Source organism: Bradyrhizobium icense (assembly GCF_001693385.1).
Taxonomy (GTDB): Bacteria; Pseudomonadota; Alphaproteobacteria; order Rhizobiales; family Xanthobacteraceae; genus Bradyrhizobium; species Bradyrhizobium icense.
In genome coordinates, this window is the sequence record NZ_CP016428.1 from 2,377,777 (window position 1) to 2,430,638 (window position 52,862).

The 52,862-nt window shown below is 60.9% G+C and carries 73 protein-coding genes (1 of these 73 running past the window's edge); 45 read left to right on the forward strand and 28 right to left on the reverse strand.

The window, feature by feature from the left end; genetic code table 11:
- Positions 1–833, forward strand: the 3' portion of a protein-coding gene (locus tag LMTR13_RS11135) for an FAD-binding oxidoreductase (protein ID WP_065727914.1). The gene continues 766 nt to the left of window position 1, outside the view; the window shows 833 of its 1,599 coding nt (coding positions 767–1,599); the start codon falls outside the window, past its left edge; its stop codon occupies positions 831–833.
- Between the two features lie 42 nt (positions 834–875).
- Here the strand turns inward: LMTR13_RS11135 and LMTR13_RS42380 are convergent, their stop codons facing one another.
- The 7 genes from LMTR13_RS42380 to LMTR13_RS11170 all read right to left on the reverse strand — a co-directional run bounded on the left by LMTR13_RS42380 (position 876) and on the right by LMTR13_RS11170 (position 6,876).
- Entirely contained in the window at positions 876–1,025 is a 150-nt protein-coding gene (locus LMTR13_RS42380) for a hypothetical protein (protein ID WP_236843352.1), read from the reverse strand.
- Positions 1,026–1,143: 118 nt separating this feature from the next.
- Positions 1,144–2,325 (reverse strand): LysM peptidoglycan-binding domain-containing protein, encoded by a 1,182-nt coding sequence (locus tag LMTR13_RS11145; protein WP_065732606.1) that lies wholly within the window; start codon positions 2,323–2,325, stop codon positions 1,144–1,146.
- A 151-nt stretch (positions 2,326–2,476) separates the two neighbouring features.
- Positions 2,477–2,821, reverse strand: coding sequence for a hypothetical protein (locus LMTR13_RS11150; protein WP_065727915.1), 345 nt, complete (start codon positions 2,819–2,821; stop codon positions 2,477–2,479).
- The gene (locus LMTR13_RS11155) at positions 2,811–3,911 is read right to left on the reverse strand and encodes a hypothetical protein (RefSeq protein ID WP_065727916.1); all 1,101 of its coding nucleotides are present in this window, start codon (positions 3,909–3,911) and stop codon (positions 2,811–2,813) included. The genes LMTR13_RS11150 and LMTR13_RS11155 overlap by 11 nt, the downstream gene beginning before the upstream one ends.
- A complete protein-coding gene (locus LMTR13_RS11160) occupies positions 3,904–4,326 on the reverse strand; it encodes a hypothetical protein (RefSeq protein ID WP_065727917.1) in 423 nt (140 codons plus the stop codon). The genes LMTR13_RS11155 and LMTR13_RS11160 overlap by 8 nt, the downstream gene beginning before the upstream one ends.
- 33 nt (positions 4,327–4,359) lie before the next feature.
- Positions 4,360–5,331, reverse strand: coding sequence for an alpha/beta fold hydrolase (locus LMTR13_RS11165; RefSeq protein WP_197521070.1), 972 nt, complete (start codon positions 5,329–5,331; stop codon positions 4,360–4,362).
- 129 nt (positions 5,332–5,460) lie between these two features.
- Complete coding sequence (locus LMTR13_RS11170) at positions 5,461–6,876, reverse strand: TolC family outer membrane protein (RefSeq protein WP_065727918.1); 1,416 nt, start codon at positions 6,874–6,876, stop codon at positions 5,461–5,463.
- A 343-nt stretch (positions 6,877–7,219) separates the two neighbouring features.
- Here LMTR13_RS11170 and LMTR13_RS11175 point away from each other — a divergent pair, with 343 nt between their 5' ends.
- A complete protein-coding gene (locus LMTR13_RS11175; protein ID WP_065732608.1) occupies positions 7,220–9,106 on the forward strand; it encodes an acetyl-CoA hydrolase/transferase C-terminal domain-containing protein in 1,887 nt (628 codons plus the stop codon).
- Positions 9,107–9,217: 111 nt separating this feature from the next.
- On the opposite strand, the gene LMTR13_RS11180 is transcribed toward LMTR13_RS11175, so the two are convergent.
- Positions 9,218–9,997 carry an enoyl-CoA hydratase gene (locus LMTR13_RS11180; protein WP_065727919.1) on the reverse strand — a complete coding sequence of 260 codons (780 nt, stop codon included), beginning with the start codon at positions 9,995–9,997 and terminating at the stop codon, positions 9,218–9,220.
- 112 nt (positions 9,998–10,109) lie between these two features.
- The gene (locus tag LMTR13_RS11185) at positions 10,110–10,784 is read right to left on the reverse strand and encodes a hypothetical protein (protein ID WP_065727920.1); all 675 of its coding nucleotides are present in this window, start codon (positions 10,782–10,784) and stop codon (positions 10,110–10,112) included.
- Positions 10,785–11,131: 347 nt separating this feature from the next.
- Here LMTR13_RS11185 and LMTR13_RS11190 point away from each other — a divergent pair, with 347 nt between their 5' ends.
- Both LMTR13_RS11190 and LMTR13_RS11195 read left to right on the forward strand, forming a co-directional pair.
- Entirely contained in the window at positions 11,132–11,677 is a 546-nt protein-coding gene (locus LMTR13_RS11190; RefSeq protein WP_065727921.1) for a sigma-70 family RNA polymerase sigma factor, read from the forward strand.
- A 2-nt stretch (positions 11,678–11,679) separates the two neighbouring features.
- Positions 11,680–12,318 (forward strand): NrsF family protein, encoded by a 639-nt coding sequence (locus tag LMTR13_RS11195; protein WP_065727922.1) that lies wholly within the window; start codon positions 11,680–11,682, stop codon positions 12,316–12,318.
- 12 nt (positions 12,319–12,330) lie between these two features.
- Here LMTR13_RS11195 and LMTR13_RS11200 read toward each other — a convergent pair whose 3' ends face one another.
- Entirely contained in the window at positions 12,331–13,440 is a 1,110-nt protein-coding gene (locus LMTR13_RS11200; RefSeq protein WP_065727923.1) for a DUF2336 domain-containing protein, read from the reverse strand.
- Positions 13,441–13,505: 65 nt separating this feature from the next.
- Positions 13,506–14,654, reverse strand: coding sequence for a GGDEF domain-containing protein (locus LMTR13_RS11205; protein WP_083218982.1), 1,149 nt, complete (start codon positions 14,652–14,654; stop codon positions 13,506–13,508).
- A gap of 420 nt (positions 14,655–15,074) precedes the next feature.
- Here LMTR13_RS11205 and LMTR13_RS11210 point away from each other — a divergent pair, with 420 nt between their 5' ends.
- From LMTR13_RS11210 to LMTR13_RS11220, 3 genes are read left to right on the forward strand one after another with little or no spacing between them, the layout of a single operon-like run.
- Positions 15,075–15,644 (forward strand): sigma-70 family RNA polymerase sigma factor, encoded by a 570-nt coding sequence (locus tag LMTR13_RS11210; RefSeq protein ID WP_065727924.1) that lies wholly within the window; start codon positions 15,075–15,077, stop codon positions 15,642–15,644.
- Positions 15,641–16,354, forward strand: a complete 714-nt coding sequence (locus LMTR13_RS11215; protein ID WP_065732610.1) for a hypothetical protein — start codon at positions 15,641–15,643, stop codon at positions 16,352–16,354. The genes LMTR13_RS11210 and LMTR13_RS11215 overlap by 4 nt, the downstream gene beginning before the upstream one ends.
- 35 nt (positions 16,355–16,389) lie before the next feature.
- A complete protein-coding gene (locus LMTR13_RS11220) occupies positions 16,390–18,123 on the forward strand; it encodes a S8 family serine peptidase (protein WP_065727925.1) in 1,734 nt (577 codons plus the stop codon).
- Positions 18,124–18,327: 204 nt separating this feature from the next.
- On the opposite strand, the gene LMTR13_RS11225 is transcribed toward LMTR13_RS11220, so the two are convergent.
- From LMTR13_RS11225 to LMTR13_RS11305, 17 genes are all read right to left on the reverse strand, one after another.
- Positions 18,328–19,332, reverse strand: coding sequence for a tyrosine-type recombinase/integrase (locus tag LMTR13_RS11225; RefSeq protein WP_065727926.1), 1,005 nt, complete (start codon positions 19,330–19,332; stop codon positions 18,328–18,330).
- Positions 19,333–19,485: 153 nt separating this feature from the next.
- Positions 19,486–19,692 (reverse strand): hypothetical protein, encoded by a 207-nt coding sequence (locus tag LMTR13_RS40555; protein ID WP_156795557.1) that lies wholly within the window; start codon positions 19,690–19,692, stop codon positions 19,486–19,488.
- Complete coding sequence (locus LMTR13_RS11230; protein WP_065727927.1) at positions 19,679–19,867, reverse strand: hypothetical protein; 189 nt, start codon at positions 19,865–19,867, stop codon at positions 19,679–19,681. The genes LMTR13_RS40555 and LMTR13_RS11230 overlap by 14 nt, the downstream gene beginning before the upstream one ends.
- Positions 19,864–20,064 (reverse strand): hypothetical protein, encoded by a 201-nt coding sequence (locus LMTR13_RS11235; RefSeq protein ID WP_065727928.1) that lies wholly within the window; start codon positions 20,062–20,064, stop codon positions 19,864–19,866. The genes LMTR13_RS11230 and LMTR13_RS11235 overlap by 4 nt, the downstream gene beginning before the upstream one ends.
- A complete protein-coding gene (locus LMTR13_RS11240) occupies positions 20,057–20,251 on the reverse strand; it encodes a hypothetical protein (protein WP_065727929.1) in 195 nt (64 codons plus the stop codon). Before LMTR13_RS11240 ends, LMTR13_RS11235 begins: the two co-directional genes overlap by 8 nt.
- 29 nt (positions 20,252–20,280) lie before the next feature.
- A complete protein-coding gene (locus LMTR13_RS40560; RefSeq protein ID WP_156795558.1) occupies positions 20,281–20,454 on the reverse strand; it encodes a hypothetical protein in 174 nt (57 codons plus the stop codon).
- 1 nt (position 20,455) lies between these two features.
- Positions 20,456–20,800 carry a hypothetical protein gene (locus LMTR13_RS11245; RefSeq protein WP_065727930.1) on the reverse strand — a complete coding sequence of 115 codons (345 nt, stop codon included), beginning with the start codon at positions 20,798–20,800 and terminating at the stop codon, positions 20,456–20,458.
- Between the two features lie 694 nt (positions 20,801–21,494).
- Positions 21,495–22,352, reverse strand: coding sequence for a DUF551 domain-containing protein (locus tag LMTR13_RS41635; RefSeq protein WP_065727933.1), 858 nt, complete (start codon positions 22,350–22,352; stop codon positions 21,495–21,497).
- A 30-nt stretch (positions 22,353–22,382) separates the two neighbouring features.
- A complete protein-coding gene (locus LMTR13_RS11265) occupies positions 22,383–22,730 on the reverse strand; it encodes a hypothetical protein (RefSeq protein WP_065727934.1) in 348 nt (115 codons plus the stop codon).
- A 230-nt stretch (positions 22,731–22,960) separates the two neighbouring features.
- Positions 22,961–23,728, reverse strand: coding sequence for a DnaJ-like cysteine-rich domain-containing protein (locus LMTR13_RS40565; RefSeq protein ID WP_156795559.1), 768 nt, complete (start codon positions 23,726–23,728; stop codon positions 22,961–22,963).
- A complete protein-coding gene (locus tag LMTR13_RS43140; protein ID WP_257784728.1) occupies positions 23,725–23,847 on the reverse strand; it encodes a hypothetical protein in 123 nt (40 codons plus the stop codon). The genes LMTR13_RS40565 and LMTR13_RS43140 overlap by 4 nt, the downstream gene beginning before the upstream one ends.
- A gap of 117 nt (positions 23,848–23,964) precedes the next feature.
- Positions 23,965–24,489: an HNH endonuclease gene (locus tag LMTR13_RS11280; protein ID WP_065727937.1), complete on the reverse strand. Its 525-nt coding sequence runs from the start codon at positions 24,487–24,489 to the stop codon at positions 23,965–23,967.
- Positions 24,486–24,887 (reverse strand): recombination protein NinB, encoded by a 402-nt coding sequence (locus LMTR13_RS11285; protein WP_065727938.1) that lies wholly within the window; start codon positions 24,885–24,887, stop codon positions 24,486–24,488. Before LMTR13_RS11285 ends, LMTR13_RS11280 begins: the two co-directional genes overlap by 4 nt.
- A complete protein-coding gene (locus LMTR13_RS11290; RefSeq protein WP_236843353.1) occupies positions 24,884–25,666 on the reverse strand; it encodes a RecT family recombinase in 783 nt (260 codons plus the stop codon). Before LMTR13_RS11290 ends, LMTR13_RS11285 begins: the two co-directional genes overlap by 4 nt.
- 65 nt (positions 25,667–25,731) lie before the next feature.
- On the reverse strand, positions 25,732–26,688 hold the full coding sequence (locus LMTR13_RS11295; RefSeq protein ID WP_065727940.1) for a hypothetical protein: 957 nt from the start codon (positions 26,686–26,688) through the stop codon (positions 25,732–25,734).
- Positions 26,685–27,017, reverse strand: a complete 333-nt coding sequence (locus tag LMTR13_RS11300; protein WP_065727941.1) for a hypothetical protein — start codon at positions 27,015–27,017, stop codon at positions 26,685–26,687. The genes LMTR13_RS11295 and LMTR13_RS11300 overlap by 4 nt, the downstream gene beginning before the upstream one ends.
- Before the next feature lie 125 nt (positions 27,018–27,142).
- A complete protein-coding gene (locus LMTR13_RS11305) occupies positions 27,143–27,877 on the reverse strand; it encodes a S24 family peptidase (RefSeq protein WP_065727942.1) in 735 nt (244 codons plus the stop codon).
- Positions 27,878–27,928: 51 nt separating this feature from the next.
- Between LMTR13_RS11305 and LMTR13_RS11310 the strand changes: the two genes are divergently transcribed.
- The 38 genes from LMTR13_RS11310 to LMTR13_RS11465 all read left to right on the forward strand — a co-directional run bounded on the left by LMTR13_RS11310 (position 27,929) and on the right by LMTR13_RS11465 (position 52,723).
- Entirely contained in the window at positions 27,929–28,189 is a 261-nt protein-coding gene (locus LMTR13_RS11310) for a hypothetical protein (protein WP_156795560.1), read from the forward strand.
- Positions 28,190–28,725: 536 nt separating this feature from the next.
- On the forward strand, positions 28,726–29,070 hold the full coding sequence (locus LMTR13_RS11320; protein WP_065727945.1) for a hypothetical protein: 345 nt from the start codon (positions 28,726–28,728) through the stop codon (positions 29,068–29,070).
- A gap of 3 nt (positions 29,071–29,073) precedes the next feature.
- Positions 29,074–29,244, forward strand: coding sequence for a hypothetical protein (locus LMTR13_RS41640; protein WP_197521072.1), 171 nt, complete (start codon positions 29,074–29,076; stop codon positions 29,242–29,244).
- A complete protein-coding gene (locus tag LMTR13_RS11325; protein ID WP_065727946.1) occupies positions 29,244–29,762 on the forward strand; it encodes a GcrA family cell cycle regulator in 519 nt (172 codons plus the stop codon). The genes LMTR13_RS41640 and LMTR13_RS11325 overlap by 1 nt, the downstream gene beginning before the upstream one ends.
- Entirely contained in the window at positions 29,759–29,914 is a 156-nt protein-coding gene (locus tag LMTR13_RS40570; RefSeq protein WP_156795561.1) for a hypothetical protein, read from the forward strand. The genes LMTR13_RS11325 and LMTR13_RS40570 overlap by 4 nt, the downstream gene beginning before the upstream one ends.
- Positions 29,911–30,150 (forward strand): hypothetical protein, encoded by a 240-nt coding sequence (locus LMTR13_RS40575; protein ID WP_156795562.1) that lies wholly within the window; start codon positions 29,911–29,913, stop codon positions 30,148–30,150. The genes LMTR13_RS40570 and LMTR13_RS40575 overlap by 4 nt, the downstream gene beginning before the upstream one ends.
- A complete protein-coding gene (locus tag LMTR13_RS11330; RefSeq protein ID WP_065727947.1) occupies positions 30,113–30,298 on the forward strand; it encodes a hypothetical protein in 186 nt (61 codons plus the stop codon). The genes LMTR13_RS40575 and LMTR13_RS11330 overlap by 38 nt, the downstream gene beginning before the upstream one ends.
- A complete protein-coding gene (locus LMTR13_RS11335) occupies positions 30,295–30,552 on the forward strand; it encodes a DUF2312 domain-containing protein (RefSeq protein WP_065727948.1) in 258 nt (85 codons plus the stop codon). The genes LMTR13_RS11330 and LMTR13_RS11335 overlap by 4 nt, the downstream gene beginning before the upstream one ends.
- Positions 30,549–31,079: a hypothetical protein gene (locus LMTR13_RS11340; RefSeq protein WP_065727949.1), complete on the forward strand. Its 531-nt coding sequence runs from the start codon at positions 30,549–30,551 to the stop codon at positions 31,077–31,079. Before LMTR13_RS11335 ends, LMTR13_RS11340 begins: the two co-directional genes overlap by 4 nt.
- A complete protein-coding gene (locus tag LMTR13_RS40580) occupies positions 31,076–31,249 on the forward strand; it encodes a hypothetical protein (RefSeq protein WP_156795563.1) in 174 nt (57 codons plus the stop codon). The genes LMTR13_RS11340 and LMTR13_RS40580 overlap by 4 nt, the downstream gene beginning before the upstream one ends.
- Positions 31,246–31,479 carry a hypothetical protein gene (locus tag LMTR13_RS11345; protein WP_065727950.1) on the forward strand — a complete coding sequence of 78 codons (234 nt, stop codon included), beginning with the start codon at positions 31,246–31,248 and terminating at the stop codon, positions 31,477–31,479. The genes LMTR13_RS40580 and LMTR13_RS11345 overlap by 4 nt, the downstream gene beginning before the upstream one ends.
- Entirely contained in the window at positions 31,476–32,078 is a 603-nt protein-coding gene (nusG, locus tag LMTR13_RS11350) for a transcription termination/antitermination protein NusG (protein WP_065727951.1), read from the forward strand. Before LMTR13_RS11345 ends, nusG begins: the two co-directional genes overlap by 4 nt.
- Positions 32,075–32,242, forward strand: coding sequence for a hypothetical protein (locus LMTR13_RS40585; protein WP_156795564.1), 168 nt, complete (start codon positions 32,075–32,077; stop codon positions 32,240–32,242). The genes nusG and LMTR13_RS40585 overlap by 4 nt, the downstream gene beginning before the upstream one ends.
- 221 nt (positions 32,243–32,463) lie before the next feature.
- A complete protein-coding gene (locus tag LMTR13_RS40590; protein ID WP_156795565.1) occupies positions 32,464–32,688 on the forward strand; it encodes a hypothetical protein in 225 nt (74 codons plus the stop codon).
- On the forward strand, positions 32,612–34,069 hold the full coding sequence (gene terL / locus LMTR13_RS11360; protein WP_065727953.1) for a phage terminase large subunit: 1,458 nt from the start codon (positions 32,612–32,614) through the stop codon (positions 34,067–34,069). The genes LMTR13_RS40590 and terL overlap by 77 nt, the downstream gene beginning before the upstream one ends.
- Complete coding sequence (locus LMTR13_RS11365) at positions 34,069–36,132, forward strand: portal protein (protein ID WP_065727954.1); 2,064 nt, start codon at positions 34,069–34,071, stop codon at positions 36,130–36,132. Before terL ends, LMTR13_RS11365 begins: the two co-directional genes overlap by 1 nt.
- Positions 36,132–36,428 carry a hypothetical protein gene (locus LMTR13_RS11370; protein WP_065727955.1) on the forward strand — a complete coding sequence of 99 codons (297 nt, stop codon included), beginning with the start codon at positions 36,132–36,134 and terminating at the stop codon, positions 36,426–36,428. The genes LMTR13_RS11365 and LMTR13_RS11370 overlap by 1 nt, the downstream gene beginning before the upstream one ends.
- Positions 36,429–36,535: 107 nt before the next feature.
- Entirely contained in the window at positions 36,536–37,348 is an 813-nt protein-coding gene (locus tag LMTR13_RS11375; protein WP_065727956.1) for a hypothetical protein, read from the forward strand.
- Between the two features lie 36 nt (positions 37,349–37,384).
- Entirely contained in the window at positions 37,385–38,503 is a 1,119-nt protein-coding gene (locus LMTR13_RS11380) for a phage capsid family protein (protein WP_083218985.1), read from the forward strand.
- Between the two features lie 13 nt (positions 38,504–38,516).
- Positions 38,517–38,972, forward strand: coding sequence for a hypothetical protein (locus tag LMTR13_RS11385; protein WP_065727958.1), 456 nt, complete (start codon positions 38,517–38,519; stop codon positions 38,970–38,972).
- An 11-nt stretch (positions 38,973–38,983) separates the two neighbouring features.
- Entirely contained in the window at positions 38,984–39,220 is a 237-nt protein-coding gene (locus tag LMTR13_RS40595) for a hypothetical protein (protein ID WP_156795566.1), read from the forward strand.
- Positions 39,217–39,558 carry a hypothetical protein gene (locus LMTR13_RS11390; protein ID WP_065727959.1) on the forward strand — a complete coding sequence of 114 codons (342 nt, stop codon included), beginning with the start codon at positions 39,217–39,219 and terminating at the stop codon, positions 39,556–39,558. The genes LMTR13_RS40595 and LMTR13_RS11390 overlap by 4 nt, the downstream gene beginning before the upstream one ends.
- Positions 39,558–40,973 carry a hypothetical protein gene (locus LMTR13_RS11395; protein ID WP_065727960.1) on the forward strand — a complete coding sequence of 472 codons (1,416 nt, stop codon included), beginning with the start codon at positions 39,558–39,560 and terminating at the stop codon, positions 40,971–40,973. Before LMTR13_RS11390 ends, LMTR13_RS11395 begins: the two co-directional genes overlap by 1 nt.
- Positions 40,970–41,161 carry a hypothetical protein gene (locus LMTR13_RS11400; RefSeq protein ID WP_065727961.1) on the forward strand — a complete coding sequence of 64 codons (192 nt, stop codon included), beginning with the start codon at positions 40,970–40,972 and terminating at the stop codon, positions 41,159–41,161. The genes LMTR13_RS11395 and LMTR13_RS11400 overlap by 4 nt, the downstream gene beginning before the upstream one ends.
- Positions 41,161–41,841, forward strand: coding sequence for a hypothetical protein (locus LMTR13_RS11405; protein WP_065727962.1), 681 nt, complete (start codon positions 41,161–41,163; stop codon positions 41,839–41,841). The genes LMTR13_RS11400 and LMTR13_RS11405 overlap by 1 nt, the downstream gene beginning before the upstream one ends.
- A complete protein-coding gene (locus tag LMTR13_RS11410; protein WP_065727963.1) occupies positions 41,842–43,341 on the forward strand; it encodes a hypothetical protein in 1,500 nt (499 codons plus the stop codon).
- On the forward strand, positions 43,341–45,377 hold the full coding sequence (locus LMTR13_RS11415; protein WP_065727964.1) for a hypothetical protein: 2,037 nt from the start codon (positions 43,341–43,343) through the stop codon (positions 45,375–45,377). The genes LMTR13_RS11410 and LMTR13_RS11415 overlap by 1 nt, the downstream gene beginning before the upstream one ends.
- Before the next feature lie 168 nt (positions 45,378–45,545).
- On the forward strand, positions 45,546–46,559 hold the full coding sequence (locus LMTR13_RS11420; protein ID WP_065727965.1) for a hypothetical protein: 1,014 nt from the start codon (positions 45,546–45,548) through the stop codon (positions 46,557–46,559).
- A 15-nt stretch (positions 46,560–46,574) separates the two neighbouring features.
- Positions 46,575–46,919: a hypothetical protein gene (locus LMTR13_RS11425; protein ID WP_065727966.1), complete on the forward strand. Its 345-nt coding sequence runs from the start codon at positions 46,575–46,577 to the stop codon at positions 46,917–46,919.
- Complete coding sequence (locus tag LMTR13_RS11430; RefSeq protein ID WP_156795567.1) at positions 46,916–47,467, forward strand: hypothetical protein; 552 nt, start codon at positions 46,916–46,918, stop codon at positions 47,465–47,467. Before LMTR13_RS11425 ends, LMTR13_RS11430 begins: the two co-directional genes overlap by 4 nt.
- Positions 47,464–49,257, forward strand: coding sequence for a hypothetical protein (locus tag LMTR13_RS11435; RefSeq protein ID WP_065727968.1), 1,794 nt, complete (start codon positions 47,464–47,466; stop codon positions 49,255–49,257). Before LMTR13_RS11430 ends, LMTR13_RS11435 begins: the two co-directional genes overlap by 4 nt.
- 27 nt (positions 49,258–49,284) lie before the next feature.
- Positions 49,285–50,148 carry a sialate O-acetylesterase gene (locus LMTR13_RS11440; RefSeq protein WP_210184857.1) on the forward strand — a complete coding sequence of 288 codons (864 nt, stop codon included), beginning with the start codon at positions 49,285–49,287 and terminating at the stop codon, positions 50,146–50,148.
- Positions 50,149–50,223: 75 nt separating this feature from the next.
- On the forward strand, positions 50,224–51,135 hold the full coding sequence (locus LMTR13_RS41645) for a peptidoglycan-binding protein (protein WP_197521074.1): 912 nt from the start codon (positions 50,224–50,226) through the stop codon (positions 51,133–51,135).
- Positions 51,136–51,375, forward strand: coding sequence for a hypothetical protein (locus LMTR13_RS11450; RefSeq protein ID WP_065727970.1), 240 nt, complete (start codon positions 51,136–51,138; stop codon positions 51,373–51,375).
- Positions 51,372–51,860 (forward strand): hypothetical protein, encoded by a 489-nt coding sequence (locus LMTR13_RS11455; protein WP_065727971.1) that lies wholly within the window; start codon positions 51,372–51,374, stop codon positions 51,858–51,860. The genes LMTR13_RS11450 and LMTR13_RS11455 overlap by 4 nt, the downstream gene beginning before the upstream one ends.
- Before the next feature lies 1 nt (position 51,861).
- Positions 51,862–52,011, forward strand: a complete 150-nt coding sequence (locus LMTR13_RS40600) for a hypothetical protein (protein WP_156795568.1) — start codon at positions 51,862–51,864, stop codon at positions 52,009–52,011.
- A 122-nt stretch (positions 52,012–52,133) separates the two neighbouring features.
- Entirely contained in the window at positions 52,134–52,544 is a 411-nt protein-coding gene (locus tag LMTR13_RS11460; RefSeq protein ID WP_065727972.1) for a hypothetical protein, read from the forward strand.
- Positions 52,541–52,723 (forward strand): hypothetical protein, encoded by a 183-nt coding sequence (locus tag LMTR13_RS11465; protein ID WP_065727973.1) that lies wholly within the window; start codon positions 52,541–52,543, stop codon positions 52,721–52,723. The genes LMTR13_RS11460 and LMTR13_RS11465 overlap by 4 nt, the downstream gene beginning before the upstream one ends.
- Positions 52,724–52,862 lie beyond the last annotated feature (139 nt).

Sequence of the window (52,862 nt, forward strand, 5' to 3'; positions counted from 1 at the left end):
TCTACCAGACCGGCCGTCGCGTGATGGACTACAAGGAATTTCCGGCGCTATTTGCCGGCGAGATCGAGGGGGACAGCAATATCGGCCTGATGTATGGCCATCTCTCGACCGCGCCGAGCACGTTCCTGAAGGAATTGCTGCTCTATACCTACACCAAAGTCGACGGCACCGATTTCAAGCGCCAGCCGCTCGGCGAAGTCAGCGGCACCAAGCTGCGACGGCTGACCATCAACCTGTCCAAGCAAGGCCCGCTGTTTCAGGAGATAAAATGGCTGTCCGAGAAGCACATCGAGCACCGCATGGAAAACTGCACGGTGACGCGGGCACAAGCGATCGGATCGGCGGAGGCCTGTCTCGTCAACCGCAATGACCCCATGCACGATTCCGTGCCTTATTTGCGCAACTCGCTGCCTGACGATACCGACATCCTGCACGAATACTTCATTCCGCGCAGCCAGTTCGTCTCGTTCGTCGACGGCATGCGCAGGGTGCTGACCGACAACAAGACCAATCTGCTGAACGCGTCGGTCCGCGTCGTGCATCAGGAGAACAATTTCCTGACCTATTCGCCGGAGCCGGCGTTCTCACTGGTGCTCTACATCAACCAGACCACGGACGAAGAGGGCAACCGGCGGATGAAGAAGGCGACGGAGGAACTGATTGATCTCACCATCGCGCACAAGGGCCGGTTTTTCCTGCCTTACCAGCTCTATTATTCGAAGGATCAGTTGCAGCGATCGTACCCGCAGATCAACGATTTCTTCGCGGCGAAGCGGAAGTATGATCCCGGCGAGTTGTTTACCAATACGTTCTACCAGAAGTACGCTTCGTGATGCCCATCCGTCCGCTTGCCCGGCACAGCAAGATGGTAGACATCACAAAAAGTCGCGCAGCCTGGCAATTTCAACGACGAGTTCGGCGGAGATGACTGCAGGGATCAACTCGCCCTGTGGAGCGGTGTGAATCTCGTAGAGATGACGCTGGCCCAGCGGCTGCTCCAGGAACTTCGTGATGCATTCGTCCAAGGTGCCATCAAGGACAGAGTACGGGATCGGCCAGACGGCGTCTTTGACGCGTTCGTTGTTTTTCGAGGGCCATTTTTTTAGAGCGGCAGGAGCATGAAAGTTCGTTTGAGGGCACTCCTTAAGGATTGGCTTCCTGGCTCGGAATGACAAAGATCTGGCCGGGATAGATGAGGTTGGGATTGCGGATTTGCTCTCGGTTGGCCTTGTAGATCGTAGCGTAGCGCGTGCCCGCGCCATAGGTGGCCTGGCTGATTCGCCAGAGGCTATCGCCGCGCGATACCGTGGTGGTCGTGATCTTCGGCACCACCACGGTGGAGGAGCTCGTGACATCCGGCAGGGCGGCGGCCGAGGCATCCGCCACCTGGGACTTCGGCAGGGCGACTGAGTCTGGTTTGGACGGTGAGGTCCGCGGCGGCACCGACGCGGTCACCACGGGTTCGGGCGCGTTGAACGGCACCTCGGCACGTCCACGGACTGCGCCGGACTTCGAATCCACCTCGTCCAGCCTTACGCGATAGTTCCCGGGCCCGATCCCTTCATTGATGGTGACGGCAAAGCGTCCGTCCGTCCCGGCCGTCACCGAGGCAACGAAGCTGTCGTTCAGATAGAGCCTCACCGGGGCGCCGGCGCGCGCGCGGCCGCTCACATGGAATTTGCCGCCGGCCTCGGTCTCGACCGCCTCCACGACCACGGCGGCGGCTTCCGCCTTTGGCTGGGCCGACTGCGACATCACGACGGTGGGCTTGTTTGGCGCCATCAGCGCCACGACCGGCTGTTCCTTCAGGTTCGGCTCGAGAGCCACCGTTACGCTCTGCTTGGATATGGTCTCTCTGCCGTCCGGCTGCTTGGCGCGCAGCGTCAGGTCATAGGTGCCTGGTGGGAGCGGAGGTGGGATCATCGCAAATTGTCCGGATTGATCCGCGACCACGCGATCATGCAGCTCGCCATTGCGCAGCAGTTCCACGGTGACGCCCGGCGCCGCGCGTCCCGCGATTACCGCTTCGCCGTTCGGCTCGATGCGGGCGACGTCAAACGCCGGCCCGCCATCGCCGCTCTCGGGCGCGGCGGCCGATCCGGCCAGCGCGGCCGCCATCGCGTTTGCCTCCGCCTGCGCGGTTGCAAGTGCGGCCGGCCCTTTGGCGCGCTCGTCAGTGACCGGCTTTGGTGCGTCGCTGGCTGCCTTGTCAGCAATCGGCTCCCGCCCGATGTACTGGATAGCGATAATCGTTGCGATGATGCCAGCAGTCGCGACAAGCCCGATCAGGGGCACGACCATTCGGTTCATGGATGTCTTGATCATGGTCTTGGCCCGTCGGCCGGAAAGTCGGCCCATAACCATTATACAGCTATTTCGGCCGAAATGGGTACCCAAGCGGTGAGAAGAAGCTGCAGGTAAAGAAGGATTAGGCCGTTCGAGGCGGACCGGTCGGCATGGCTGGAACTCGGGTCCGTCAAAGCTGCGCGGTGAATCGCTTCGGCGGCAGGCCGCTGCAGCCGCCCGCCTGTTCGGCGTCGAGCACCAGCAGCGCGCCGGCCGCGTAGAGCCGGCCGACGAAATCGGCGTCGTCGGAGCGCGCGATGGTGACGTAGTTGTTCGACACAAGAATGCGGCCGTTGGCCTTGGCGACCGCAGCCAGCGCCTGGGACGGCGGACCAATGATTGCCATCGACTTGCCGGTGGCTGATCCGAATGTCAACGCGACGACCGCAGCGAGCCAGCCGACGATGACGAGCGCAACGGCGCCGGCAATCCGGCCCCACCGCCAGCCGCCGCGCTGACGCCGGTCAGTAATCATAGAAGTGCTCAATGCTTGCACCCCTGGCCTCGAGCTCGCGGTTGATTTCAACGAGACGGTCGATCCTGGCCTTCAGGCCGGCTCGGCGAAAGCCGGGCTTCGCATCGAGTTCCAGTGAAAACAGTTCGGTTGTGCCCTTGATGTCGAGCTTGGCGGCATCGGGGGCAATCACGGTGACGAGAATGTCGTGGTTGCCCGCGATCTCCGCAAGGCCGTAGCCTTGGTCCACCAGGCTCCGGACAATTTCGGTAAAGTCCTTATAGCGCGGCGTCTGCACGAGCTGCCATTGTGTGTTAAGTGCGCGGATCGGACTGATGCGCGGCTCCTTCGCCAGTACCTCCGGCGGCAGCGTTGTGACCGCGAACATGATATCGCGCGGCTCGCTGTCGTTGCTGGCGTCGAGCGCCTTCTGAATCAGCGCGGCGTAACCGATCTTGACGAAGTATTCCGCGCCGAGCGCGAAGTCGCGCTCTCGGCTACGCAGCGCGCTCGGCGTCGGCGCCGAAATTGCCATCAGGCCGTCGAGCTTCTCGCGGAACGGATATTTGTACCAGGGAACGGTGTAGAGGAACGCGACATAATCCTGCAGCACGGCGCGGCCGAATTCATCCTGCGGGGTACGCTTCTCGCCCCTGATCCATTCGAACACGCGGCCGATGGTATTCTCGTAGAATCCCTTGATGGCATATTCGACGGAATAGCTGATGCCGATCACGTAAATCATCGTCTTCACTTCGGCCAGCGATTCTCCCGTCGCGGGCACGGCGCGGTTGATTGTGCAGAAGCTGCGCCAGAAACCGAAGATGTGGCCGAGATAGTTGAATTGGCTTTCGCTGGAGCGGTCGAGGAAGCGGCCGAAATCCTCGAAGGAATAGACGATGTACCATTCGGGGAAGGTGAAGAACGTGTTGTTCAGCTTACGCCGGTAGCCCGGCTCGTCGATGGCGGGAAGGGTGACGGCCGGCGCAGTCAAGGTCGATGTGCTGGCCGCCGGCCGGCACGCGCCCTCGATATAGGCCAGCGGCACAAGCACCGTCAGCGCAATCAGGATTGCGATGACAGCGAGGATACGCCGCAGCCATTTAAGCATGAACGGCGGTCCGCGTCCGCGGCGCAAGCAAATAGCCGATCAGGATGGCGACGCCGCCGAGGGCGAGATGCGGTGCGTTGGCGAAAAATCGGGTCGAGAGCGGCAGGTCGAGGACACCGTTAATGAGGATGCCGAAGTCAAGATATCCGCTGCCGGTGAGCAGGCCGAGCATGCCGTCAGCGAAATAGAACACGCCGAATAGCTGAAAGAACAATTCCGAGGCGCGGCGCGAGGTCATCGCTGCCGCTGCCGCCCATATCGCCGAGACCAGATGCAGCCCGTCGGCGTACCAGGTGCGGCGGAACAGGCCGAAGATCATGTCATTGGCGTCGATGAAGGCGGGGATGTAGCCGGTGAGAATCACGAAGCCGAGCAGGGCGGCATAGCCCCAGGCGCACAATCTGATGATGTCCATGATGTCTCCGGCCGGTGCGAATCTCGGGCCAGTCTAGAGTTTTCCGAGTGTCTTGAGCAGGGCGTCGTTGAACAGGCCGGGATCCTCGATCTGCGGAATGTGACCGAGCCCCGGCAGCAACGTCAGCTCCGTATCCGGCGGCAGCAGCGTTCGAAGGTCGTGGGCTTGTTCGACCGGGGTGATGGTGTCCTTGTCGCCCCACAGGATCGCGACGGGGACTTCCAGTTTCGCATAGGCATTGCGGTCCGCGCTCGCGGCGCTGGCATCGGAGCCGAGGAAATAAAGCAGCCAGTTGGCGATATCGCTCGTGCTGTCGCGCTGCGCCAGCGGCCATTGCAGGATCGCGACATATTCCGGCAGCGCGCGCTCCTTCTTCGCGATCATCGATTGGAGCAGCATCTGCGTCGCCACGGGATTGGTGATGGTCAGCGACACCAGGATTTCGCGAATCCATTGCGGCTGGACCACCCAGGGCGCGTCCGATGGCGCAGCCGTCAATCCGAGTGCCGCATCGACCAGCACCAATGCGCGCGCCCGATCCGGATATCGCATCGCCAGTTCGGTCGCAGCACCAGCGCCGAAGGAGTGACCGACGATGATGGCGGGCTCAGCTTTCAGTGCGTCAAGCACATCGTTGATCCGGGCGGCCTGATCCTGCCGCGTATAACTGCCGGGACGGTCCGAGAATCCAAACGGCGGGAGATCGAGGGCGATCACATGAAAGCCTGCCGCGGCCAGCACGTCGCTGGTATGACGCCATAGCTCGCTCCACGCTGCCGTGCCGTGAAACAGCACCACGGGAACGCCGCCCTCCGGACCCTTCTCCTGCACGAAAACGCCGCCTGAACGCGTCGGCACCAGATGGCCGGTCCTTGGCGCCAGTTGAGCGCGCGTGCTGGTTTCGCGAATCGATGCCGCCATGCGAAATGAGGTGATCAGAAGGATTGCCGCCAGGAACAGCACCAGCAGGCCGTTGGCCGACCAGCGCAGAATGTTTGAAACCACGAGGCCTCGCAAATCGGTCATCAAAAAAGGGAGCCGGAACGGACCCGAGTTTTACGGCAAGGCGAGTTGCTGGCGACTGAAAATACCGGACATGATCAGCGTCCGGTTAACACCGCGACAAAATACAACCTACTGCCCGGACGGCGTCCGCAGGCCGTGCCAGGCGTCGCGCACCTGATGGTAGTGCACTTCCGGCAGATAGTCCGGCGTGTTGAGGCGGAGATTTTTGACGTCGAGCCGGCCGATCGCGCTCAGCAGCGTATAGGAAGCGATGACGCGGTCGCGCTGCGCGCCGATCAGTCGTGCCTTTGCCAAGATCAGGTCCTGCTGCGCGTTAAGCACGTCGACCGTGGTGCGCTGGCCGCCGGCCGCCTCCCGTTGAACGCCCTGCAGCGCGACGGTGGCGGCGCGCACTTCGGCTTCGGATGCCGTGACCGCAATCTTGGCGCCTTCATTGGCGACCCAGGCGCCGACCGCGGCGGTGCGGGCCTGATTGCGGACCTGGTCCAGCACCTGCCGGCTTTGGGCCGCGATTTCCTTGGCTTGTCGGGTCTGTGAGGCGGCCATGCCGCCATCATAGATCGGCTGCGTGAGCTGGCCGGTCACGGAAGCCTGGTCGGTCCCCAAGGTGCCGAGTGTGGGGTCCGACTGCTTGCTGCGGCTGGCGCTGCCTTGCAGCGTGATCGTCGGCATCAGGCTGCTCTCGGCGACGCGGATCGAGGTCGTGGCGACGTCGAAATCGAAGCTTGCCGCCATCACGGCAGGATGCCCGCGGAAGGCCATTCCGGTGGCGTCGTCGCGGCTGCGCGGCAGCAGGCGATCCACGGCTTCGGCCGGGCGGAGCACGGCGGGTGCGTTGCCGATGACCTGAAGATAAGTCGCTTGGCTGACGGCCAGATTGACCTCAGCGGCATTCAAATCGGCACGACCCCGGCTCAGACGTGCCTCGGCCTGCGCAGCGTCGGTTGGCGTGACGTCGCCGGCATTCAGACGCTTCTGGGTGATGCCGAGCGTTTCCTGCAGAAATTCCACGTTGGCGCGCTGGGCTTCGACCAGCGATTGGTTGGCGAGAACGTTGGTGTACACCGTGACCGCATCCAGCAGCACGCCCTGACCGACATTGCGCAGCGCCTCGCGACCCGCCTGCACCTGCAATTCCGCCACGCGTACACTGTTGGCGGTCCTGAAGCCGTTGAACAGCGTCTGGGACACGGTCACGCCGATGGTCCATGGCCTCAGATTCGCCGACTGGACGGTGTTGTCGAGCAGCAGGTTGCGTACCGCCTGAAAGCCGGCGGAGAGAGTAGCGACGATCTGCGGCCGATAACCCGAAAGCGCCTGCGGCACGTTCTCATCGGTGGCGCGCTGGCGGGCGCGTTCGGCATTGAGCGCGGGATTGGTCTGGTAGGCCTTGGCCAGCGCCTCGGGGAGGCTCTCACCATGCGCAGCCGGTGCCGCAAACGCGAGGCAAGCCACAGCAAGGCAAATGCCCGATCGAAGCAACTGTCTTTGAACGTGGCCAACCCTAGCGGCGCGCCTGGTCATTTGATTCCGTAGTCAACACGAGAACGTGATAACTCTGCTTCGAGCCATCCCGCTGCATCTTCTTGTTTGAGCATGATCTTCAGGGATGCCGGTTACCCGTCATTCCCTATCATGCAATTCGGTCCGCCCCCGCCGACATCCTCGGTTCGTCTACCTGTTTAGGGGGCACCATGGCCACAGGCAAACTGCCGCGCGACATCAGTACATTTAGTTCGGTGAAATCCGTGCTTGGCTGTTGCCGGTTCGTCACAGACGAATCTTGGGTGAAGATAGGCTATAGCTCTCGTGGCTGGCGTCCGATTCCAGGGCGGCTGCCTGCTCGCTACGCCCAGGTTTGCATTCGATGCCAAAACTGTTTTCCGATCCCGAAGCGATCGCGGAGGATATCATCCGCGATGTCGGAACCAACCTGGTGGTCGGATTGCCGCTCGGGCTCGGCAAGGCCAACCACATCGTCAACGCGCTCTATGCACGCGCCGCTGCCGACCGCGCGATTAACCTGACGTTCTTTTCCGCGCTGACGCTGGAAAAGCCGCGGGCCTCGAGCCTGCTGGAACGACGTTTCATCAGCCCGGTGATCGATCGCCTGTTTGGTGGCTATCCCGACCTGACCTATGCGAATGCCCTGCATGCCGGAGAGTTGCCGCCCAACGTCAAGGTGATCGAATTCTTTTTCCTGGCGGGCAAATGGCTGCACGTGCCGTTCGCGCAGCAGCATTACATCTCTGCAAACTATACCCATGCTTCGTCCTATCTCTTGACGCGCGGACTGAACGTCGTCACCCAATTGGTCGCGAAACGCGTGGTCAATGGCGTGACGCGCTACAGCCTGAGCTGCAATACCGACACCACGCTCGATATCCTGCGCGCCCGCGAGCAAGGCCGTGCATCGTTCAAGCTGATCGGCCAGGTCAATTCAGAACTACCGTTCATGCCGGGTCTCGGCGATCTGCCGGCGGACGAATTTTCCGCGGTGCTCGACAGCCCCGCGACGGATTTCCCGCTGTTCGCCCCGCCGGCCGAGCCGGTCAGCGACACCAAATATGCGATCGGGCTTCATGCCGCGAGCCTCGTGCCTGATGGCGGCACGCTGCAGATCGGCATCGGGCAAGTCGGCGATGCACTGGCACAGGGGCTGATCGTTCGCCATCGCGACAACGCACAGTTCCGCGCCATCGTGAAGCGGCTTGCGCCTGGCGTGGAGCCGGTGGAGAGCGCGCCGTTCGCGAAGGGGATTTATGGGGTCAGCGAAATGCTGATCGAGGCGTTTCTCGGCCTGCTCGAGGCCGATATTCTCAAGCGCGAGGTCGATGGCGTCGTGCTGCACGGCGCATTTTTCCTCGGGCCGAAATCGTTCTATCGCGCGTTGCGCGAGATGCCGGCCGAGCAACTCGCGCGTATCCAGATGATGCCGGTATCGTTCACCAACGAGCTCTACGGGGACGAGGACGCCAAGCGCCGCGCGCGTGTCGATGCCCGCTTCGTCAACAACGCGATGATGGCGACCCTGATGGGGGCGGCGGTTTCCGACGGCCTCGACGATGGCCAGGTTATCAGCGGTGTCGGTGGACAGTATAATTTCGTCGCGCAGGCGTTCGCGCTTCAAGGCGCGCGGTCGATTCTCACGCTGGAAGCGACGCGGCAGGCGGGCAGGAGGACGCACTCCAACATCCGCTGGAACTACGGCCACCAGACCATCCCGCGGCATCTGCGCGACGTCTTCGTCACCGAATACGGCGTCGCCGATGTCAGGGGCAAATCGGACGCCGAGACCATCGCGGCGATGCTCGCGGTCACGGATTCCCGTTTCCAGGACGAACTGGTGAAGATCGCCAGGGATGCCGGCAAGCTGCCGAAGGCGTTCGAAATTCCGCGCGCGCATCGCGAAAACTTTCCGGAGCGGATCGTGGATGCCTTGAAGCCCGCGCGCGAGGCCGGGCTGTTGCCGTCGTTCCCATTCGGCAGCGATTTTACCGAGGTCGAACAGCGGCTGATCCCGGCCTTGCAGTTGCTGCGGGAAGCGCAGCGGATGCCGCTGCGTCTGCCGGGATTGCTGTGGCAGGGAATGACGCAGCCGCCGGACGCTGCCGCCCGCGAATGCCTCGCGCGCTTAGGACTCGATCGTCCGACGACGTTTGCTGAACGGGGCTATCGCGCATTGGTCAATGCGGCGCTGGCGCGGAGCCGCATACATGATTTTCGTCGTCCCTGCGAACGCAGGGACCCATAACCACAGGGCTAGTTGCTTAGAGCAGATGTCTGTCTGCTGTCGGTGCTTCTGCACGACGGCCGCGGCGTATGGGTCCGCGTTCGCAGGGACGACGAGCGGAGAGAGCTCGGCCTACCTGTTCTTATTCACCGGCTTGCGCTTCTCGATGAACGCCGCCATGCCCTCGGCGCGGTCTTCCAGCGCAAAGGTCGAGTGGAACAGATTGCGCTCTACATTCATGCCCTCCGACAGCGGCGTCTCGAACGCGCGGTTGATGGCTTCCTTGGCCATCGCGGCGGCGGGCCGCGACATCGAGGCGATCTTTTCCGCCGCCGACATCGCTTCTTCCATCAACTTGTCGGCCGGTACGACGCGGCTGACCAGGCCGGAACGTTCCGCTTCGGCCGCATCCATCATGCGCCCGGTGAGGCACAGATCCATCGCCTTGGATTTGCCGATCGCACGCGTCAGACGCTGGGTGCCGCCGATGCCCGGGATGGTGCCGAGCGTGATTTCGGGCTGGCCGAATTTGGCAGTGTCGGCGGCGATGATGATGTCGCACATCATGGCGAGCTCGCAGCCGCCGCCGAGCGCATAGCCGCTGACGGCCGCGATCGTCGGTTTCCGGCAGGTGGCGACGCGGTCGCCACCGATGGTGGTGAAATCGCTGGAGAACATGTCGATGAAGCTTTTCGGCTGCATCTCCTTGATGTCGGCGCCGGCGGCGAACGCCTTTTCGCTGCCGGTGAGCAGGATGCAGCCGATCTTGTCGTCGGCCTCGAGGTCATCGACGGCGGCAGCGATTTCACGAAATACGCCGAACGACAGCGCGTTGAGCATTTTCGGCCGGTTCAGCGTAATGATGCCGACCGCGCCCTTGCTCGCGACAATGATGTTTTCGAATGTTGCCATGATCCACCCCGGGGCGTCCTTTTCGCGGGCAATGTGCCCGCTGCCGGGGTGGGCTTCAAGTGGGCTGGAACGGGATCCCGGATGCGGGATTGCCGCGCCGGTACGCCGATAGCTACGCCATGAACATCCGCGCGGCCGAGGCCACCGTCAGCAGGGCGCCGAAGGCGATGAAGATCTTTCCGATCAGCGAGGTCTTGTCCAGGGTGGAACTATCGCTGTTGGCGGCCTGATCGGAGGCTTCCGATGCAGGGTTGGTCGACGCCATCGCGACCGTCTGCGTGGCGGGGTCCTCGGGTGGGGTCGCCTGCAGTGCCCGATCGACGTCGTTGAGCTGGTCGGAGGCAACCACGGTGGCATCGGCCGGCGCCTCGGCGTCGGCCGGCTTCTCCGCCGCCGATTGCAGGACGGTGTTGGCCTTCTCAGACATCGCCGCCGACATCCCCTTGGCGCTATCGGGCGCCTCGGCTGCGGTCATTTGGGCATTGGCGTTGGCAAGCCATTCAGGCATCGCGGTCGGAGTACCGCCGCTCGCATCGGCGACCTGCTTTTCCTCGGCTTTCGTGCTCTCGGCCGGTTTCGCTTCTGCGTGCGTATCTTTGCGATGGGCGGAGCGCTTCTTCAGGTGACGAGAACCCTGCCTGACGGACTTTTCGGACGTCGCATTCTCCGGTTTCGACGCCGCAGCGCCCTCGGCGCCGGCGGCCGTCGCAGGCGATGGTCCTGCGAAACTCAACAGAAGCCCTGCCGCAAGAATGAAGGCCGACCCCGCGCTGGCTCGGATCGTCATGTGGAATCTCCCCATTGGCCGCCGCCCAGCGGCGAAATGAGACCCCGCAGGTGTCCAGAGCACGGCGGAAAATGGGAATCTTCGGGCAAGACCGGGCAAAAGCTGGGCAATGGCGTTACATCGACGAGCTGGCATGAATTTTTGCCGGTGCGGACTTGGCGAGCTACGCGGATGCGAGCCTGAGCAATCGATGTTATGAGCCTGCCATCGCGCAGCCGGCCGTCCGCGATTCCCGGACAGGGAGCCGGCCCAAGCTGCCGACGGGGCACTCGATCACGAATTCGTGATCATTGTCGTCCTGATGTAACAAATTGAAAGATCGACCGAATTGCAGGGTAGGAGCGCGGGTGCGCGAACGGGATGACGAATGGACCGGCCTGATGCGGTCGGCCATTGCAGGCGACAGCGCGGCGTATCATCGCCTGCTCAGGGCCGTCACGCCGGTGCTCCGGGCCGCGGCGCGACGCGGTTTGGCGCGGGCAGGGCAACCGGTCGATCAATCCGAGGACATCGTGCAGGACATTTTGCTGGCGGTCCATCTGAAACGGCACACCTGGGACGTCACCGCCCCATTTGCCCCATGGTTGTTCGCGATCGCCCGCAACAAGCTGATCGATGCGTTGCGCCGCCGCGGCCGGCGCATTTTCGTCGATATCGACGATTTCGCCGAGACGCTGCCGGGCGAAGCGCCGGCCGAGACTGTTTCACCAAGCGAGGTCGCCGCCCAGCTCCAGACGCTGCCGGCGCGGCAGCGCGAGGTGCTGCAGTCGATCGCGGTCGACAGCGCCTCGATCAAGGATACGGCGGCGAAATTTTCGATGAGCGAGGGTGCGGTGCGGGTGGCGCTGCACCGGGGGCTGACCAGCTTGACGGCGAAGTTACGGGAAAACTGAGCATGGATACCGATCAGCTCATTCGAACGTTGGCGGCCGACAACGCGCACCGCGCGCGCCCGGTCGGCTTCGCGCTGATGCTGGCGCTCTTGGCCGCAGCGCCGGTTTCGCTGTTGATGTTCTTCACGGAACTCGGCGTCAGGCCCGACGTGATGGTTGCGCTGCGCAATCCGTTCTTCGACCTGAAATTCGCGGTGACACTGGCGCTCGCGATCTCGGCGATTGCCGTCAGCCTGCATCTGTCGCGGCCCGAAGCCTCGCTGCGCGGCTTTGGCTGGCTGCTGCTGGCGCCGGTGGGAATTCTGACCGCCGGGATCGGCGGCGAAATGATGATGCCGCAACGGCCGCCGATGATGACGCGGCTGGTCGGCAAGAATTCGTGGGTCTGTATGACGGCGATCCCGCTGATGTCGTTGCCGATCCTGGCCGGCGCGCTGCTCGGATTGCGCCACGGGGCCCCGTCGCGGCCTGCATTGTCGGGAGCTATCGCCGGACTGTTGTCAGCGGGATTGGCGGCAACGCTCTACGCCTCGCATTGCACGGATGATTCACCGCTGTTCGTGGCGGCCTGGTACACGATCGCGACCGCGCTGGTGGCGGCGATCGGCGCGCTCGCCGGAGCGAAGCTGCTGAAATATTAGCCAGCTACGAACTTACGCCGGCACGTTCTGCTGCATGCGGTGGAAGCGCAGCACCTGCTGCGCCGTCGACGGCCGCAACCGCTCATAGGTGTCCTTGCAGGCCGCAAGATCGGTCGGCTCCGCGCCGGACAGTTCGTCGCGCATCCTGATGATGGTCCTGACCGTCGACCACGACAGCCCTGCGACCTTCGCCAAAATCATCACACCTTCGGCCCGGCTTTCGATCATCATGTTCTCGGCGATTGCCACCGGCACGTTGGCGAGCGCCGCAATCGAGGCATTGGCCTCGTCGAATTTCCCGGCATCGGCAAACGACGCCACCTCGGATTCGTCGAGCCGGCCGTCCTCGTACAGCGACTTGACCAGCGCGTGCGCAATCGCGGTGTCCTTGGTGATATCAGAGGTCGCCGAGCGCGCGCGCCGCGTTGCCTCCTTGACCGCGTTCGGCACCTCGGCCGCCCGCTGCGGATTGGCGGCCTCCAGCCGCTGCCGCACCGTATCGGAGGCCTTGGCGAGCAGTTTCAGGTAGAGATGCCGCGGCACGGACGGATGCATGCCGATGCAGGCGGTGAGATCGTCGTCGCCTCCGGCGCGGCTGACAAGGCGGGTAAAGCCGCGCTCGGTGAATTCCGCGCCGGGATTGTTTACCGTCGAATGGATCACTTGATCGTTGCCGCGCTGGACCAGCACGTCGGTGACCGCACCGCTCAGCGTTTTGCGGGTCGAGATCGCCATCAGATGCGCCTGGCTCTTGCTGCGCGCATTCTCGATCAGGGTCCTGTCGTCGAGCCGCATCGATTGCGATAGCACCGGACCCGCCACCTCGATCACGTCGTCGAACGCAAGCGCGCGGATGGTGAGCGGCGGGGCGCTGTCTATCGGGGCAAGGCGATTGGCCAGCAGCATCTTGGCCGAGGTTTCGATGTGGTCGATCAGGCACCGGAAGACGTCGTCGAACAGCCCGACCTGCTCGTCCGAATAATCCACCGCGCCGTTGATGAAGAGATCGGTTACCCGGCGCAGCGTTTCCACGCGGCGAGCGACGGTTCCGTTCGCAAGCGTGGACTGCAATTCGTCGAGCAGGTTGCCGGGAGAAGGAGAGGTAGCGGTCTTCGAAATCATGACTCTGTCCTGGAGCAAAAAGGCGGCGGAGCTTCTTTCGCCGCGGGAGCTGAAAAAATGTCGGATCAGGCGCGGGTAATGCGGTTGCGTCCCTGCGCCTTGGCTGCATAAAGCGCGCTGTCGGCGCGCGCGAGGAATGTGTCTGATGTCTCGTTCGAATTCAGCATTGCAACGCCCGCCGACATCGTCACCTTCATGCCCGGCGAGAACGCGCTCCAGTCGAGATCGGCAATAATGGCGCGCAACCGGTCGAGCGCCCGCATGGCTTGGTCGACGTCCATGTCGGGTAGCACCAGCAGGAATTCCTCGCCGCCATATCGGCCGAACCGGTCGATGCTGCGGATGTTGGCAAACATGGTGATCGAGAATGTCCGCAGCACCTCGTCGCCGGTCGGGTGACCGTAGGCGTCGTTGATGCGCTTGAACCAGTCGAGATCTATCAGCGCGATCGAGCAGGGCGCTCCGCTGCGGCTCGCGCGGGCAATCTCCTCCTCCAGCATCCGCATGATGCTGCGGCGGTTGGACGACCCGGTCAGTTCGTCGAGTTCGGCAAGCTCCTCGATCCGCTTGTACGCTGCCTTCAGTTCGAAGCTGCGGTCGTAGAGCATCTTGCGCATGGTGCTGCCATACAATCCTACGAAGGCGCATTGTCCGATCGTCAGGACAAAGGAAAGCATGGCCGCGACGCGTTCGGTCTGGGTGGTAATCGGCAGGCCGATCGGGGTGCTGGCAAACAGGAAGATCGGTGCCAGACCGATCATGGTGAGCGTCCAGGTGATGATTGCCTGCCGGGAGGTCATGCGCAGCGCGCCAAATCCAAAGATCAGGAACACGACGCTCAGGAATGCAAATCCGATCTGTGGCGCGGCCAGCAGAAAACCGAGTTGAAGCGCGACGTGGCCGGCGACCTGGAAGATCGTGAGATAATGATCCTCGAACCGGTCGTTGAAGTGGGCCTCCGACAACACGACAAAGACCGACACCAATCCGATGCCGGAAAGGAAATAGGCCGATGGAATGATGATTGGGACGGTGCCGGCGTAGCAATAGACCAGCAGGACCAACGTGATGAGCGAATAGCTGACGCCTTGCACGGCGAGCATCTGGCGGCGCTGGCCGGCCCGCCGCTTCAATATTTCCGGCGGCAGGCGGTCGACGTACGCGGTCGCATGGTTGGAGCCTTGCCCCTGAAGCAATGATGCCGCGCTGCTCATGTCCCGTCGCTGTTGGTGTATGCCGGACGAAACTTTAGGGAATAAAGCCTTTAGGTTTGGTATCTTTTGAAGCCGAATCGGGTCCGTTAAAACCCTGCCATTGCACTGATTTCGCAACGGAAATCTGCCGAATTCCGATAGTGTAGAACCTGCCTGTGCGGAAGCCTCAGGCGTCACGCAGATGCTGCCCTGCCGGCGAAGCCTTGCTAAGGTTGCGGGCGGCGCGTCTTTAGGAAAGTATTTCCGTATTATGGTACCAATTCTGGGATTTAGCTCGTTTACGCCGGAAAAATGGCCTGCCAATGGTCATCTGTGGGGTAGATCACACATGCGATTCGGGCATTGCCGTAATGTGAAGAATCTCACCCTTCACATCGAACCGCCGGCCACCCCCGTCCGACCAACCTTGCGAGACGGCCATTGAGCGCGACACAGGCGGCTTCAGACGAAATTCTGATCGCCCGGATCGCTCAAGGCGACCGGCTCGCCATGCAGGTGCTTTATGGAAGGCACCATGTCAGGGTGTTCCGTTTCGGGCTTCGGCTCGTCAGGGATGAACAGATTGCGGAAGACCTCATCAGCGAGGTTTTTCTCGATGTGTGGCGTCAGGCCGGCAAGTTCGAAGGCCGATCCGCCGTTACAACCTGGCTCTTGGCGATTACGCGATTCAAGGCCCTTTCGGCACTCAGGCGCCGCAAGGACGTTGGACTGGACGAAGAGACCGCGAACGCGATCGAGGATACGTCCGATGATCCGGAAGTGGTGGTCCAGAAGAAGGATACGGGTGAAGCGTTGCGCAAGTGCCTGACGGCGCTTTCGCCAGAGCATCGGGAGATCGTCGATCTCGTCTACTACCACGAGAAATCCGTGGAGGAGGTGGCCGAAATCGTTGGAATTCCGGAGAACACCGTCAAGACGCGCCTGTTTTATGCGCGCAAGAAATTGGCCGAGTTGCTCAAGGCAGCAGGCATAGAGCGAGGTTGGCCATGATGGCAGCGAGCAAAAAAATGCTGGATCACGAGCCCGGCGACATCGAGATGCTGTTGCCGTTCCATGCGGCCGGTACTCTGAACGCCCGTGATGCACGCAGCGTCGAGGAAGCACTCGCCAGAGATCCCGAGCTTGCCCGGCAGTACGCCGTCATCCGCGAGGAATATGCCGAGACGATCAGCCTCAATGAGAGCCTGGGTGCGCCATCCGCGCGCGCCATGCAAAAGCTGTTTGCCGCGATCGACGCGGAGCCTGCGCGTGAGCCCTCGCGCTCGGTGAGCCTGTCCGCGCGCGTATCGGAATTTTTCGCAAGCCTGTCGCCGCGCACGCTCGCCTGGTCGGCGAGCCTCGGTGCCGTGGCGCTCGTGCTGCAGGCCGGTGTGATCGGCGCCGTGCTGATGAAGAACCAGACCGCGTTGTTCCAGACGGCGTCGCTGAGCCTGAATGAGCGGTCATCGGCGCCGATCACCCGCGATCTCGGAAGCAGCGTCGCGCCGCCGCGCGCGCTGGTGCGGTTCGCGCCTGAAGCGCGCGTCGCCGACATCACGGCGCTGCTCGACAATTACCAGGCCTCGATCGTCGACGGCGCCAAGGGCGGCATGTTCCGCCTGCAGTTCGGCAACAAGGCCGTTGGCAAGGACGAAGCCGCAGCCCTACTGGACAGGCTGCAGCGCGAGAAGATCGTCAGCCTGGCGGTGGCAACGCCGTAAGGCCCTCTGGCGCGGGCCGGGCAAGCTGAGGTCCCATGGTTCATGATGGCGTGAGTTGGCGGGCAAGGATCCAGCGTGCGGCACGGGTGTTGTCGGCCGCGCTGTTTCCGCTGATCGCTTTCGGACCATCGGCGGCGCATGCGCAAAGCATCATGCGCACCCCCAATCTGAATGTTGGCGCGCGAGTACCCACCATCAATCCGACGGTAACACCGCGAATCAACCCGACCGTCGCGGCGCGGCCGGCCGTGCGTGCCGATACCGTCGCACGGACGCCGCCGTCCCGGATCGGCACCATGAGCTCGACACTGCGAGTCCGTCCGGGGGCCGGCGTGCCGTCGACGTTGCCCCATGCGCGATTTTCGCCCAACCTCTATCCGGCTTGCCAGTCTGCGTTTCGCGGTCCAGACGGCGAGTGTTTCGATCGTCCGGTGATGTCGGCCGGCGGCGGCAAAGGCTCCTCGGCCAAGAAGGGCAAGGGCGGGTCGGGCAACAACAGCGCACAGGCGGCCGTCAATCTGCGCGCGGTCAAGAACGAGCTCGTCGCCGAAATCGACGGCACGTTATCGACCGCCGAGGCGGACGAACTGGCACGGCGTCACGGGCTGGAGCGCATCGCGTCGCAGAGCTTCCCGCTGCTCGGCGGCACCATCGGTCTGTTCCGCATCGTCGATAACCGCCCGATGGACACGGTGCGGCGCGAACTCGCGGCCGACGCCAGCGTGCGTTCGGTGCAGCTCAATTTCCGTTACTTCCTGCAGGATCAGAAGAAGGCTTCGACCGAAGGCGACGCCGCCCAATACGCCGTCTCGCAACTTCGGCTGCCGCAGGCGCACGCGCTCGTCCGCGGCATGAACGTCACCATTGCGGTGATCGATTCCGGCGTCGACGCCAAGCATCCCGAACTTGCCAATTCGGTCGCCGACAGCTTCGACGCGCTCGGAAGCAAGGAAGGTCCGCATATCCACGGCACCGGCATTGCGGGGGCGATCGTCGCGCATGCCAAGCTGATGGGTAGCGCACCGGAGGCGAGGTTGATCGCGATCCGCGCCTTCGGCACGGGATCGAAGGGCGCGGAGAGCACGTCCTATGTGATCCTCCGGGGATTGGACTATGCGGCCGAACACGGCGCGCAGATCATCAACATGAGCTTTGCCGGTCCGAAGGATCCGCTGATCGAGCGAGGCATTGCCGCGACGGCGGCCCGTGGCATCCTGATGGTGGCTGCGGCCGGCAATGCCGGCGCGAAGTCGCCGCCGCTCTATCCGGCCGCCAATCCCAATGTCATTGCGGTGAGTGGCACCGACGCGCAGGAAAGACTGTTTGCGGCATCGAACCGGGGCAACCACATCGCGGTGGCCGCACCGGGCGCGGATATCTTCCTGCCGGCACCGGATGAAAAATACCAGATCACATCCGGCACCTCGTTCTCCGCCGCCTATATCAGCGGCGTTGCGGCGCTGATGCTGGAGCGTAATCCTTCGTTGAAACCGGGCGATGTTCGCGCAATCCTGACCAGGACCGCCCGCGATCTCGGCAGCCCCGGCCGTGACGATCAGTTTGGGGCAGGCAGGGCCGACGCCTTTGCCGCCGTTACCGCCGCGGCCGCTGCGCCGGCGGTTCCGCTTGCTTCGGTATCCGGCAAGCCCGCGGGAGAAAAAACGCCGGCGGTTGAGCCGGCCGCCGATAACACTTCCGTGAGCCGCGCGCTGAACGATGGCTCGCCCTCGATGGCAGCGGACAAATCGGCCGCAAACGCTGCAAAATAAGCCTGTTATGCCGAAATTTCGGCAGTCGTCCTTGAAGGCAAGGTTAAAAAATCGCCCGGCCTTTTTGAACGTCCGCCGAGGGTGCTGCGACTTATCTATGTGGGAGCGGTAATCCCTCCCCATAGGCTGTATTCGGCGCGAGCGCCCATCCACCCCAAGCGCCCATATGGCTTGACCCGTCCGGTTGTCCCCCCGGACGGGTCTTTATTTTTCCCTAACCTGTTGTTTTTCCTTAACCTGACCTTCGCCGCGTGCTGTCTGCGTGCCAAAAAGTCCCTCGGTCAGCGTGGCGTCCTCCATCGCGTGCGCGTAGGTCTTCATGAACAGGCCGATGTCCGCCCAGCCGCCGAGGCTCGCCGCAGTCTTCGGGTCCACCTTGTCGCGCAGCATCTTGGTTGCAAAGCCATGCCGGCAGCTATGGAAGGTCAGGCGCTCGAATCCGGCCGCCTTCACGTCCTCATCCCAGAAGCGGCGAAGCTGGCTCTCCGACCAGTAGAAGGGCTTTTTGTCCCGCGGCAGGTTCGCCAGCGCCACTAATAAAGGCTGCGTCATGTGGGCGAACCGCTCGTTCCCGGTCTTGGTGTCCTGGATCTTGATCGTGCGCCCTTGGAAATCGATGTCTGCCCATTCCAGCCGATGCGCCTCCGAGAACCGGCAGGCCGTCGAGAACATCGTCAGCACCAGGGCCTTGATGACCGGCCGGCCATTGGCGGCGAGGGCGGTGACCCATTCCAGCGAAACCGGCTTCTTGATCTTGGCATCGAACTTGAACCGCCTGATGCGGATCGGCGGGCACAGTTCGAGCTCGGCGCAATGATTGATGATTGCCTGCGTCGGCGTGATCACCTGGCGATTCCGCGTGGCGCCGCCGGCGTCAGGATATAGATCAACCGCGCTCTGTCGGATTGCGCCGGCCGTCATGTCCTTAACCTTCGTGTCCTTCCAGTGGTCCTCGATCTTGTCGAGATACTTGTCCGACTTGCCGGCCTTGAGATAATGGGCGACGGCCTCGGGGAATGTCAGCGAGTCTTGCGGTCCATCGAGATGACGGTTGAGCCGTTCGTGTTCGATCGCGGCCGCAACTCGCGCTGCGTCTTTTTTGTTCGCTGTGCGAGTCGATCCGCGTAGGTAATCGTCGGCGACGGCCCCGCGGTAATGCCAGACGTAACTGCCGTCTTTCTGATATCGCTTAAAGAGCTTGAGGGGCATAGCTTCGTCGCCTCCAAAATCACCTGAATATCTTCTGGCATGAGCGCCATACGATTGCCCAAAACCCGACATGCGCCAAGCTTTTTCGCGAGCTGGCGCACGCGTTTCGCGCCCCAGCCCATCTCCTTGGCAAAAGCCTCTGGCGTGACGGCCTTATCCATCTGAACGGTCCTGCGAGGAAAGCGCCCTGATCTTGGCTGCAATTTTCTTGCATTGATCCCGCCGAGCCGCGAAGAAATTCCCCGCCGCGATTGGAGATGTTTCTTCGGCCGCCTTGGCGCATTCCTCGATGATCTCGGCACGGATGCGGCGCATCGTGAATTGAGTAACAGTCTCGTCTTCCCGTTTAATCATCTGCACGCCTCTGCGAAGGAAGAGCCATGGAAAGTGACACCGGCTTGCCTGACCTGAGCCGATCACAGATGTCCTCGTGGAGGACCTGAGCGGCATATTCATCGCCGCAATGAAGCTGGATCGTCACCATATCGAAGGCAACTTCGATAACGACCCGCTTAGCAACCAAGTCGGCTTTCATTTGCCCTCCTGCGAAGGGATCGCGTCACAGATCCACGAAACGCTGTGATTCACGGAAACGCTGAACTTGTTGCCGCACTGGTCGCATTCGTCTTCCGTGTAACCTTGCTCGTCATAGTAATGCGGCTCGTCCGCCGTGAATTGGCGCCCACAGTGGGGGCATTGCGGGCCTTCGTGGGAATAGGTTTCTTCAGCCATCAGACCGCTCCTGTGAAGCAAGCGAAAATAGCCTGACCTTTGCGAGCCCCATAGCGCCGCCCGCTCCTTCGTAGCTGCGGCGCGCATCATTGGTCCGGCAGGCTTTGTTGAAAATCTCTAGCTCTTCCTGAGTGAGTAGGCCGACGTAGAGCCCCTCGATCCGATGCAGCGTGTCCCACTTTGTCATTGTCCTGCTCCGTCTTCAGAAACAGCCGCTCAGTAGCCGCGTGCTGGATTGTCGCAATAGCCGTCACGGTCATAGTGTTCGTTGAAGCGCCACCAGCCAGATCGTCTTGCATCGACGACTTTGCGCAACCGGCCATCGAAATATTCGAGCTTGCCGGGGATTTCCTTCTCGTCCATCTGTCCGATGTCTTTCTTGTCGGTCATCTCAGTGCTCCTTTTCGTGAAGGATGGCGCGAGAGGGCGGCAGAATGGCGCCTATCGCCTTAGCAATGCTTTTGGCCTCTACGATTCGACCGCGCGAATAAGCCCCTTGCTTGCCCTCTGTGTCGCGCTCAGCAATCGCGTGGTAGCGCTCGACAGTATCCTCGTGCAGGGCGAATACTTCTCTGGCCATCTCGCGCCGCCCCCGGTCGAAGCCCTCAGCTTCTGCTTTCCGGCGTTCGAATGGGATCAGTCTGGCGATCTCCAGGGCGGCATCATGGATTTGCGCCGTGCCCTCGTCATTGGCGAGTTGGAACAGACGCTCGATTATTTTGTCTATTTCGCCCATCGCCACCTCTCCTGATCCACTACCATCCAAGCGAGGACTCCACCGTCGGCGCAGACCTCATCGGGATCAATGCCGCGTCGGGCACACTCTTCCCGGGCCTCGATTTCGCGCTCTTGCTCTGGAGTAATTTCGTAGTATCCAGAATCGATTAGATAGTCGCCAAACGTGATCCCCATCAGCGGCTTCCTCCAAGCGGTCCAGCCCGCAAATTCGCGCGGTATTCCTCAAGACGTTCTGGGATGTTGTTTGTCCCCGCGCGGTCGATCTCTAAATCTTCGTCAAGGAAGCACCGCTCGCATAAAGTGAAGGCGTGGTTCGGCGAATAGAGTCCGCTTTCGCCCAAACAGTCCCTCACTTGATCGACGCGGACCCGGCATCGCGCGCACATATAGCCAGTGGCATAATCCATCATTGCGCGGTGCCTTCTTCCCGCTCCTGCGGAGGGTGCGCGTCTATGTATTCGCGAGCCTCCAGGTCACAGCCGCACTTCTGGTGCTCTCGGCAGGGCTGCCCTGTCCTTGTGCAATTGTTCTCGGTCTGCAAATAGGCCAAGAATGCGGCGTGTGTCCGAGCGCAAATCGCTATCTCTCTTTCGAGACAATGCAGGGCATAGTCACGCTCAGCCCGCGCGATACCAAGTTCGCTGCTGTCGTCTCCGATCACGAACTCGGCGAATCTCGCCAAATGCGATTGCTCAGCCATCTGCACGCTCCGTCGATGGGATGGGTGGTAAGGGCATCCAGTGTGTCGGAGGCCAGTAGGTCGTATTAAATTCGCCCCAGCCGACATACCCTTTGCGATCTTCTTCGCGGCGCCACCAAGTAATGCTCATAACCGGGCCTTTTGCTCCATGATGAGAAAAGGCAAGGATTCTCGTACCATCCTTCGGCGCCGTCTCGACCGGCCTCCATTGCTGCTGCTCGACCGAAGCGCGCAGAGCCTCTAGCTCGTTGACGACGCATACGGCGCTGTGACCTTCCTGCTTGCCGCAGTATTCGCAGACATCACCCGCTCTACCCGGAGAGCGATTAGAAGCGGCGTTGCGCTCTTTCCGCGCCTCATACCCCTGAATGCCGGAGGGTTGCACTTCGGACAGCACGGCGGTCGTGCGCTCGCACATTCCGCTATCGCTGTATTCGTCGGCCATATTGAGAACGATGCCGTCTCCAAAATCCTGCTCGCCCTGTGCAAGATGCCAGTCATGTTGCTCCTGCAGGGCCTTGCGAAGAGATTTATTTTGCCGGTAGAGCTTGACGCTTTCGGCGTGCCAATCCGGCTCTACGCCGCCACGAGGCATGGGGTCGCTCATCTGTCCGCACTGCGGGCTGAGGGTCGATGAATCTGAGGGTAAACCTTCGATCATGTGGCACACCATGGCGTCGGCCTGCACGGCGTCGAGAAGATTGGTTCCGATTGGCTCCCTGCGGTACTCGTGCGGCGTGCCTTTGTTACCAAGGCGCTCAAAGCTGATGCCGCCGTCTGGGTTGAAGTTCTCCGGCAGCTTCCAGTTCAGGAAGCGGTTCACCATGTGTCTGACCTGATCTTCAGTCATCGCTCACTTCCTTTTCAGTTAGCTCTTTGCTCAACCAACCGGCTTGTGAGAGGGGGGACTGCTGGGTCGTGGCGGACCATTCTGCTGCTCGTTGCGATGGTCGCCGGCAGTGCCAACCCGGCTCTCTTCCGTTGCGTGCACGGCGGAGACGCCGACCGGCGGCATATAGTCGTTGATGATATTTATCTCGAGCGCGCCGCCGGCATTGAGAAGCTTCAGCTGCCCTGCGTCAGGCCGCCATGCAAAGCTGAACTGCGTGTAAGGGCCATACTTATCTTGGCGCACCCAGAGATCGCCACATGGGCCAGCTTCCTTTTCATTCCAATCGCGCGGCTTGCTAAAGTTGGCGGTGGCGTTCTTGATCTTTACGAACGGCATTTATTTAACCCCTCTCGGTTGAATTCGGTCATTAATTATGTTGGCCACTCAAGACGGCTTATGAGTTTGGAAATGCCGCTCCTCGTAGGACTCGGCGACTGTTGTCAGAAAGTCCAGCTCTGCGCCCTCTGGTGAATCTGGCTTTGCGCCCATGAGCGCTTCGATGCGCTTTAGGACAGCTTGGTAAATCTCAAGCTCTGTATCTGGGGCCATGGCGGTCTGATTGTTCCTCAAGACGGCGTGTAACGAGCATCCGTTGATGACACGACTGCGATAATGCGCTCAGCCAATGCTGCGGCTGATGGGCGCTTCTCGGCATGGCATTCACGCCATACCCGGATCAGTTTCAGGACCTCGAAGTCCATGTCATCCGGTGATGGCGGGGAAGACAGATCAGATGCCATGAGGCAATCCGCCATGTGCTCGATGAACTTAATATGCAGTCTATTGTTCGCGGCATACGAGACATCAGCAGCGATAATCGCATTGATGAACTTTTGGCGCTGTTCGGGAGATGTCTTTCCGTTCATCTGTCCGGATGAAACAGGAGAAGGATCGTTCGGGCAGTCGTCATCGCAGGGCTCGCGCGTGCCGCAGTCAGAGCATGTTTCCTGCACCTGTGGCGGTTCGGCTGCCACAACTTCCACGTCACACGATCCCTCGCCTTGACATTCGGTGCATTCGTTTCGAATGCACGGCTCGCCGATATACCCCGATCCTTGACAGTGCTGGCAGGTGCGATCCTGTAGCGACTTCTGTCCGAACGGAACAGGACTTGCGTTGCCGACGTGATATCCGCCCTGGCCGTCAGGATACATAACAGGCAAAGTCAGTTTTTCCCCTTGGGCAGAACGCGCAGCCTTGGTGAACGCCTCAGTGGCCAACCTGTTAAGTTCGTCTGGATCTAGATCCAGAGGTGTTCTTTGGGCAGGAGCGCGAACCTCTCGCTCTTCATGAGACCACGATTGTTCGCTAAAGCGAAGTTCCTTCGTCATCATCTCACCCTCTCAATCTCTTCCCGCCGTTGATAATCGTTTGCGTCGCCAACGAAATGCAGAAATGCGCCGGCCGCGACAAAGCCCATGACGAAAATCACCGCGTACAGCGCGCGGATCATCCGAAGATCACCCAATAAGCTGCAAAGCCAAGGATGCACGGGAGAACCAGCGCGGCTGTGGCCGGGTCGATCGGAACGAAAGGAGTCATGGTTTCCCTCGGGCTGTGGAACGGCGGACTACTTTGCGTATCGCGCGGGAACATGTTCGCTCTGCTCGAAGTATTTGCAGGCCGCAGCGTCGTCTGGAATCTTGTCGCCAACTCGCTGTGTCATCTGTCGGTACTTGTTGCAGTCCGCCGGCAAGATCAGACCGCGCCACTTCCCATTCTTCGCGCGGTAGTCGTAGAGCTTGTGGTTCCAGAAGGCGCATTCTCGGCACGTCTTTAGCGCCGGGCCAGTGCCGGCAAAATGCGCCATGCCTGGATGAGTGGCGCGGGCGAGGGTGTCCACTGGTCCGGCAGTGAGATGATCTTGGATGTCTCGCTTGGTGGTTTTTTCGAGATGGCACGGCACGCAAAGGAAGGCGCAGTTCTGCAGGCTGTTGTCCCCGCCGATCGCAGCCGGAATGATGTGATCGAAGTGGCAAGGCTTGTGCGCGAGGTTCGCGTTGCAGCGCTCGCCGTTCGAAAGCAGGCCCTCGCAGAGGCCTTCGGCGCGTTCGCGCGCTTCCCGCATAGTGCGCTTGCTGAATTCCAGCCTCATGCCGCCTCCGTCGCGTTCTGATCACGGAACACCACGCCATGCCGCGCGCCGAATTCGTGAATGAGTTCGATCAGATCGCAGAATTCGTGCTTGGACAGATTCGAGGAAGAGCGGCCGAGGTTGACGACGCCTTCACCGTTGAGGCTGGGGACTGGTCGCATCTCGCGATTGAGTGCATCCAGGAACAGGATTTTCCAATCATCGGGCGCCAGTTTCTGACCATGCCACGCAAGCTGCGTCGCAACTTCCGTGAGCATCGCCCACATCTTGTCGTTCTGGTCTTTGGTGCGCTTGGACTCCTTGAAGGTGACGCGCGTTCCTGCCGGCATCTTCCAGACCCAATTGGCGGCGCGCTCACGGTCGACGCGCCCGCAGAGGGTGACTTGCGCGCGGCTCATACGAGTTCACCTTCTCGACGTCGGTAAGCTCCAAGCAAGTCTTCTTCGTCCGGCGGGAACAGATGCTCTTTGTTCGGCTCAACCAGGGTTTCCCAGAGGTCATTCAGTTGGTCGCCGTCTGTGGCTTCGGCAAACCGGGCCATCACAGCGCGCACAAAGCCGTCCGAATCCTTGGCAGCATTGGGCAGGCCATCGGCCTTCGCAGTAGGCGGGATGACTTCCGTCTCAATGACGGGCACCGCTTGCTCAGCCGCCTTTGCCTCGGTCGGGGCAGCGGGCGGTGCCGGCGGTTCGTCTTGGGGCGTCACATCCCGCATTTCGGCGATCTTCTCGCCCTCGTCCTCGTCATAGATGCCAGAGAAGCCGAACGCGTATCGCGCTGCCTGGATCATGGCCTTATGGCGCAGCATGCGGTGCTGCATTTTCCACGGCTCAGTCCCGCGCTTGCATTCCGACAGATATTCGGTGACCGTCACCGGACGACCGCGATCCTTGCGGAACATGCGGCAGGTGCAGGAAATCAGCTCGCCGCCCTCGCCGTGCTCCATGTCGAATTCGAAGCCGTCGCAAGCCTTGTGCGAGTTGACGAGGTTGATCCATCCATCGATGGAAACGACAGGGACGATCCCGCCGCCCTTCGCGGGGAAGGCGTAGATTTCCTTGGTGAGCGGGTTTAGCCCGTATTCCTTGGCGACAAGCAGGAAGGCGGCGAACTCTTCACGGCTGGCCTTCTGAATGCAGGTGGCGCGAACCGTGGCCTCGAAAGCCTGCGGCTCCATGCCAAAGCGGGTTGCCATGTCGATCAGGACCGAGCGGCCCTGCGGCTTGATTGCAACTGCGTTGCTCATGCTGCCCTCTGTTCCTCGGTGATGGAGACGCCTGGCACGGTGCCGCCGGCCGCCGCGACCTTCTCAGCCAGTTTCTGCAGGACTTCGGTGATCTGCGGGTTCTCGGCGAAGAAATCGAGAACGGCCTTCCGGTCGGTGATAGTGACAACCTTGATTGTGCGGAGTGCGACCGAACGACGGCCGCCGCTGCCGGCCTTGGGCGCCGCGCGCTGCTGCGCGGGTTCAGGGATGGGCTGCCCGGCCTTAGCCGCTTCTTCAGCCTTTCGGCGCGCTTCGGCTTCCGCGAGACGACGCTTCTTCTCCTCGCCCACCAGAAACGGCGTAATGACCGCCTCCTTGATGCGCCTGTAGATGTCGGCGGTCCCAAGCAGAGGCTTCCATTTCGCCTGGACAGCAGCGGCGGCTTCGTCATGCGGCTTCTTCTCCGCGGCGCGGGCGGCGTCGGCTGTCTTTTGCAGTTCGGAAAGACGGTTCGCCAAGTCAGAGGCCCGGTCGGCGGCTGACTGATCTTCGGCCGGGCCGGCCTCGATTAGCTTTTGAGCATCGCGGGCTAGATCCTCGATGCGGTCCTTCAAGCCGTCGAACGAATTCTCATCGGCGGCGCCGGTAGAATTCGCGCGGTCGCGAATGACAGCCTCGTGCTGATCCGGCCACGGCTCGCCAGCAATGACGGCCTTGTAAACCTCGTGCGTAATCGGAGCCTTAGACGCCCATAGCCAGCGCTCATTGGCAATTTGTTCGTTGACATCCTTGCCGCCGATCCTGCAGCGCAGATCGCCTTCTTTCCCAAACCAGTATGCAACCGGTTGCCACTCGCCATCGCGAGTCTTCAGCCTGTAGAAGCCGGCCTGCGGCTCGCCGTCGTGGATCGGCACAACTTCGCCGGCCATGCGGCGGCGCCAGAAGTCGTACTGGTCCGTCGGGATGACGGAAACCTTCTCAACTGCGTTCATGACGTGCGCTCCAAACAGCTACGGATGACTTCCAGATCGGGGGAAAGCGGGGCTTCGGTGACGATCGCGCCAACATCAAACTGAGTGAGCGCGTAGTCTGTCGCCTCGGTGATCTCGCCAAGCGAGGACAGCTCGTCCATCGCGGTCTCATAGAGGCGGCGGGCTTCGGCCGTGGCCTCGTGGAATTCACGCTGCGCGGCGGCGCGCTCGCGGTCCCAGCGCGGGGCGCCGCGGTACGCGGCAGCAACTCCCATCCGGCTGTTGTATTCATTGAGCTGGGGCTTCGTGACCCGGGCGAACCATTTGCCCATGCTCTCTTCGTCGGTCATGTCGTGCTCCCGTGTTGATGGGAAACACCCTATGGGAAATTTCCTGTATTGTAAACAGGAAAATTACAATCGCCCAAAAATAATTCAGCCCCGGGGTTAACCGGGGCTATAAAAACTTGGTTTCGCTACGAGAAATAGCTTCCTACGACCCTATGGCGAATCTGCCATTCGCTCTTTTTCAGGGTGAAATCTTTCGGTGGATTGTATTGGCGGACCTTCCAGACCGCCTCGGTTTCGCCCCGGTACTCCTTGATAGCGGCGTGTGTTGTGCCATCCTCGGCGTGGCTGCGGAACAGGCAGTAATCGCCTGGCCTTGGTGGCAGGTGGGGGTTGATGAGAGCTATCGATCCGGCCCTAAGCGCTGGGTCCATTGAATCGCCCGTCACGATCATCCCGTACCCGTCCTTAACCCTAAGAAGAGGGTCAGGGCGGACTACCCAGTCCACCGGCTCATTGGTCACTATTAACGCCCCGCTGCCACCTTGCGCGGTCCCAAAGACCGGCAAATCCTTATCCCCTACCAGTTGCGCCCCCGGCGTGATGGCTGGGGCTGGTTGTTGATTTTGAGGCAGATTATAGGCGCGGGGCTGGTCCACAACTAAACTTTCACGGGAACTCACATTAGTTTTAACGTATTCCCTTTTAGGCAAAATTGACGAAGGGCCGCGTAGCTGGTCCTCGGAAACGTTAAGGATTCCAGCCAAAACTATGCGATCTCGCTCATGCAATTCCCGGGGAGACCCTCTCTTTAGGAACTGCTGCAGATAGGTTTCATTTCGGCCAAGCCGGTTCGAGACCTCGGCCATGTTGAGACCGAGTTCCTGCAGCCGATCGAGAATCAGTTTTCGCACCACATCCATAACCTCCCTATAGGAGATTACCTTTAAGGAAATGAACTAGGAACTGCCCTGTTGACAGGATGGGAAATTTCCTGTATTTCCTGTTCTATGACTATTCATCCTGCCATCCGATTGCTGATCGCCGAGATCGAGGTCTTCCGGGGAAAAACCGGAATGAGTTCAACGGCCTTTGGCACGCTTTCCCTGAATGACCCCAAGTTCGTCAGCGACCTCCACAAGGGCAGGACCCCTAGTCTTTCCACCATGGACAAGGTGAGGGCGTTCATGCAGGCGAACGATCGCGCGCCGTCGGAACACGCGGGCGCAGCATGAACACATCGACCCCCATTGCGTCAGTTGCATCCTCTCCTGACGCGATAGCGCCGGCTGCGGCGATGCTCCAGCCCCCATCCCAGGTCGCTGCCGGCGCAAGCAATTCACAGCACATGCGGAGAGTATCATGACGCATCACCGTCATTTCGGGCTTGCAAGCGCAACGAGCCGGATCGCGTCGGGGGGACAACCACGATCCGGCTCTCACCACCGCGCAATTACGCCGCGCGATCTCTCATCTCTTCCGCCGCTTCCCCGCGGCTCTCTCCTCAAACCGTCTGAGGTCTCTGATCCTCCGGTTCACAAATTCCAGGCGTTCGAGAGCGCGCTTCTCTTCATCACTACTGCTGCTGCGCTCGTCGTCGCGTTGGTCCTTCTGTTCGTCTAGTCGCAGATATCTGGTGACGTTCGCTGTTAGCGCAGCGAACGAGATAAAGCTGAACGGTTCGTTGTCGTTGTCCGCCTTCATGTCCGGAACAAAAACATGAAGGAGTTTTCAAGTGTGCAAAAAGCGTCTGCGTAAACAGGGGCCACCAATGAACGATGCTGTGTATCTCGATCAAGCTGCGATCTGGTCGAAAGACCTGACGCGGATGAAAGCGAGGGGTCCCGGCGACACCGAGAACGCAATGCGCCAGATCGAGCGTGAGTATGGAGTTGATTACGGATTCCTCTGGTCGCTTCGCTATCGCCGGGACCGACTGAGGACAATCAGCATCTCGGTCTACGAGAGCATCAGGGCGGCTTATCGCGCAGAGTGTGCGGCACAAATGCGAAAGCTGGAAAATGAAATTAAGCGAACCGAGGAAATCGCCGGGTCTGATGTCAATTCAGTTCGCTCGGCTAAGGCTCTTCTTCAGCAGAGTGTGGGCAAGGATTAGACGATGAGCCAGCCTCGCCGCGTTGAATACTTCGTAAGCATCCAACAGAGTTGCATGATCATGCCGCTCTTCCGACAAGGCTACGACACGCTGGTCATCGCGAACACGTTGGCTCTTCCCGAGCATGTGATTGCCAATCTGCTGGCGAAGTTAAGAGACGAGGGGAGGGGCTAGTGCGGGGGAATGCTTGGACGGAAGAGCGGATAGAGACGCTGAAGCACCTTTGGGATACCGGCTCTTCAGCGGCGGAAATAGCTGCCGAACTTGGCGGCCTAACCCGCAATGCGGTTCTCGGGAAAATCTTCCGCTTGGGTCTATCCGAATCCAAGGTTCTGCGCGCGGAGAAGATGAGCCGGGCCATCCAGAAGAGCTGGGAAAAACGCCCGAGGCAGTCGGTGAGGGCAGAACTTCCTCCAAAAATGTCGGCAGAAACCGTGCAGTTGCGCTGTGCTGAAATCATCCCGCGCAATGTTTCGCTCTACGATCTTGCCGAGGATGATTGCAAATACCCGTACGGCGAGGGCTGCGAGATCACATTCTGCGGCCATCCAAGCGTAGTCGGGCGGAGCTATTGCGGGCCACACTCCTGGCTAACGGCTGACGTGAGCAAGCGTTCACGGGCAGAGCGCGAAACCTTCCGTCGTGGGAGCCGCGCAGAGCACAAGCAGAAGCTATTGGAGGCCGCCGAATGAGCAAGACCATTGCCAAGCAGTATTTCGAGACACGCGCCGCGGCGCAACGCTGCAAGCCTCGCTCTGAGCGCAAGACAAAGCTGGAAGAGCGGCTGGCGAATTTGATGCTGCGGCAGCTCCGTATCGAGTGCAAGAAGCGGAGAGCGGCATGATTGCCAAGATCGCATATTTGACGACACCAGGGCCTGACCGTTTCGTCTTCAATTTTCAGGCGTTCGGTTCGGAAGAACTCCAGTCCATTGAGATATCCAAGGCTCATCTCGCCAACATCATCATTGATGGCACGTCCTTGGCTCTTCGTGAAACCAGTATCCACCGCGTTCCCACCAACACCAACCAAGGGCAACGCGATGACAACCCTACCACCGTCGCCGTTCACCAATCCTGACCAACTATTCCCCCGCGGCTTCAATCCTGAAGCCTTCCTGGCTGCGATCGAGGAGGGGGCCGAGGAGATCGATGCGCCGGCATTCATTAGCGATCCGAGCGATGCGTATCTTGAGGCCATCGAGGCCATGCAGGAGTATTTGCGATGAGCGAGCCGAGTGCAGGGCATAACTCGATAGCCAAGGACCAACTCAAGGCAATCATCGAGCGTATCGAGCGGCTGGAGGAGGAAAAGTCCGGCATCGCATCCGATATCCGCGATGTCTATGTCGAGGCCAAGGGCGGCGGCTGGGATGTCAAAACGCTGCGCACCATCGTGCGGATGCGCAAGCAGGACGCCAGTGACCGAGCCGAGCAGGAAGCTGTTCTGGAAACCTACATGCACGCATTGGGAATGCTGTGAAGCCCTGGTTTCGCTTCTATACCGGCGTCGTGGATGATCCCAAGGCGCAGATGCTCTCACCCGAGATGTTCAAGCATTGGGTGAACGTGCTGTGCATTGCCGGCAAGTACGATGGCGAGCTGCCGCCAATCGCGGTTACGGCTTTCACGTTGCATATGACGGAAGCGAAGGCCGCTGGCATCCTTGCCAAACTGCATGCGCTCGATCTGCTCGACAAGACAGAGAAGAGTTTCAAGCCGCACAATTGGGACGGCCGCCAGTACAAGGTCGACCAAGTCGACAACACGAATGCGGAGCGACAGAAGAACCACAGGCGGCGCAAGCGGGATGAACTGAACGAGCTAAAGGCGTTACGTGACAGTGTACGTAACGGGCCGTTACGTAACGGCGTTAGTCACGTTACTGCAAAACGGCCAGATACAGATACAGAAAGAATAACTTCTACTGTCTCTGTTGAGAGAGGGCTTGGCAAGGGGAATGTGTCTCCCGATCTCGGTTCAATCATCAAGCAGAAGGGGTGGGCATGAGCGACGAAGTGATCAAAAACATCGACCCAAACGCGCTGTACACGGTTGAGCAGGCTGCACGGCTATTAATGCAGGTTGACCCGAGTTTCACCTATGAGGAAGCGCTGCGGGAGGTCCGCATGGCGCTTTCGTCCGGTGAACTACCGATTGCTGGATATCTCAGTTCATGATCCGCGACCCCTCAGACGGCAGCGTGAAGGAAATCAGTCCAAACGCAAATGAAACCAAGGCTGTGCGTGCGAAAACGCTGTCCAAGGGAATCACCTCGGGGCTGCCCACACTCGAACCAGAGCAGCTTGTCGAAACCGTCCGCCTACAGCGCTCGCGCGAGTGGCTGAAGGGATACCACGACGGCAATGTTAAACCTGAGAGGACCGAGGAATGCACGGGGCAGCAATGACATACCAGATCGGCCAGCACGTCGGCTTTGTCGACCTGATCGAGGAGAAGCGAGCCGAGTTCCAGATCAGCCCGACCTCGCGCTGGTATTGTGCCGTGACCAATCCGAACTGCCAGGCGCGCGCCGCGCTCGGGCTGCACGAATTGGGATATCGGAGCTTCTACCCGAAGGTTCGGCGCTGGGTCACCCACGCCCGCGTCAGGAAGGCCAAGGATAAGCCGCTGCTCGGCCGCTACATCTTCGTGGAGGTCGACCCAGAGAACGACCAGCAGTCGTTCTATGCGGTGCGTGCGGTCAACGGAATCGAGGCCATCCTTTCGAAGTGGCAGGAAACCAAGTTCGGCATGCGCGTCCAGCCGGCGCCGTTCTGCTCGGATTGGATAGCCAGCATGCGCCTTCGACAAATGGCCGGCGAATGGGACGCGACCCGCGGCACCATCCCGATCGGCGCCAGGATCAGGGTTATGGAAGGCGAGTTTGCCAACCAGCTCGCAACGGTCACCGCCAAGGAGGGCCGCCGCGAAAAGACCGTGGTGTTCAAGATCCACGGCGAGAACCGTTATGGGAAACTGCACATCGGCAACGTGAGGGCTGCATGAGTGAGACGGTCGACAACCCAACTCTCACGGAGAAGGCGCAATTGGTGCGGGTGACCCTCGAGCGCGCCGCCGTACGCATTGAGCGAGCCCAGGGAAATCGGGTCTATAAATCGGCGTTCAAAGCGGCAGCAAAAATAATCAGGGAAATGAAACCAGAGGCTTGAATGCTTAGCACAAATCAGTTCGTTCTGATTTCCGGCCGATGAACGTTTCACCCGCCGGGCGGCTTGTGCCCGCTGAATAAAATTCAAACAATCAAACGGAATTCAAAATGGCCCGAGGCGGAGCGCGCAAGGGCGCCGGCCGAAAGCCGGGTGCCTCAACAAGGGTAAATCAGGCCGCGCGAGAACAGGCGCTGGCTTCTGGTATCAGCCCTCTCGATTACATGCTGACGCTGCTGCGCGATCGGGACTTGCCGCGGGCAGATCGATTTGAGGCGGCCAAGGCCGCAGCGCCCTATGTGCATGCCCGCCTAGCTGCCGTTGAGCATTCCGGCAGCGTCGGCATCAAGCGCGCAACCGAAGTGAGCGACGATGAACTTGCGCATATCGCCGCAGGAAGCAGCGAAGGAACTGCTGAAGCGCCGATCGATCCGGCGCAGCTTAACTGAATGGTGCCGGTACGCGGGCTTTGAGCCGGCCGCGCATCACCGTTTGCTGCTTGAGAAGCTTGAAGAGGTCTCAGTCGGCAAGACGGATAGACTGGCGATCTTCATGCCGCCAGGTGCCGCCAAATCGACCTACGGAAGCATTCTGTATGCGCCGTGGCATTTTGCCCAGCACCCGGATCACTGCGTCATCGCCGCTTCGCACACTGCGGAGCTTGCGGAGAAATGGGGCAGGCGAGTCCGAAACCTTGTTGCAGAGCACTCGCTGATTTTGGGGGTTGGGCTTGCAACTGACAGCCAAGCTGCTGGTAGATGGGAAACCAATCGCGGAGGAGAGTATTTCGCGGCTGGCGTTGGAGGGGCTATCGCCGGACGACGCGCGGACCTTGTGGTTATTGATGACCCGGTACGAAGTCGCGAAGATGCCGACAGCGAGTTGGTGCGTGACAAGACATGGGACTGGTACAAATCAGACCTGTACACTCGCCTTAAACCAGGCGGGCGCATCGTCCTGATCCAGACTCGATGGCACGAGGACGACCTTGCCGGCCGTTTGCTGGCTGATATGGCGGCCGGCGGTGACCGCTGGGAGGTTATTTCGCTCCCTGCCTTGGCAGAGCATGGTGACCCGCTCGGGCGCACTGTTGGTCAGCCGCTGTGGCCTGAGTGGGAAGATGAAGAGAACTTGGCGCGCAAGCGTCGTGCTGTCGGGCCTCGTGACTGGTCTGCGCTTTACCAGCAGCGACCAGCGCCCGAGGAGGGCGATTACTTCAAGGCAGAGTGGCTGAGACCATACGAGAAAGCGCCGGACCCGAAAACACTCCGGGTCTATGGCGGCTCTGACTACGCGGTGACGGCGGACGGCGGGGATTTTACTTGCCATGTGGTTGTCGGACTTGATCCTGAAGGTCGCATGTATCTGCTTGATCTATGGCGCAAGCAGGCGGCATCGGACGTCTGGGTCGAAGCGTTCTGCGACCTCGTGAATCAGTGGAAGCCGATGGGATGGGCGGAAGAACAGGGCCAGATCAAGTCCGGCGTTGGCCCTTTCCTTGATCGGAGGCAGCGGGAGCGCAGGGCGTATGTCGCTCGCGAGCAATTCCCGACCCGAGGCGACAAGGCTGTCAGAGCGCAGTCCATTCGCGGCCGCATGGCGCTGGAGGGGCTTTACGTGCCGGTCAATGCAACTTGGTACCCGGACCTCAGAAGCGAACTGCTGAGCTTCCCAGCCGGCAAGCACGACGATCAGGTCGACGCGCTCGGACTCGTCGGCCAGTTGCTCGACCGTATGCTGCTGGGGACAAAGCCGAAGCCGACCGAAAAGCCGCGGGTCGACCGCTGGGATCGTGAGCCGACCAACGAACTGAACTGGAAAACCGCCTGATGGCTTCAAGCGCCGTGGCCTACCGCAACGACACTGCAGACGAGTTGCCACGGGAAAGCCTGCTCGATGTTGCCGACCTCGTCCGCATGTTCGAGGAAAGCGAGGAGAGCACATACGAGGCCCGCCAGCTATCCGAGCGCGACCGCGACTATGTGGACAACAAGCAGCTCACGGAAGAGGAACTGGCAACGCTGAAAAAGCGCGGCCAGCCGCCCCAGATCGACAACCGGATCAAGACCAAGATCGATTATCTGGTCGGGCTCGAGAAGCAGCAGCGGATTGACCCCAAGGCCCTGCCGCGGACCCCGATTCACGAGGTCGACGCCGACGGCGCAACGCAGGCACTTCGGTACGTCGCCGAGACAGAGAATTTCGACGCCAAGCGCTCGGGTGTGTGGCGCAACATGCTGGTGGAAGGCGCTGGCGGGATCGGTGTTTCGGTCTCGGAGGCGATCGGCTACAACGGCCAGCCCGGCATCGAGGTCAAGCTGCGCCGCTATGCGTGGGATCGCATCTTCTGGGACCCGCATTCAAGCGAAACTGATTTCTCGGACGCCGGCTATCTCGGCGTGGTCGTCTGGATGGACTATGACGACGCCGTGGCGATGTACGGCGATGAACAGGGCGCCGTGGAAGCGCTGGACACAACGCTGTCGACCGCCCCGTCACAGACCTATGACGACAAGCCGAAATTCACGCTCTGGGCCGACAAGAAGCGCAAGCGGGTTCGCATCTGCCAAATCTGGATCAAGAAGGCCGAGCAGTGGCATTTCGCTGAGTATACCAAGGGCGGCATCCTGAAGGCAGGGCCATCGCCCTACATGACTGACAAGGGCGAAAGCGACTGCGAACTGTTCTTCCAGTCCGCCTATGTCGACCGCGACAATAACCGCTACGGCCTCGTGCGTGAGATGATCACGCTGCAGGACGGCATCAACAAGCGGCACTCAAAGGCGCTGCACCTGCTCAATTCCAAGACGGTGCGCGCGAAAAAGGGCGCCGTGGATGATGTGGAGAAGGCCCGGCGCGAGATTCACCGGCCGGAAGGCTGGCTTGAAGTTAACGATCTGGGCTTGCCCGTCAACGAGACGCTGCAGATCGACAGCAATACCGATTTGGCCGCGGCCCAGCTCGGGCTGCTCCAGGAAGCAAAGAACGCAATCGACCTGAAGGGGCCGAACGCTACCCAGATGGGTGACAAGACGCAAGGCTCCAGCGCTGCGTCCGGTAAGGCCATCCTGGCCAGCCAGCAGGGCGGCATGATCTCGCTCGGGGACTTGCTCGATAACCTGCGCCATCTCGATCGCCGCGTGTTCCGCGCGGTGTGGGCGCGCATCCGGCAGTTCTGGACTACAGAGAAGTGGATTCGTGTCACCGACGATGAGCGGAATATCAAGTGGGTTGGCATGAACCTCGACCCCGAGAAGATGCAGCAATTGCAGGCGCAGGCCCAGCAGAACCCGCAGGTCGCGGCCAAGATCGGCGGCATTATCGCGAGTATTGCTGAACTCGACTGCGACATCATCATCGACGAAGTTCCGGACGTGATCGCGTCTCAGGAGCAGTTCGCGATGCTGGTCGACCTGAAGAAGATGGACGCCAACAATGAATTGCCGTTCCGCGCGCTGGTTCAGGCCTCGAGCATCAAGGACAAGTCCAAGATGCTGGATGAGATGGACAAGGCCAAGCAGCCGAACCCGCAGGTCGAACAGCTCAAGTTGCGCGGCGCCGTGGCCGAGGTAGCGGAGACGGAATCCAAGGCTGCGCTGAACATGGCCAAGGCGCGCGAGGCCGGCATGCCCGACCAGGCCGCGCCCATGCAGCCCCCGGAGCAAGAGATTCCGATGGAGGTTCAGATCCAGCAAGCGATTGCCGAGATCATGGAGCGGCACGCAAGCGCGAAACAGAAGAACGCCGCGGCGCACAAGACGATGGTTGAAGCCGATCTGGCGCCGGCCAAGGCCGAGCATGACGCCAGTCTGGCCGAGGCCAATTTCGCACAGGGCATCAAGGACCGAGACGCCGATCGCAAGATCGCCGCGAAACAGAAGGTTGGCGCATAATGGCTACGGCATGGATTCGCTGCTATTCAAGCGTGAAGAACTTCGGCGCCATTCAGGTTTGTGAGGAGCCCGGGACCGATCTTGCCAACGTCACATTTTCGACCACGGAGAGGTCAGTAGTCATCCCCGAGGGCGTGAAATACGTCGGGATCAGCGCGAGCGCTGACTTTCACTATAAGGTTGGTGGCTCGACCGTTACCGCCGCTACGACCGACCTCAAGGTCAGCTCTAGCAATGCACCATACTTCGTTGGTGTGTCGCCTGGGCAGTACATCGCGTTTATCGCCGCTGCCTAACGAGATCCCGGTCGCCGCGGGTTAACGGGCGTTCTGGAGCATGACCATTCAACATGCGCTGCCGCCGGGCATCGGGCGTATGTGACCTAGCACACAAACAGGAAGCCATGAGCAACGATCTGGAGAGCATTCTCTCCGGGCAGCAATCTGCTGCGCCGGAGCCCGAGCAGGAACAGGTAACGCAGGCTGCGGCGGCTGAGGGCGAAGGCCAACAGGAGCAGCAGCAGACCGGAGCAACAGAGCAGGAAGGCCAGCAGCAGACCCGAACGGTCCCGCATGAGGCCCTTCATGCCGAGAAGCAGAAGGTCAAGCGCTACACGGAAGAGGTTGCGGAGTTTCGCCGGGCCAACGAGACGCTTCAGCGTCAGGTCAGCGAGCTTTTGCAGCGTGTTCCGGTTCAGAAGCAGGAAGCCCCTCAAGCGCCTGATTTCTTTGAGGACCCGAGTGCGGCGACGCGGCACGAAGTGCGGCAGACCGTTTCTCCCCAGTTCGATCAGATCAATCAGACGCTCCTCGCATTCGCCAAGGACAACGCGATCACTCGGTTTTCCGAGGAGGCGGTGAACGAGGCGGAAAGCGCCTTCATCAGCGCGATGCAGAGCGGCAAGCTCGATCAGGGTGACTACCAGAAAGTTGTCAGCAGCCCGAACCGCTATGCGGCGGCTGTTCAGTGGCACAAGCGCCAAATCGCTCAAGCGGAGATCGGCGACGATCCGGCGGCCTTCAGGGCCAGGCTGGAAGCCGAGCTGCGCGAGAAGATCCTGGCCGAACAAGGTGGGCAGCAACAGGCGCAGCAGCGTCAGCCTGTCATGCCCTCGAACATGGCGGCAGCTCGGAATGTCGGCGCCAGAAGCGGCCCGGCGTGGGGCGGTCCGTCGCCCATCCAAGACATTTTCGACCGATCAAGACAGACGGGTTAAGGCCCGTCCTTCGGTCGTTGAAAGGAAACCACGACCATGGCTGACACTCGCGTTAGCACGGGTCTCACTGTAGAGCAGTGGGACGACAAATTCTTTGTCGAGTACCTCACCGAGAACCGCTATGCCGGCGAAATGGGGACGAATGAAAACTCCATCATTCAGGTGAAGGAGAATCTTTCCAAGAAGCCCGGCGACCGCATCAACTTCGCCTTGGTCAACAAGTTGACCCAGGACGCCATCACCGGCCGCGATGTGCTGGAGGGCAACGAAGAGGATATGGCTTCCCGCTCCAAGGAAATCACGGTTAACAAGCGCCGCAACGGCGTTCGTGTGGCCGAGATCGATGAGCAGTTTTCTGCCATCAGCCTCCGTGATGCGGCCAAGCACGTCCTCAAGGATTGGTCCATGAAGGACACCGAGCGGCTGATCACCCGCGCGCTCGGCAACATGAACGGCATCGAAATGACCGCTGCGGCTGTCCTTCTCGCTGGCAATCAGACCACACTTGATGCATGGCTGGTGGACAACGGCGATCGTGTCTATTGGGGCAACAACGCATATTCGGCCAATACCGACTTCTCGGCAGGCCTTGCGACGTTGACCACGGGCACGGCTGCGGAGAACCTGACGGCGGCCAACCTCAGCGCCCTCAAGTTCAGGGCAATGAACGTTGCCAACCCGAAGATCCGCCCAATCCGTTCGGAGAAGAACGGACGCCACTACTTCATCGTTTACGCTCATCCGCTCGCCTTCCGCGATCTGATGAATGACGCGGTGATCACGGCGGCGCAGCGCGAAGTCAACATCCAGATGGAGAACGAACGCCTGTTCAAGGGCGGCGACATCCACTGGAACGGGATGATCATCAAGGAGGCGCATGACCTCTACGATTATTCAACCCTGACCGCCGCAGGCGACACCTCGGCCACTGTCTGCCCCGTTTACCTGTGCGGTGCACAGGCTGTCGGTGCGGCCTATGCCAAGCGCTGGACTTCGAAGCAGGAAACCTTCGACTACGGCGACAAGCATGGCGTGGCGATCGAGTCGATCTACGGCATCGAAAAGATGGTGTTCGGCTCGGGCGCCGCTGATCGTGACGACACCAAGGACCACGGCGTCGCGACGCTGTTCGTGTCCAGCTCCACCGCAGCTTAAGGAGGCATGAACAATGGTTGCTTCGTCTCGCGCCGCCGCGAACTTCCCGGTTCCCGGCACTGGTGTACTTCGTGTTGCTCATGGCACCTATGAGCACGCCTCCAACCTCGCCGCCGGCACCACCATCGATTACTGCCGCATCCCCAAGGGCGCGGTAGTTGTCGGTGGCTATTGGTGCGGTGACGATCTCGACACCGGCACTGAAGAACTGAACATCGATATCGGCTGGGCCGCAAATGGCGTCGATGCCGCTGATCCGGACGGCTTCGGGAATCTGGATGTCATCACGGGCGACGTGTCGGTTCACGTTCCCGTCGCCGGCATCTACTACCCGCTTCAAGGCAAGCTGTTTACGGACGGCCCCCAGACGTTCGGAGCGGAAACCGTTCTCCAGGCCGTCATCAACGTCGATGCGGCGACAGGCGGCACCGGCACGACTTCGATGGTTGTCTATTACTACGTTCCGTAAGGAAATAGAGCATGGCGACGTTTGTTTTCTCGGGCGACCCCGAAGCCAAAGGCACGGACCCGGAAGAGTGCGGAATGTTAGGCATGACGTTCCCGCTCAACAAGCCGGTTTGTGTCGATGACGAAAGGGTCGCAGAAAGGCTGCGTCGCCATTCTCATTTTACCGAGGTCAAGGAAGAGGAGCCAGCAGAGGCTAAACCTCGCCGCGGCCGGCCTCCGAAGTCAGAAACATCTGAGGGCGGCGCGTGACCGACAAGACCCGTACCGAGCTGATCCAGCGCGCAGCCAAGCTGTTGGCTCTGATCGAGCCGGGTGAGGCACCCGCGACCGAGGACTACAACTCGCTGGACGGACTGATTGACCCGCTCATTGAGCAGTTGGCCGAGGATCAGATTTACTACGTCGACGACGCGAACGCCATCAAGCCGGCAATATTTGAGCCCTTGGCGCGGCTGCTCGCCAACATGGCCGGGCCTGACTTCGGATCGCCGATCAACGAAGAGGCACGGCGGCGCGATGAGCAGACCTTGCGCCGGATGGGCGGGGCCAAGCCGACCGGCGAAGTCATGAAGACCGAATATTACTGATGGCGAAGATCATTTTTCCGGTCTCTCATTCGCCCGGTTTGCGAGCATCCGAAGGTGCCGGGCGGCTGTACAATTGCTATGCCGAACCCCTTGGAGAAGGCGCGCGCGCGGTCGCTGTGCGGCACCGCTCGCCGGGCCTGACAAACTTCGGGACGACGACGCGCGAAGGCTGCCGCGGGTTTCTGGAGGTTGCGGGCGTCCTTTACGTCGGGTTCGAAACCAAGCTGGAGAAATTCACGTCATCCGGCGGCGCGTCGACCAACGTGGGAAACCTGAACGGGACCAAGAAGGGGTTTTTCGCGCGCAACAACGCCACCACGCCGGACAAGTGGTTCGTCGACCCCGACGGCAACATCGCGGTGTTCACGCCGACAACGGTTACGAACTCGTGGCCGGATGCTGACCTGCCTGCGGTCAACTCGACTTGTTCGATCAATGGTTACGGCGTCTTCACGACAGGCGACGGCAAGGCGTTTGCCACGGGCCTTAATTCGACCTCGGTCGACGCGTTGTCGTTTGGCACGGCGCAGGCCAAGCCTGATGGCCTCTATCGGTGTATAGAGTGGGCGGGCCGGCTCTACCTCTTCGGAACGCAGACTACCGAAATCTGGACCGATCAGGGGCTTTCACCGTTCCCGTTCGCAAGGTCCGATGTGATGCCGCGGGGACTGGCCGGGCCTTATTGTGTGACCGGGCACGAGGACAGCTTTACCAAGGGGCTGCATATCGTCGCCGATGACAACGCGGTCTATCGCATCGACGGCAACGCGCCGATCAAGATATCCCCACCCGATCTGGACGCGCTAATTGAGGCGGTTGCCGACAAGACCACAATTGAGATGTGCTCCTATATCTCCCGCGGGCACGCCTTCATTCAGGTCAAGTGTGCGGCATGGACGTGGACCTTCAATATCAACAACGGCAAATGGCACGAGCGGCCGAGCTATCTGATCGTCAATAGCCGGATCACCCAGACCTATTACGCCTTCGGCAAATGGCTGTGCGGTGATGACCTGACCGGCAACGTGCAGCAGATCACCAGCGCGTCGCACAAGGAGATCGACAATCCGCTGGTTTGCGAAGTCTGGTCTGCACCATTGCAGGACTTCCCACGGCGGTCGAGGGGCATTTCGGCGTTCTTCGACTTTGCGGTAGGCGTGGGCGATGCGGCCGGCGAAGACCCTATCGCGACTGATCCAGGCGTCGAGATTTCCTATTCGACGGACGGGGGGCAGACATTTTCGATCCCGCGGATCCGCAAGCTTGGCCGGCAGTCGATCGGCACGGCGCGCATCCGCGTCAACCAGATCAAGGCGGCGGGACCACAAGGCTACATCTGGAAGGTCCGCATGTCCGATCCGGTCCATTTCGGGCTGATGGGCGGCGAAATGACCGGAGAGCCGAGAGCCGCATGAAAAAGCCTGTCGAACCCGATTTCCAATGGATCAGGCCGGATGGGAAGCCGACGCAGTATTTTCTTGAGCTGATCCAGGACATGCATGCGCGGACCCACACCATGTCCGTTTCGAAAACTGAGCCGGCGAACGGCGAAGTCCTGATCTACAACTCGACCACCCGGCAATACGAGCCCGGAGCAAACTGATGGGCATCTTTGACATTTTTACGGGCGATAGCGCTGGAGAGGCCGCTCACCAAAACCGGCTTATGCTTGCGCAGAACAAGCGCGAGGGGACTGATATCCTTCGGCAGGGCGAAGCAAGCTCCCTTGCGTCCCTCGATAAGGCCGGCGGTTACTATGCGCCGCTGGCCTCGAAATACGGCGCCGCGACGACGCTGGGGCTTGATGCATTGAACGTGAACGGTCCTGAAGGGGCAGCGCGTGCGCGCGCCGCATTTCAGGCCAGTCCCGGTTATGATTGGATGGTCGACCAGTCGCTGGAAGGCATTGCGCGCAAGGCGAATGCGCTCGGCGTCTCTGCCGGCGGCAATACACTGGCGGCGCTCTCTGATCGCGCCGGCAATCTAGCCAATCAGGAATATGGCTCATGGCTGGACCGTTTGCAGGGCTATGTCTCGCCTGAGATGGCTGCGGTATCGGGCCAAGCAGGCGCGGAAGCTGGCAAGGTGCCGGTTTATCAGGGCACGGCAAGCTCAATCGCCAACCTTGGCACGAACACGGCGAACGCGGTTGCAAACCAGAACACGCAACAGGCCAACGCTGAAATGCAGGGCTCGGCCAACCTTTGGGGGCTCGGGCTGAACCTTGCCAAGCTCGGTGCAAGCGCCTTTTCCGGCGGCACGTCGCTGCTCGGGGGTAAGTGAATGGCTGAACTCACGGTCCCTCGGGTTGACTTCTCATCGCTCGGCGAACTGCCAGCGCTGTGGAAGAAAGGTCAAAACGAGCAGAAGCTCGCTGATCTCGGCCGCGGCTTGGCTGATGGAACGATCGACTACAAGACCGCGGCAGCGCAGACCGCCGGAATGGGCGACATTACTCACACCCTCCAATTCCTCGCGCTGGCAGAGGCACGCAAAAAGCAGGAAGACGAGCTGGCCGCAAGCAATCAGTTTCGGCAGGGACTGCAGGGCATGTATGGCGCGCAGCCCGGGCCGGGCGTACCGATGCCAAGCGCCATACCTGTGCCCGGCGCGCGGCCGCGCGAGGCAATCGGCGGCTCCGATGCTATCCCGAGCGTAGCGCCGCGCGCGCCGATCCCATCCACGTCGAAGGTCTGGGGCGATGCGGAGGCCGAGGCGGCTGGCCTATATGAGCCCACCAAGCCGACCACGCTTGCAGCGCTGCCGGTGGCGCCCGTTCGGGCGGGGCCTGCCGCGCCGGCTGCACCGACCAGTGCCGGCCTTCCCACCGGTGTCACGCCGCGCGCGCTGCAACTCATTGAAGCATCCAGCAGCCCGCGCCTACCGCAAGCCCAGCGCGAGCTGGCCAAAACTCTTTTGGCCTCCGAGCTCGACGCAGGCAAGGCCACTCCCGACATGAAAGAGTGGGCCTTTGCCAAGTCGCAGGACCCGAACACGCCCGACTACACGACGTGGGTGCGCGCGAACAAGGCCGCTGGCAAGACCGAGATTAACATCGACCAGAAGGGCGAAAGCGAATTCGAAAAGGAGATGAGCAAGGGTCAAGCCAAGCGCTGGAATGGCTATATTGCAGAAGGGCAGGCGGCCGAGCGGAAGCTGGTCGACATCAACACCATGCGCGAAATTCACCGCCGCATGGGGTCTCAGGGCGCCGCCGCGAACATCAAGGAGGCCATCGGCCCTTATGCCGAAGCGCTTGGCATCAACATCGGCGGGCTGTCCGACATCCAGGCCTATAGCCAAGTCATCCAGCGCCTTGCGCCGCAGCAGCGTGCCGAAGGCTCCGGCTCGACCTCCGATATCGAATTCAAGGGCTTCCTGAAGTCGCTCCCGACACTGTCGCAGAACCCGGCGGCCCGGGAAATCGGCCTAAATACGATGGAAGCGCTCACGCGTGACGAGATGGCACGCGGCGAGATCGCGTCCCGGCTCGCGACCAGGGAAATTACGAGAAAGGATGCCGAACGGCAGTTGCGCGCGTTGCCCGATCCGATGCAGGGCTTTGTCGAGTGGCGCAAGGCCAATCCGGAGCTCTATGGCCAAGCTCTCAAGGGCAATGCGCCGCCGGCCGGCGCGCCGAGCAGCTTTGAGGACAGGTTCAACGCGGCCCGGCCGGGACAGACCAAGGCGCCGATCCGGGTTGCTTCGCCGGCCGAGGCGCGCAAGCTGCCATCAGGAACGGAAATCCTTCTGCCTGACGGGACAGTGGGGCGGGTGCCCTAATGGCCGACGAGTGGGCAGAATTCCGGATGAAGTCGCCAGCGCCGCCGACCGGCGGCGATCCGTGGGCTGAGTTTCGCGCGCCGCAGGTCAGCGTTGCCGAAGACGTCGCGAAGTCGGCCGGCATCGGTGTGGTCAAGGGCGGCATCGGAACGATCGGCGCCGCCGGCGACGTGCGGGAATTGCTTTCGCATGGCGTCGACTATGCTGCACAGCAATTTGGCATCCCGGCCGAGCGCGCGCAGGCGTTTAAGGATGCGGTTTACGAGGGCGTCAGGCGCGCTCCGGGGCCCGGCAGGGTGCTGGCCGAGGCACCTAGCTCAGGGACGATCCAGAAAGCCGTCGAGGGCGTCACGGGCGATTTCTACAAGCCGAAGACGACGGCCGGCGAATATGCCCAGACCGCGGGTGAATTCCTGCCGGCGGCAGTGGGTGGCCCGGGCGGTGCTATCGCGCGCGGCGCGCGCGTGCTTGTCCCAGCCGTAACAAGCGAAACGGCCGGGCAGGCGACCAAGGGTACTGCTGCCGAACCAGTGGCGCGTTTTCTCGGTGCCTTGGCCGGCGGCGGTGTGCAGGTGCTGGCCTCGCGCCCTGGCAGCGCCTCGCGGTCGATCGCCAATCAATTGCCAGAGGGCATCACCGAGCCGATGGTGGTGCAAGCCGATCGGCTGATGCAGGATGCGGCCGGGCGAGGGCTGCAGCTTTCGTGGCCGGAAGCGCTCAGCCAGGTTGCCGGGCGTCCCGTGCTGACGAACATGATGCGGCATCTGGAGGCTTCGCCCCAGACTGAGGGCCAGATGGCCGCCTTCTTCGGCGACCGTCCTGCGGCGGTAGAAGGCGCGGTTCGGCAGGAGTTGGGCAACGTCGCTCCGGTCAACCGGAATCCTTCTGCGATCGGGCCCGCGGTCGGACGTGAGGCGGAAGGAACGCTGGAAGAGGTCCGGGGCGCGATCAACAACGCAGCGCGGCCATACTATGACAGCGCTTCGACAGTTCTACTGTCGCCGCAGGAAATGGAGCGGGTGCGGGCGCTGCCAGGTTACGCGGCGGCGCGCGACGCAGTCCGCAATGATCCGCAGCTCAATCGCTATGTGGCTGACCTCCCGGAAGAGAGCGTCGGCTTCCTGAACGAGGTCAAGAAGCAGCTTGATAACGCTGCGCAACACGCCGCCGAGCCGCTGAACACGCAAGGCCGCAACATGCAGCGCGCTGCCGGCTTCGGCCAGGACGCCGCAGCGGTGCGCAACATCGCCTCCAACGTTCAAACCTCGACCGCCTATCCGACCGCGCTGGCGATCGAGTCCATGGGCCGTGAGCGTTTCCTGCAGCCGCTTCTCGACGGGCCGCTCGGTAAGATCGCTGGCCGCGACACGACCACGAAAAACGCCATTGAGGCGCTGTTCCCGCGCAACCCGCTTCCGAACAGCGAGCAGGAGATAGCAACGACCGTTTCGGCGCTGACCCGGCGCAACGAGCGCGCGGCGCGCGACCTGGTCCGGGCGCATGCCGAAAGCACCTTCAACGAGGCCGCGCGGGATCTCCAGACAGGGCCGAACCAGGCATCCGGCGCAAAATTCGCTGTCGCCATCGCTGGCAATCCCCAGCAGCGCGTCAACCTGCAAGCCGCTGTCGAGGCCCTACCGAATGGACAGGAGCGTTGGCAAGGCTTCAATCGGCTTCTCGACGTGCTGGAGGCAACCGGGACGCGGCAGAACGTCGGCTCCCGTACGGCCTACAATCAGGAAATCAACAAGGCGCAGGGCGCCGGCGGCTTGGCTCGCGACGTGGGTCGCATCGGAGCCAATCCGACGCGGCTCCTGCAGCCGCTAGCCGACAAATACGACCAGTGGAAGCTAGGGCGCAATCTTGGGCAGCTCGCGACGATCCTGACCGATCCGAACGCGGCCGGCATGCTGCGGGCGATCGCCCGGGCTCCAAGGGATGGGCGGCGGTCGGCTGAGCTTGCCATTCGCCTTGTTACCTACGCGGAGGCGTCGAAGCCCGTTGAGAATAGAAGTCAGCAAAACGGTCGCCAATAACGCCGCGATCATCGCAACAATGGCAGGGGCCATTCCCTGTCCGTTCAACGTCACAGCGCAGAAATAGTAAACCGGCGTCGCCACGATGGCCTGAAACACCATCCATCTGATCTGCATCGTCTACCGTTCCCAGCCCGCCGCCCGGCGGGTTTTTCTTTGAGGCTTGAAATGCTGAAAAAACTGCTCATCGGGCTTGCCATTCTAGCCGGTCTGGCCGGCCCTGTCCAAGGCGCGGGCTCGATTTCCCTCAGTCTTTCCCAGCAGTTTGACAGCCTGGGCAACCCGCTGAACGGCGGACTGCTCTACACCTACGCCGCGGGCACGACGACGCCGCAGAGTGCCTATCAGGATTCCGCGCTCACCATCCCGTACCCGAACCCGATCACGCTGGACAGCGCCGGCCGGGTGCCGCAACTGTTCTTTGCTGACGGGTCAATCAAAGTCCGTCTCACCAATTCGGCGGGCGTCGTTCAGCTTGCCGCCGACGGCATTCTGGTGATCGGCGCGTCGTCTGGCGGCGGCGGCGGCTCTCCGGTTGATGCCACAACGATCCTAGCTACAGGCGATCTCAAGGTCAGGTATGGCACCGGCGCGCTTACGGGCTTTGTCCGAGCCAATGGCCGTACGATCGGCAGCGCTACGTCAGGCGCGACCGAGCGCGCCAACGCCGACACGCAATCCCTGTTCGAATATCTCTGGGGCGAGGACAGCAACCTTACTGTGTCTGGTGGACGCGGGGCATCGGCAAATGCGGATTGGGTAGCGAACAAGACGATTGCGTTGCCGGATTGGCGTGGCCGAACGATCGCAGGCCTCGATGACATGGGCAATACCGCTGCTGGTGTTCTTACATCCTCCGGGGCTGGCTTTGGTGCTCAAGGGGGAACCCCAACTATTTTGGGGCAAGCCGGCGGCAGTCAAAGCCATTCACTCACGACGGTACACCTCCCACCATACACGCCATCAGGGTCGATCGCGAATGGTGCCATCTCCATAAGCGGGGGGTTTGGTGTCTTGTCAAACGGTAACGTGCCTGGCGGTGGCGGCAGCGCTGGTACCGTCGCAAATCTGACTGCTAGCCAGGCGGCTTCAACCTTCACCGGAACGGCGCAAGGCGGCACCAGCGCTCCTTACCCAATCGTCTCGCCGACGCGAGTCGCGACGATCTATATCAAACTTTAGCAAAGGGCAGCATAGATGTACACGGGCTCCCTCGCTGCCGTCTCCAACAAGGAAGACTGGATTGCCGTCAGTCCTCTGATCGACGAAAACGGGGAAGAGGTCACGCTGACCGATGCAACTTTCGAAATGTTCATCTGCAAGCAGAACGATCCGAGCACTGCGGTCCTGACGGCCTCGACGGCCAACGGCAAGATCACGCTTCCGAGCTCTACGACCTTCCAGTGGGCGTTCACGCCTGACGATATGGATGACCTTTGCGCCGGCACCTATGATGTGTTCCTGCGGGTTACGATCGACGATGTGGTGACGCAAATCCTGTCCTGCACTGTTCCGATCGTGGAAGGCGGGCCAACATCTTGAGCCAGTCCTATCGCCTGAAGATTTCCCGACCAGCCTTGAAGATGCGGGTTGCGGCTCGCATCCCGGCGCAGTTGGTCGGCGGCAATGGCATTGCGATCAGCAAGGCAAATGGCGTCTACACATTCGACCTGGACTATACAGAGTATGCTGAGATTCTGTCGTTTGACCCGGCAACTAAAATGGTGCTGGTTTACGATGCCATAGCAGGTTACGCGCTGGTATCTCTTGCAAGCCTGCTGACGAATTCCGCCGCTGTTCGTATCGTGACAGAAGCCGGCGACATCACGGTCGCGAACGAAACCCAGCTTCTGATCATGAACCGGACGGCTGACGAGAGCCCGAGCAATATCAATCTTCCGGCCTCAGCCTCAAAGATCGGCAAGATCAAGGTGGTCGATTGGAAGGGCAACGCTGGATCGTTCCCGCACACGGTCAACCCGAACGGATCGGAAGAGTTTCAGGGCGGTCTCACATCGTGGTCGATTTCCAGTGATGGCGCATCGGCTGTGTTCGACCCGATTCCCACAGGACTAGGTTACGCTGTATGAATTATCTGCATAGGCTTCTCGCGGCGGCGTCAGTCGCCTTTTTCTTTGCCTCGGCTGCGCTGGCCCAGACCAGCGGCACGGTCACTAACCACGCCTTTGCGATCGGCAAGGGCGCGGGCCAGACCGGCTTTACGTCGCTCCTGTGTGCGGCAACAGAGATTGCGATCGGACAGACCGCAGCCAATCCGGCATGCGCGGCACTTTCTGGCGATGTGACCATGAACGCCTCCGGTGTGACGGCGATCGGCACGGCCAAGGTCACGAACGCCATGCTGGCCACGATGGCGGCCAACACGACGAAGTGCAACGCCACCGCCGGCCCTGCATCTCCGACCGATTGCAACGCATCCACGATGCGGACAAATATCGGCGTCGTCATCGGGACGGACGTGCAGGCGTTCGATGCTGACCTGGCCGCACTGGCTGCAAACTCAACGGACGGGCTTTGGGCGCATACCGGCGCTGGCACAGGCGCGGCGCGTACACTTTCGGCCCCTGCGGCAGGCCTTACCATCACGAATCCGGCCGGCGTCGCTGGCAATCCTACCTTTGCACTTGCGAATGATCTGGCGGCCCTTGAGGGGCTGGCGAGTACCGGCATCGCGCGCCGCACGGGTTCGGATGCATGGTCGGTCGGAACGGCGGTTGCCAACTCCGAACTAGCGACAATGGCCGCCTATACGGTCAAAGGCAATGCGACGGGGTCAAGCGCTGCGCCAACTGACATATCAATTCCCGCGCTGACCCAGAAGGCGTCCCCCGTCGCTGCCGACAAGGTTATGATCGCGGATTCGGCTGCGTCAGATGCACTGAAATATGCCACGGTTTCGTCTCTTGCGTCTGCTGGCTCGGTTTCATCGCTCAACGGCCAGACAGGTGCGCTGACTTTATGGAGCGCTCCGCAAGGGAGAATTACGCTCTCAACGGGCGTCGCCGTGATGACCTCTACGGTATCCGGTGCCACCACCGTTTATTACACGCCGAGCAATGGAAATATCGCTCCGATCTATGACGGCACGAATATTGTTCCAACTGTATTTTCTGAGGTCTCACAAACAACGACGGATACGACGAAATCGCCTGCGGCCGTTGCGGCAGATTCCTGCTACGATATGTTTGCATGGTCAGATGCCGGGACGTTCAGAAATACCCGAGGCCCAGCTTGGACCAGCACCAGCGCGCGAAGCGCGGGGACCGCATTGACTTCTATCAACGGTCTTTTGCTGAACGCTGTTTCAATTACCAATGGGCCGGCTGCTGAACGCGGCACCTATACCGGAACGATCTGCTCCAACGGCAGCAGCACCATCGACATGATTTTTGGCGGATCTGTCTCTGGCGGAACGGCCGGCTATTTTGGCGTGTGGAATATGTACAACCGCGCTAAAAGCGTCGCAACCGTCATAGACAATGGTGCAAATTATACCTATACGTCAGGCACATTTAGGCAGGCGCGGGCGAGTGCTGGCAATCAGGTTACATTTACGACCGGATTGTCTCAGGATGCTTTAACGGTGATGGCTACAACGCGGCTTGATACGACGGCTGTGTCAGGTTCCTTTGGCTCAATTTGCATTGGATTGAATTCGACCAGCGCTTGCACCTCTCCGCGTACATTTGTCCGCACAGTCGCCGCGGTGATCAATATCGGGAGCATGCTGCCACATTATCAGGCTTATCCTCCTATTGGTCGACACTTCGTTAGTTTGCTTGAAGCAAGCGACGGCACAAATGCAAACACATTTAACTCTGACTCCAACCAGCACTTAACAGTTTCAGTGTGGAACTAGATGACTATTACGCGACGCGCGGCCATCATGGCTAGTATAGCCGCTCCATTCGTTGTTCCTCGTCTCGGATTCGCCCAGCGATCCAGTCCGACATCTGCACCAGACCCCGGCACCTTCTTCAATGAATGGTCTTACGCTAACCAGCAGATCCACTTCAATGTGCATAAGTCGAAGACCGCGCGCGCCATAACCATTGCGAACGAGAGCACGCTGATAATGTTCGTGGCGGGGCAGTCGCTGGCATTGAGCATTATCACCGATACGTTCACCCCCACCAACGGTTCGAAAATCGACAATTACTGCTGGTATGACGGCAAAAACTATGTCGCAGCTAATCCTCTGATCGGTGCCGGCGGCGATGAACATAATTTCAACTTGAAAATCGCAGACGGCCTCATCAGCAACGGGAAATTCGCTCGGGTTATTCTCGTGCCCGTTGCGCTCTCAGGTGTGACTATCCAATACTACGTCTCAGACGCGTACAAAGAGATCGTTGCCGCCGCGAAGAAACTGGCCGCTCAAGGGATCACCACGGCTACTCCCAACGTCAAGTTCTTAGTAAAGTGGAACCAGGGCGAGAGCGACACCAGAGACGGCACAACTCAACAGCAGTACACCGACCGTTTCAGCGCGCTGTACGGCCTAGTATCTCCGCACCTTCCCGGCGCAAAGTGGATGGTGGCAAAGGAGACGCGCTACATAGGCACCAATAGCGCGGCTATACAGGCAGCTCAAATGGCCCTCGTCAACGGGACGACGATTTTCGCTGGCGAGGATATGGACAGCATTCCAGACTCCAGCCGAAACCCCGACCAGACGCACCTTAACGCTACGGGCGGCAACAGCGCGGCCACGATGGGCATCGCTGCCATAAGTGCAATCACTTTCTAGTCTCGCCAAAATCAAACCTGACATGGCCGCCCAAGGGCGGCCTTTTCTTTGCCAAAACCATAATCGAGCAACCCTATGGTAGACACCAACGCCCTGAAAGCGGCGAACGCGAAGCGCTGGGCAAATGCCAAGCTGACGCGCGGGCCGGAATTCGTTCCGGTCGCGAAGCGGCTGGTCGCGACCAAGACGCGCTATCTGGCGGTTGAGCATGCAACAGGCGTTCCGTGGCCCTTCATCGCCGTGACGCATCAGCGCGAATCCTCGCAGAATTGGGAGCGCAGTCTCGCGCAGGGCGACCCTTGGAACCGGGTCTCCACTCACGTCCCGGCCGGCCGCGGGCCGTTCGGCTCATGGGAGGCCGCAGCAATCGACGCGCTGGTCAACTGCGGGCCTTACGCGGCGCGCAACAGAGACTGGTCGATCGCTGGCACCCTGACCAAGCTGGAGGAGTACAACGGCCTTGGATACATGCGCCGCGGCATGCCGTCGCCTTACGTGTGGTCTGGGACTGACCAGTATTCGCGCGGCAAATATGTTCGGGACGGCGTGTTCGATCCCAACGAAGTCGACAAGCAACTCGGCTGCGCCGGCCTGATCCTGGCCATGATGAAGCTCGATCCATCCATCAGGTTCGAGGATGGGCCGACGTCGACGCCTGCCGGCGCGCTGCGGGATGGGGAATGGCTGCAGTCGTCGCTCAACAAGCTCGGCACCGACCCGCAGCTTGACGTTGATGGCATCGTCGGGCCAGCAACGCGCAACGCTGTCCGGGCCTTCCAACTTGCGCAGGGCCTTGCCGTCGACGGCATCGCCGGTCCGAACACCATTGCCGCGATCGAAGTGGCCTTGGCGAAAGGCAAACCGCTTCCCACGATCCCGGTCCCGCCTGAAATCACATTGCCGCCGCCGGGCACGAAAGCCCGTACCGATCTAGCCCCGACGTTTTGGGGGCGGGTGTTCGATCTTTTCAGACCGAAGGGGAATTGAATGTTGAAGGAAGGCATTGCGCCGCTCGTTGTTTCGGTGATCGTCCTCACTGGATTTTCTGTTTTCTCGTTTCTCGCGATGAAGCCTGAGCTTGCAGGCGTCAAGGAATCGGTTGTTCTGTTCCTGCTCGGCGCGTGGTCGACAATGGCCGCCGGGGTGGTGTCGTACTGGGTCGGCAGCAGCGCCGGCAGCAAGCAGAAGGATGACACGATCAAGTCTATAGCAGAGCAGAAGCCATGATTGCAGCCATCGGCGCTATCGCTGGGTTTCTCTCCACGGTTGCCCCGCTGCTCGTTCAGTGGCTCACCTTGCGGGAGAATAATGCCCATGCCGTCGAGATGGAGAAACTCCGTCAGCAGGGCGAACGAGAGAAGGTCGCCGGGCAGGTGGACATTGCGAATGCTCAGGTGGATGCTCGACAAGCAGAGCATATTTATGATTTTGCAAGTGGCGCTAGTGGCTACCGTTTTGTGGACGCGATGGCCGTATTTATCCGACCTTTTGTCACGCTGATGTTCTTCACGCTCTACCTGCTGATGAAGGTCGGGCTGTTCATCTACGCGGTTAATCAGGGCTACGACCTCGGCCAAGTCGTGAAACTACTCTGGGGCGAATCCGACGAAGCGGTCTTTGGTGCCATCATGGGATTCTGGTTTGGAAATCGAGTGATCATGCGAACGCAGGGGATGGCTGCGACGCAGGCAATTATGCAGAAAGGAAAATAGCATGTTCTGGCTTGGTCTAGCTCTCGGCGTCGCAGGTGGCGGCGCGCTCATCTGGTTCTGCAAAGAGCCGCTGCTGCTCTGGTACAAAGGTGCCGAAGACCGCATCGGCGACCTCAACGACAAGATCAAGGCGATCAAGGCCAAGATATGAGGAAGGCGGGCCACCGCGGACGCTTGCGACGCCGCGATGACCCTAACCAAACCCCGAGCGTTAACAGGGGTCAGGCTGGGAAGTGATCCTAGCGAACGGCGGTTGCTAGGAGATTAATGGGGATGACGACCTATCAATGGGTGACGCTGGGGCTCGGCGCTCTTGGGTTCCTTATCACATGGACCGGGATGTGGTTCGGAGCAGGCCGCTTCGTCGAACAGATGCGGGCCGAGTTCAAGAAACATATCGGCGATGAGCTAGATAAGATCATCGTGAAAATGGAAGCGATGGAAGCCAGATTCGATACCGATCAGAAAGCCCAGGATCACAATTTCGGAGAGGTTGGCGCAGCCATGCGACAGTATATCGCCGATATTGAGAAGAAGGTCCGCGAAGTCGAGATTTACGGTCGTGACAACTACGTGAAGATCCCGGATTTCGAAAAGGCAATCGACCGGATGGGCGAAACCATCAAGGGCGCGGTGACCGACCTGAAGGAAGACATGCGGCGCATTCTGAGATCTCCGAATTGATCGTTCTTGCCGTGGCGCTGGCGCTAACCGTCGCAGACCCGCCCGCGCCTCCCGTCGATTGCCACATGATCCGCGCGCACATTGCACAGCATGGCAAGCTGGCCGCCTACGCGTGGGCCATTGCCAACGGCTACAGCCCGAAGGATATCGCGAGAATAAGGAAGGTTTGCGGTGTTTAGCCAGAGGCCGGAAGACAAGCAGCTTCGCGCCGTGCTGACGATGGTCGGCGGAGCAATTCTGGCCGGCGGCGTCGCGCTATTCGGCTTTCTTCGCTTGTTTGGGATCATCTGAATTCGGCGCGAGCCGTACACCCGCCCG

Bases quoted from the DNA above. Each gene is read 5' to 3' on its own strand.
- LMTR13_RS40570 (WP_156795561.1), top strand. From the start codon at position 29,759: ATGAGCAAGACCATTGCCAAGCAGTATTTCGAGACACGCGCCGCGGCG.
- LMTR13_RS40580 (WP_156795563.1), top strand. From the start codon at position 31,076: ATGAGCGACGAAGTGATCAAAAACATCGACCCAAACGCGCTGTACACG.
- LMTR13_RS11425 (WP_065727966.1), top strand. From the start codon at position 46,575: ATGTACACGGGCTCCCTCGCTGCCGTCTCCAACAAGGAAGACTGGATT.
- LMTR13_RS11305 (WP_065727942.1), bottom strand. From the start codon at position 27,877: ATGGATGTGGTGCGAAAACTGATTCTCGATCGGCTGCAGGAACTCGGT.
- LMTR13_RS11245 (WP_065727930.1), bottom strand. From the start codon at position 20,800: ATGGGCGAAATAGACAAAATAATCGAGCGTCTGTTCCAACTCGCCAAT.
- LMTR13_RS11455 (WP_065727971.1), top strand. From the start codon at position 51,372: ATGATTGCAGCCATCGGCGCTATCGCTGGGTTTCTCTCCACGGTTGCC.
- LMTR13_RS11450 (WP_065727970.1), top strand. From the start codon at position 51,136: ATGTTGAAGGAAGGCATTGCGCCGCTCGTTGTTTCGGTGATCGTCCTC.
- LMTR13_RS40560 (WP_156795558.1), bottom strand. From the start codon at position 20,454: ATGACCGACAAGAAAGACATCGGACAGATGGACGAGAAGGAAATCCCC.
- LMTR13_RS40590 (WP_156795565.1), top strand. From the start codon at position 32,464: ATGCTGACGCTGCTGCGCGATCGGGACTTGCCGCGGGCAGATCGATTT.
- LMTR13_RS11170 (WP_065727918.1), bottom strand. From the start codon at position 6,876: ATGACCAGGCGCGCCGCTAGGGTTGGCCACGTTCAAAGACAGTTGCTT.
- LMTR13_RS11160 (WP_065727917.1), bottom strand. From the start codon at position 4,326: ATGGACATCATCAGATTGTGCGCCTGGGGCTATGCCGCCCTGCTCGGC.
- LMTR13_RS11215 (WP_065732610.1), top strand. From the start codon at position 15,641: ATGATGGCAGCGAGCAAAAAAATGCTGGATCACGAGCCCGGCGACATC.
- LMTR13_RS11345 (WP_065727950.1), top strand. From the start codon at position 31,246: ATGATCCGCGACCCCTCAGACGGCAGCGTGAAGGAAATCAGTCCAAAC.
- LMTR13_RS11175 (WP_065732608.1), top strand. From the start codon at position 7,220: ATGCCAAAACTGTTTTCCGATCCCGAAGCGATCGCGGAGGATATCATC.
- LMTR13_RS11220 (WP_065727925.1), top strand. From the start codon at position 16,390: ATGGTTCATGATGGCGTGAGTTGGCGGGCAAGGATCCAGCGTGCGGCA.
- LMTR13_RS11440 (WP_210184857.1), top strand. From the start codon at position 49,285: ATGGCTAGTATAGCCGCTCCATTCGTTGTTCCTCGTCTCGGATTCGCC.
- LMTR13_RS11330 (WP_065727947.1), top strand. From the start codon at position 30,113: ATGACAACCCTACCACCGTCGCCGTTCACCAATCCTGACCAACTATTC.
- LMTR13_RS40575 (WP_156795562.1), top strand. From the start codon at position 29,911: ATGATTGCCAAGATCGCATATTTGACGACACCAGGGCCTGACCGTTTC.
- LMTR13_RS11265 (WP_065727934.1), bottom strand. From the start codon at position 22,730: ATGCCGTTCGTAAAGATCAAGAACGCCACCGCCAACTTTAGCAAGCCG.
- LMTR13_RS11150 (WP_065727915.1), bottom strand. From the start codon at position 2,821: ATGATTACTGACCGGCGTCAGCGCGGCGGCTGGCGGTGGGGCCGGATT.
- LMTR13_RS40595 (WP_156795566.1), top strand. From the start codon at position 38,984: ATGGCGACGTTTGTTTTCTCGGGCGACCCCGAAGCCAAAGGCACGGAC.
- LMTR13_RS11395 (WP_065727960.1), top strand. From the start codon at position 39,558: ATGGCGAAGATCATTTTTCCGGTCTCTCATTCGCCCGGTTTGCGAGCA.
- LMTR13_RS11205 (WP_083218982.1), bottom strand. From the start codon at position 14,654: ATGAGCAGCGCGGCATCATTGCTTCAGGGGCAAGGCTCCAACCATGCG.
- LMTR13_RS11385 (WP_065727958.1), top strand. From the start codon at position 38,517: ATGGTTGCTTCGTCTCGCGCCGCCGCGAACTTCCCGGTTCCCGGCACT.
- LMTR13_RS11420 (WP_065727965.1), top strand. From the start codon at position 45,546: ATGCTGAAAAAACTGCTCATCGGGCTTGCCATTCTAGCCGGTCTGGCC.
- LMTR13_RS11415 (WP_065727964.1), top strand. From the start codon at position 43,341: ATGGCCGACGAGTGGGCAGAATTCCGGATGAAGTCGCCAGCGCCGCCG.
- nusG (WP_065727951.1), top strand. From the start codon at position 31,476: ATGACATACCAGATCGGCCAGCACGTCGGCTTTGTCGACCTGATCGAG.
- LMTR13_RS11145 (WP_065732606.1), bottom strand. From the start codon at position 2,325: ATGATCAAGACATCCATGAACCGAATGGTCGTGCCCCTGATCGGGCTT.
- LMTR13_RS41645 (WP_197521074.1), top strand. From the start codon at position 50,224: ATGGTAGACACCAACGCCCTGAAAGCGGCGAACGCGAAGCGCTGGGCA.
- terL (WP_065727953.1), top strand. From the start codon at position 32,612: ATGAACTTGCGCATATCGCCGCAGGAAGCAGCGAAGGAACTGCTGAAG.
- LMTR13_RS11410 (WP_065727963.1), top strand. From the start codon at position 41,842: ATGGCTGAACTCACGGTCCCTCGGGTTGACTTCTCATCGCTCGGCGAA.
- LMTR13_RS40585 (WP_156795564.1), top strand. From the start codon at position 32,075: ATGAGTGAGACGGTCGACAACCCAACTCTCACGGAGAAGGCGCAATTG.
- LMTR13_RS40565 (WP_156795559.1), bottom strand. From the start codon at position 23,728: ATGATGACGAAGGAACTTCGCTTTAGCGAACAATCGTGGTCTCATGAA.
- LMTR13_RS11200 (WP_065727923.1), bottom strand. From the start codon at position 13,440: ATGATTTCGAAGACCGCTACCTCTCCTTCTCCCGGCAACCTGCTCGAC.
- LMTR13_RS11365 (WP_065727954.1), top strand. From the start codon at position 34,069: ATGGCTTCAAGCGCCGTGGCCTACCGCAACGACACTGCAGACGAGTTG.
- LMTR13_RS11400 (WP_065727961.1), top strand. From the start codon at position 40,970: ATGAAAAAGCCTGTCGAACCCGATTTCCAATGGATCAGGCCGGATGGG.
- LMTR13_RS11280 (WP_065727937.1), bottom strand. From the start codon at position 24,489: ATGAGGCTGGAATTCAGCAAGCGCACTATGCGGGAAGCGCGCGAACGC.
- LMTR13_RS11295 (WP_065727940.1), bottom strand. From the start codon at position 26,688: ATGAACGCAGTTGAGAAGGTTTCCGTCATCCCGACGGACCAGTACGAC.
- LMTR13_RS11225 (WP_065727926.1), bottom strand. From the start codon at position 19,332: ATGCCCCTCAAGCTCTTTAAGCGATATCAGAAAGACGGCAGTTACGTC.
- LMTR13_RS11320 (WP_065727945.1), top strand. From the start codon at position 28,726: ATGAACGATGCTGTGTATCTCGATCAAGCTGCGATCTGGTCGAAAGAC.
- LMTR13_RS11370 (WP_065727955.1), top strand. From the start codon at position 36,132: ATGGCTACGGCATGGATTCGCTGCTATTCAAGCGTGAAGAACTTCGGC.
- LMTR13_RS11195 (WP_065727922.1), top strand. From the start codon at position 11,680: ATGGATACCGATCAGCTCATTCGAACGTTGGCGGCCGACAACGCGCAC.
- LMTR13_RS11180 (WP_065727919.1), bottom strand. From the start codon at position 9,997: ATGGCAACATTCGAAAACATCATTGTCGCGAGCAAGGGCGCGGTCGGC.
- LMTR13_RS11240 (WP_065727929.1), bottom strand. From the start codon at position 20,251: ATGACAAAGTGGGACACGCTGCATCGGATCGAGGGGCTCTACGTCGGC.
- LMTR13_RS11435 (WP_065727968.1), top strand. From the start codon at position 47,464: ATGAATTATCTGCATAGGCTTCTCGCGGCGGCGTCAGTCGCCTTTTTC.
- LMTR13_RS11300 (WP_065727941.1), bottom strand. From the start codon at position 27,017: ATGACCGACGAAGAGAGCATGGGCAAATGGTTCGCCCGGGTCACGAAG.
- LMTR13_RS41640 (WP_197521072.1), top strand. From the start codon at position 29,074: ATGAGCCAGCCTCGCCGCGTTGAATACTTCGTAAGCATCCAACAGAGT.
- LMTR13_RS11235 (WP_065727928.1), bottom strand. From the start codon at position 20,064: ATGGCTGAAGAAACCTATTCCCACGAAGGCCCGCAATGCCCCCACTGT.
- LMTR13_RS11230 (WP_065727927.1), bottom strand. From the start codon at position 19,867: ATGAAAGCCGACTTGGTTGCTAAGCGGGTCGTTATCGAAGTTGCCTTC.
- LMTR13_RS43140 (WP_257784728.1), bottom strand. From the start codon at position 23,847: ATGATCCGCGCGCTGTACGCGGTGATTTTCGTCATGGGCTTTGTCGCG.
- LMTR13_RS11375 (WP_065727956.1), top strand. From the start codon at position 36,536: ATGAGCAACGATCTGGAGAGCATTCTCTCCGGGCAGCAATCTGCTGCG.
- LMTR13_RS11380 (WP_083218985.1), top strand. From the start codon at position 37,385: ATGGCTGACACTCGCGTTAGCACGGGTCTCACTGTAGAGCAGTGGGAC.
- LMTR13_RS11460 (WP_065727972.1), top strand. From the start codon at position 52,134: ATGACGACCTATCAATGGGTGACGCTGGGGCTCGGCGCTCTTGGGTTC.
- LMTR13_RS40600 (WP_156795568.1), top strand. From the start codon at position 51,862: ATGTTCTGGCTTGGTCTAGCTCTCGGCGTCGCAGGTGGCGGCGCGCTC.
- LMTR13_RS11185 (WP_065727920.1), bottom strand. From the start codon at position 10,784: ATGACGATCCGAGCCAGCGCGGGGTCGGCCTTCATTCTTGCGGCAGGG.
- LMTR13_RS11335 (WP_065727948.1), top strand. From the start codon at position 30,295: ATGAGCGAGCCGAGTGCAGGGCATAACTCGATAGCCAAGGACCAACTC.
- LMTR13_RS11155 (WP_065727916.1), bottom strand. From the start codon at position 3,911: ATGCTTAAATGGCTGCGGCGTATCCTCGCTGTCATCGCAATCCTGATT.
- LMTR13_RS11290 (WP_236843353.1), bottom strand. From the start codon at position 25,666: ATGGAGCCGCAGGCTTTCGAGGCCACGGTTCGCGCCACCTGCATTCAG.
- LMTR13_RS41635 (WP_065727933.1), bottom strand. From the start codon at position 22,352: ATGACTGAAGATCAGGTCAGACACATGGTGAACCGCTTCCTGAACTGG.
- LMTR13_RS11405 (WP_065727962.1), top strand. From the start codon at position 41,161: ATGGGCATCTTTGACATTTTTACGGGCGATAGCGCTGGAGAGGCCGCT.
- LMTR13_RS11285 (WP_065727938.1), bottom strand. From the start codon at position 24,887: ATGAGCCGCGCGCAAGTCACCCTCTGCGGGCGCGTCGACCGTGAGCGC.